Genomic DNA, 47,774 nt, shown 5'->3' on the forward strand with positions numbered 1-47,774 from the left:
GACGTTACTAAAGATCTTGTTTACGGGATGGAACAGACTTTTGACAATAAAAAAGAATATCAGCATGCGGAAGGAAATTCGGACTCGCATATGAAATCATCACTTGTCGGCGCGAGTGAAACTCTGATTGTTGACGGCGGTGAGATCATTTACGGTACATGGCAAAGCCTGTATTTTGCGGAGTTTGACGGGCCGAGGGTAAGAAAAGTTTATTTCAAAGTGATTGAAGGGTGATAGACATAAAAAAGGCCTGCACTCTCTTAGGAGGAAAGTGCAGGTAGATATATTAGGAAATATCTATGTAACTATTTACATTTTATCTCTGATTCGAACAATTGTCTACAACTTTTTTACTTTATCTTTACAAAATTAATATTTATATAGGAGGCATTTAACTATGTGGGACTTTATTAAAGGATTGATTGGACTCGTGTTCAAATTATTCATCATCGGACTGGCGATTTTAGCAGTCGGAATCGCAATCATCGTATTCCTTCTGAAAAAAGATGTGGATGAAATCAAAGAGTTCACAGAACAGCTGAAAAGAGAAGGGCTTAAATTCAATCAATAAAAAGAAAACCGTGCGCCGGAGTGAGAGGACATCACTTCAGTGTACGGTTTTCTTTATTAATCGTTCAGAGCTTTATCAAGCACAGAAATATTTTCTCGCATGATGGACTGATAAGTGGCATCCTCATCGTCTTCATCCGTCAGCACTGCAAGGTTATGGAATTCAAGCGGTTCTGTCTGCGTTGAGTTCTGGATGGTGTCTGTGATGCTTGATGTGACGTTTTGTTCATGGAGTATATATTTGATATTCTGCTCTTCGATGCTGTCGACGATTTTGGTCAAATCCTGTTGGCTCGGCTCATCATTGTTCAGCCCGTTGATTGCGACCTGTTCGAAATGGTATCTGTCAGAGAGATAGCCGATGGATTCATGGGAAATGTACACGCTGTCACGGACGGTGTCTTCTGTCACCTGCGTGAATTCTTCATCGAGCGCGCCGAGGTCGGCGGCAAGCGTTTCGTAGTTTTCTTCATAAGTTGACGCTTCGTCCGGGTCCAGTTCGATGAGCTTGTCTTTAATCTGTTCAGCCATGGACTGTGCGAGAACCGGGTCCAGCCAGACGTGGGGGTCTGTGGAACCGTGGTCGTGGCCTTCGTGTTCTTGCTCCTCGTGTTCTTCGTGTTCATCTTCCGCGTGTGCATCATGTTCATGGTCGTGTGCCATCAGATTATCTTCTTCAATGTTATTTGCGGCCGGCAGAAAGTCGCTGTGTTCGCCCACTGCATTTTTGATGCTGCCGGCAACCGGGTCGAATTCATCCGATGTATATATGAAGAGATCGCCTTCGGCAAAATCGATCATATCTTTCTGGGTCGGCTCATAAGTATGGACATCGACACCTTTCGGATAGATGGTGTAGGCGTCGACAGTGTCACCGCCAATCTGTTCTGCAAAACTTTTCAATGGAAAAACGGTCGTGTAAATTTCAATATTATCATTGGTCTCCTGGTTGCCGCCGTCTTCATTACTGCATGCGGCAAGGAATATTAATAGTACAATTGGTGTCAGCACTTTTAAAAAGTTGTTCACTATGTAGGGCTCCTTTAAATGAGAATCATTACGTTTTAAAATTATATCGTAACAGTTACGATTAATCAATCTTTATTTATAAAATATTAATATTATCAGTTGAAAATTTATTGTAAAGAATGTAGAATAGATTGGTGACTAAAATGAGGGTCTTAAAAACATACCAATCATCTAGTGATTTAGATGATCAACTGGCCAGTTGATTAGGAGACAGACCTCACGTTAAATAACTATATAGGAGGGAATATTGATGAGAGTAAATGTTACTTTAGCATGTACAGAATGTGGTGACCGCAACTACATTTCAACTAAAAACAAAAGAAACAATCCTGAGCGTATTGAAATGAACAAATATTGCCCAAGATCAAACAAATACACGTTACACCGTGAAACAAAGTAATCACTTTGGAAGGTACAAAGTCTAAATATTTAGATTTTGTATCTTTTTTTATGAATAAAATCCGACTGAGCCGAAAGTTGTCCCGGCTGCATGGTTTTTGATATGAATGTTGTATATATATGATACAATTGACTTAAAATAACGATTGAAAAAAGGAGTACTAAAAATGACTACAATACTGGATGGTAAGAAGGTAGCCGCTCATTTATCAGAAGAGATCAGAGAGGTTGTCGAGAAATCCCACACACTCGGCATTACGCCTAAAGTCGCTTTTGTCAGAGTGGGGGACCTTTCCGACTCGATTTCTTATGAAAATGCGGCAGTGAAACGATTTGAAAAACTGGGTATCGAGACAGAGCGTTTCTCTTTCCCGAACGATGTTTCGGCAAGAGCTTTCCTGAGCCGTTTCAGAGAAATCAATGAAGACTATGATATTAACGGTATTCTGCTGCTTCAGCCGATACCGGAACACATTGATATGAAGCGTGTAGTTGAAATCATGAATCCGGTCAAAGATATCGACGGTATGACGCCGGATAACCTGGGCAAACTCATCGCGAAAGAAGACAACCGTCTTGAGCCGTGTACACCGGCTGCAGTGATGGAAATGCTGAAGTTTTATGATATCGACTTAAAAGGTAAAAATGTAACTGTTGTCGGTGCAAGTGCGGTTGTCGGCAAGCCACTCTCCATCCTGATGATGAACCAGGAAGCGACAGTAACGACATGTAACCTGTACACGGATGATCTGAAAGCGAAATGTGAAAATGCGGATATCATCGTCAGTGCCGCAGGTGCTGTAAACCTGATTGATGAGGCGCACGTAAAAGAGGGTGCAATCGTTGTCGATGTGGGTATCAACTTCAATGATGAAGGCAAGCTTGTCGGAGACGTAAACTACGATGCAGTGAAAGATAAAACATCATATATCACGCCGGTTCCGGGCGGTATTGGTGCAATCACAACGACTGTTCTTGCATATCACCTGATGCTTGCGACTGATTATCAAAAAGAGCCGGTGCTGTTCCTGGATAAGCAGTTGTCATAGCATAATAATATTTAAAACATCCATGAAAGAGATGAAAACCATCTCTTCGTCATCATTTTTCTGACCGACGACAATCATACTCCATATGTCGACGGAGATGACTTTCAGACGCACAGAAAAACGGTGGCCGTCATAATAATATTCAATCCGCACTTGTCTTTTTAAGGCAAGTGCTTTTTTTAATGTACGGTCAATTTCGTCGAGACGATCATCGGACAGTTCGTGACGTTCGATTTTTACCTGATCCTCCTGCAGCTTCCGGACATTTTCAAATTGTTCCGGCATCGTGGCGAACGGGGCCCATTTGATCATGCCACGGCCCTGTGGAATATTTGAATTCAGCGATTCTCTCGGTATATCACGATAATCCATCACAATTCCCTCTCTCTCATATTTCCCAAGTAACCACATTATACGAACATATGTTCTATTAATCAAGAGGCGGGTTTTATTTACCTATAGAAAATTCATGTTAAAATATATGTAGCAATCAGAAAAAGGTGACGGTATGAAGAAGTTAATCGCATTAATCATTTTATTGGCCGCTGTGGTTTTAATACTCGTTTTACCACTCGCACCCGAAACAGGCGACACAGAAAGAGTCATCGTCGATCACACTTTGCAGGTCACTGTCCATCCGGCGTGTTTTGAAGAGGCGGGACTGACGAATTACATAGATGAAGTATCTTTCAGCAACGCCATGGAAAACTATGAATATGAGATTTCAGGAGAGTGTTCCGAAGAAAAACTGGGGGCTGGAAGAACCAGTATTTTAACCAGGATTATAGAATAATAAAAACTTTTCAAAATAGATTGTTTTTTTCTGACAATTGATGTTATATTATTGACATACCATTTTTTCATTCTTTCAACTATTATTTGGAAATAGCCTTCCAATGTAAAAAAGAAGCCGAGCATCGGCTTCTTTTTTGTCGTTTCAGTAGAGGTTTATGCAGGGCGGGGAACAAGACCGACGCCATTTCCCTCCGAATGCCCATAAAAAACGGACAGAACGTGGCAATCGCCAATTCTGCCCGGTCTTCAAACCTTAAATGATTTCTTATCCAAGCGCCTTCGTAATGTTCGGCACGACTTGTTTTTTACGGGAAACGACACCTTCTAATAATGCTGTATCCTCATCGAGTGATACGTCGAATGCTTTTTCAACGACATTGGCATCTGATCCGAGTGCGATGACTGTTGAATCGGATTCCAAAATGTTTGTGATGACGAGGACGAACAGGTCATATCCTTCAGCTTCGATTTCTTTTTCCACTGCGTCAGTCAATTCAGATTTACGCGCCAAAACTTCTTCCACATCCACAACGTTGATCTGTGCAATGCGGGTCGTTTTAGGACCCATTTCAAATGATTTCGCATCATCTGTAATGAGTGCTTCAGCAGATTTTTCTTTAGTTGAAGCGCCTGCTTTCAGCATTTCAATACCGTACTCTTCAGCATTCACTTCAGCGATTTTCTGCAGTGCTTCACCTGCTGCGATATCTTCATCGGTCGTCGTCGGTGATTTATAGAGCAGCGTATCGGAAATGATGGCGGATAACATGAGTCCGGCCATTTCGCGGCTGATTTCAAGGTCATTTTCCTTATACATTTTGTGGAGGATTGTCGCTGTACAGCCTACAGGCTCCGCTCTGTAGTAGAGTGGTGATTCTGTCTGGAAATTTGCAATACGGTGGTGGTCCACAACTTTTAAAATATTTGCCTGTCCGATGTCTTTGGCGGACTGCTGGAATTCATTATGATCGACCAGGATGACGTCATCGCCTTCGCGGACACTTTCAATCAGCTCAGGGGCGCCGACTTTGAAGTGGTCCAGTGCATATTGTGTTTCTGCGTTGACTTCGCCAAGACGCGTCGCAACCACTTCGTTGCCCAATTTAGTTTCAATATCTGCAAGTACGATTGCAGAGGTGATTGTATCCGTATCCGGGTTTTGGTGTCCAAAAATTTTAACTGCCATTATGAAACTCCTTTTCAATGTATGATAATTTTATTTTAACATTAGAAACATGGACTTGCTATGGTTCAACTGTTGCACCTAAAGTATTTTTAAAGTGCGCGAGGCTCACTTTATGGCCGTCGGGGTTGAACGATGCGACACATGATTCAGGGACGATGATGTTATAACCCAGGTTGTAGGCGTCGACCGCGGTGTGCATGATGCAGATATCCGTCACGACACCGGTGAGCACAACCGTATCGATGCCGCGTTCCTTGAGGAGGTGATGGAGCGGCGTGCCGCTGAACGCGCTGTAGCGTGTCTTATCCAGGAAAAATACATTATCCTGTCCTTCGATGTCTTTATATATGTCCAAAACCTTGCCGTACAGCTCACGGCCCGGCGTCCCTTTAATATTGTGCGGCGGAAACAGCTTGTGTTCCGGGTGATGCGTGTCATTCTCGTAATGCAGATCCATCATGAAAAATATTTCTTCGCCATTTTTATTTGCCGCATCCATTCTGTCGGCAATACTATCTTCAAGTGCGATTGCAGGTTCCCCCGCAGTCAGTTTTCCGTCTAGTGCCACAAAGTCGTAAGAGTAGTCGATGACTAAAAGTGCTTTCTTCATAAAATCATTCCTTTACATAGTTTCTTTTTGAAATTACAAAAATTACATTTAAAATAAAGACCGCCAAAATCGCTATGACGAAGAAGAAAAAGTACATGCCGCCGTCTGTTCCGGTAATGACAGCACCGCCGATGACGGGACCGAGTATGCTGCCAATACTGAAAAACATGCCGGCAATCAGATTGCCCGCCGGAAGGTTATAGTCCGGAGTCATATCCGCCATATAACTGATGCCGAGCGAATACATCGAACCGACAAAAATACCCGCCAGTACAAATAAAACCATCAGCATGATGAATGAGCCGCTGAAGATTTCCATCAACAGAAATGTGCCGAGTCCAAGCAGGAGCAGTACACTGATGAGCCTGCTCCGGCCGACTTTGTCGCCGAAGCTGCCGATCGGCACCTGGAGGAGTATTGCGCCGAAAGAAAACATCGGCAGTATCCATGTCACTTCGGATACTTCAAAATCATTTCTGAGCGCATAGACCGGGAAGTTCGTGTTCAGGGAACCTTCGAAAATACCGAACAGCATCGGCATGAGAAAACATGCCCAGCTTGTAATGATGACGGCCTTGAAGTTTTTCAAAGTGTTGAAGAAATTGCTCGGCACACCGGCATCGACCGGTTTCTCTTCCCGGGCACCCGGCAGAAGGAAAATCAGCGGCCAGGCAATCATGGTCAGAGCCGCAGAGACGATGAACGGCAGTGATTCATTGAAGACGACCAGTTCACTGACTTTTGGACCGATCATGAAACCGAAGGAGAAGAACAGACCGTAAAATGCAATGATCTTGCCCATCTGTTTCGGCGGTGTCGACTGGATCAGCCACGTCTGTGTACTGAAATGCAGAACGTTGTCAGCAACACCGATCACAAGACGGAGGACAAACCAGAACCATATATTTTCAAAGAACGGGAATAAAAACAGCGACACGCCGACCGTTGCGCCGCCGATGACGATCATCGGCAGGTAGCCGTATTTTCTGAGCGGTGCTTCGATGAACAGCGCGGATACAAACACACCGATGTACAGGCCGGAAGCATGCAGACCGCTTAATGTCGGTGATATGCCGCGATCTTCAAATATGAATGAAATCAAAGGCAGAAGCAGCCCTTGGGAAAAACCGGAAATACATACTATAATGGATAGGATAATGAATTTTCTTTTGAAACCGTTTGTATCCATGCAAACCTCCGATGTTAGAATGTTCTAATCTTATTATCCTGTGGTAAAATAATTATGATTGAATTATAACTGATATACGTAAGAAATAGAAAGGGTGGACCCAATAATGTACCAATATGAGGACGACAGTTTTATGCTTCATACAGATTTATACCAGATTAATATGGCAGAAGTCTATTACAATCAGAACATCCATAACCGCACGGCTATATTCGATCTTTATTTCAGAAGGATGCCTTTTGAAAACGGATACGCCGTTTTTGCAGGTCTGGAAAGAATCATCGATTATCTTTCAAACTTGCGATTTACGGATTCGGATATAGAATACCTGAGGTCACAGGAATATAGTGAGGACTTCTTAGGTTATCTGAAAGGTTTGAAGTTCACAGGAAATCTGCGCGCAGTTGAAGAGGGACAGGTCGTTTTCAATAATATGCCGCTTGTGCAGGTGGAAGCGCCGCTCGCAGAAGCACAGCTCATTGAAACGGCACTCCTGAACATCGTCAACTATCAGACGCTGATTGCGACGAAGGCGAGCCGTATCCGTCAGATTACGCCGAATGAACAGCTGATGGAATTCGGCTCGAGACGCGCACATGAATTCGATGCAGCCATCTGGGGTGCAAGGGCGGCCATTATCGGCGGCTTCGACGGCACGAGTAACGTCAGAGCCGCCAAGCTGTTCGACCTGCCGCCGAGCGGCACGCACGCGCATTCGATGATCCAGGCTTACGGCGATGATTATGAAGCATTCAAAGCCTACGCGACGACTCACGAAGACTGTGTTTTCTTAGTGGATACATTTGATACATTGAAATCCGGTGTGCCGAACGCCATCAGAGTGGCGCGCGAGATGGGGGACGAAATTAACTTTATCGGTATCCGGCTCGACTCCGGTGATATCGCATACCTGTCCAAAAAAGCACGTGAAATGCTGGATGAGGCCGGCTTCCCGGAAGCGAAAATCATCGTATCGAACGACCTCGATGAAGTGACGATCCTGTCGCTTCAGACCCAGGGTGCGAAAGTGGACAGCTGGGGTATCGGGACGAAATTGATTACGGCGTACGACCAGCCGGCGCTCGGTGCGGTATACAAACTGGTTGCGGTTGAAAATAAAGACGGCGAATTTGAAGACCGTATAAAAATTTCCGGCAACGTCGAGAAAATGACGACACCGGCGAAGAAAAATGTTTATCGTATCATCAACAGACAGACCGGCATGAGCGAAGGCGAGTATATTACGGAGTACAGCGAAGAGCTGAATACCGATGAACCGCTGCTCATGTTCCACCCTGTGCATACGATCAAGCGCAAGCTGATCTACTCATTCGACAAAGTGGAATTGCTGAAAGATATCTTTACAGAGGGTAAATTAGTTTATAAATCCAATACAGTGGAAGAGATAAAGGAACGCCTCGACAACAACCTCGCCATTTTATGGGAGGAATATAAGCGTTTCTTGAATCCGGAGGAGTATCCTGTCGACCTGTCGAGAAAATTGTGGCAGATTAAACAGGATCTGATCGAGGACGCAAGCAATAAAAAAATGGAGTGATAGTAATATGAGACCACGTCAGCAGGAGATTATAAATGCACTGCATGCCAAAAGCGAGATTTCCCCTGAAGAAGAAGCGAGGGAAATCATTGATTTCATCAAAGACTATATGAAGGGCCACCTTTTCCTGAAATCCATGGTGCTCGGCATATCGGGCGGGCAGGACTCGACTCTGCTCGGGAAAATGGCCCAGCTGGCAGTCGATGAACTGAACGAGGAACAAAGTGAGGAAAAGTATTCGTTCCACGCACTGAACCTGCCGTACGGCGAACAGGCGGACAAACAGGACGCGATTGATGCGGTCCGATTCATCCGCCCGACATCCGTCGAAAAAATAAACATCAAAGCATCGGTGGATGCAAGTGTCGATGGATTGAAGGCAGCGGGCTATGAACTGTCCGATTTCATCAAAGGCAATGAAAAGGCGCGTGAAAGAATGAAAGCACAGTATGCCGTGGCAGCTGCGACAGAGGGCATCGTGCTCGGGGCCGACCATGCAGCCGAAGCATTGACCGGTTTTTATACAAAACACGGTGACGGCGCATGTGATATCGCACCACTCTTCGGCCTGAACAAGCGTCAGGGCCAGGCAATATTAAAACATCTGGGTGCGCCTGAACATCTGTATAAGAAAGTGCCGACGGCGGACCTTGAGAGCGACCGTCCGATGCTGAGCGACGAAGAGGCGCTCGGTGTCGAGTATGATGCGATTGATGACTTCCTGGAAGGTAAAGACATCAATGATAAAGATTATGAAACGATCATCAACTGGTATGATAAAACCGAGCACAAGCGTGTGCTTCCATACAACCGGTATCATTCATATAAAAATTAAATTATAACCGGAAGGAAAATGAAAGATGTTCGAAATGATTTCACAAAGTGTCATATTGATGGTCATTGTCATATTTGTCATCAATATATTTTACGTCAGCTTCATGACTTTACGCACCGTCGCCCTGACGAAAGGCTACAGATATATGGCAGCCTCCGTCAGTATTTTGGAAACACTGGTTTATATCATCGGGCTCGGACTGGTGCTCGATAACCTGGATCAGCCGGTGAATATCATTGCATATGCACTCGGCTTTGGTGCCGGCATTCTGATGGGCCTGAAAATTGAAGAGAAGCTTGCGCTCGGTTATATGGTTGTCAATGTGACGACGGCAGAACGCGACCGGGACCTTCCGGACCAGCTGAGAGTTTTGGGGTACGGTGTGACGCACGGCACTGCGTACGGCCGTGACGGCGAGCGGACGACGATGCAGATCTTAACGCCGAGGCGGTATCAGAATAAACTGATTGAGACAGTCAGAGAACTGGATGAGAAGGCATTTATCGTCGCCTACGAGACAAAAACAATCAGCGGCGGTTTCTGGACGAAAGGTGTCAGCAGTCGAAAAGTTGCGAATTATGAACCGGAAAATGTCGAAGAAGTTTTAGAAGAAATATATGAAGAGGAAATGGCTGAAGCAAATGGCGAATCCAAAAAAGAAGAAAAAATTTAAAGTTGAAGAAAATGAATCGATCAGCGACTGCCTGGCGAGAATGAAAGCTGAAGGCTATACGCCGGTCAGACGTTCTGAAGTGCCCGTTTTCAAAGAAGAGAACGGTACACGCGCCGTCAGCCATCAGCAGATAGAGTTTGAGGGCAGACGTATCGAAGATTAGAAGCCGGGAATGATTTCCGGCTTTTTTTATGTTGTTTTACAGAAATGATTGAACGGACGGGAAGAAGCACTTTATTTTCTGTTATAATAAAAGGGCATAAAAATTTAAGGAGCGAGCGTTTATGATTTCACGTTATACGAGAGATGAAATGGCAGCAATCTGGACAGATGAAAATAAATATAAAGCCTGGCTGGAAGTTGAGATTCTGGCGGCGGAAGCATGGGCGGCACTCGGCATCATCCCTAAAGATGAAGTGAAAAACATCCGGCCGAATGCGAAGATCGATGTGGACCGCATACTTGAAATAGAAGCGGAGACGCGTCATGATGTCGTCGCATTTACAAGACAGGTGTCGGAGACACTCGGCGAAGAGAAAAAATGGGTGCACTACGGACTGACTTCGACGGATGTCGTGGATACGGCGCAGAACTACATAATCAAACAGGCGAATGAAGTGATTGAAAAAGATATTGAACGTTTCATCGAAGTGCTCGGCGAGCGTGCAAAAGAACATAAGACGACATTGATGATGGGACGTACGCACGGCGTGCATGCGGAGCCGACGACGTTCGGGGTCAAACTCGCTTTATGGTATATGGAAATGAAACGCAACCTGAAGCGTTTCAAAGCGGTAAGGGAAGAAATCGAAGTGGGCAAAATGAGCGGCGCTGTCGGTACATTCGCAAACATCCCGCCTGAAGTGGAAGAGTATGTATGTGAGCATCTCGGCCTCGATTTTGCAGAAGTGTCCACGCAGACGCTGCAGCGTGACCGTCATGCCCATTACATCAGCGTGCTTGCACTGATCGCGACGTCAATCGAAAAATTTGCAGTGGAAATCAGAGGCCTCCAGAAGACGGAAACACGTGAAGTGGAAGAGTCGTTCGGCAAAGGCCAGAAAGGTTCCAGCGCAATGCCGCATAAACGGAATCCGATCGGCAGTGAGAACGTAACCGGTCTTGCACGCGTCATCCGCGGCTACATTTCAACAGCGTATGAAAATGTGCCGCTCTGGCATGAAAGGGATATTTCCCATTCATCGGCGGAGCGTATCATGCTGCCGGACGTGACAATTGCTCTGAACTATATGTTGAACAGATTTACAAACCTCGTTAAAAACCTGACGGTGTTTGAAGACAATATGAAAAACAATATTGATAAGACGTTCGGCCTCGTCTACTCACAACGCGTCATGCTGACGATGATCGATAAAGGACTTGCGAGAGAAGAGGCGTACGACCTCGTCCAACCGAAGGCGATGGAATCATGGGAGACAAAAGTGCCGTTCAAGGAACTGATTTCAGCAGATGAACGGATCACTGAAGTGCTGGCCCAGGAAGAGATAGACGGTCTGTTCGATGAAAACCATCACCTGCAGCGTGTTGACGTCATCTTCAGACGTGCAGGCCTCGAGTAAAATAAAAAGAGGTGTGAATGTGAATTTTACAACTCGTGTACTTTTAATCGTGACAATGCTCCTGGTGGTTGCAGGCTGCGGGAACGGAGAAGCGGAGCCGTCCGATGCGCCGTTCGACGCTTTCAGCAAGACCATCGAAGCATACGATGTCAGTGAGCTTGCCGTACCGACATGGAGAGATGTGGACGGCGTCACGTATATCAATGATATTTTGATCGTCAATGAAGAATACGGTCTGCCGGCCGACTACAATCCGGGTGTCGAACCGGAAGTCATCGAAGCATATACCGAACTGATCGAGGATGCGGCGGCGGAAGGGTTTGACCTCGTCATCGTCAGCGGGTTCCGTTCGTATCAGGACCAGGTGGAAGTGTATGATCATTTTGTAGAGACACTCGGACAGGAAGCGGCGGATCTCCGTACGCTGCAGGCAGGACATTCCGAGCATCAGTCGGGTCTTGCAGTGGATATCGGTTCGGTGGAAAGCGCCTCGACCGCTGCAATTCCGTTCGGTGAAACGCCTGACTATGAATGGATGAAAGATGTTGCGCATGAGTACGGCTTCATCATCCGTTATCAGGAAGGCAAGGAAGACATTACCGGCCTCGGCTATGAGCCGTGGCATATCAGATATGTCGGCGAAAAAGCGGCAACAGAAATATATGCACAGGAGCTGGTCCTTGAAGAGTATTTGGGGATCGATTGAACCGGCGTCATGATAAGTCATTCTTATCATGACGTTTTTTATATAATTTGACGAATTCACATATAATTAATAAAAAGATGCCCGTGAAAATGATATAATATTTTTATGAAATTTATTGGGAGTTTTTAATATGTTAAAAGATGCAAAGCATATATTCAAATTGGATCCCGCGAAGGAAATAACGGATGAAGACCTGGAAAAGATTGCAGAATCCGACACGAATCTGATTCTGGTCGGCGGTACGGATAACGTGACCGAGGATAATGTTTTGAATGCATTATCCAGAGTCAGGCGGTTTTCAAAATCCGTCGCTCTCGAAGTGACCAACAAGGATGCGGTCATGCCCGGATTCGATCATTACTTTATTCCGAGCGTCTTCAATACTTCAAATATCAGATGGCAGCACGGCCTGATGCTGGAAGCGCTTCGGGAGTACAGCCACCTGATAGACTATGAGGACATTTCAATGCTGCCTTACATCATTATGAATGAAGACTGCAAAGCATTTGAAAAGGCTGAGGCGAAGCCGGTCACAGCAGACGAACTGCCGCACTATATCGACATGATAGATAAGCTGTACAAAGCGGAGTATGTGTATATAGAGTACAGTGGTATGTACGGCGATCCGGAGATGATGGATATCGTGAGTCAGCATACGGATAACACGCATGTCATTTACGGCGGCGGCATCTCATCAAAGGAACAGGCAAAGGAAATGTCACAGTATGCCGATACGATAGTCGTCGGCAACATCATTCATGAAGACGTTAAAAAGGCGCTTCGTACAATCATTAAATAAAATGGAGTTTTTAAAAATGGATTTATCATTGATGAATAAAGAACAAAAAGCAGCAATCCAGCATACGGAAGGGCCGCTCCTGATCATGGCGGGGGCGGGCAGTGGCAAGACACGCGTACTGACACACCGCATCGCATATCTTTTGGCTGAAAAGGGTGTGCCGCCGTACAACGTGCTGGCCATCACTTTTACAAATAAGGCGGCACGGGAAATGAAGGACCGCGTGCATGCACTCATTCCAAACGCGGATGATGCGAACAAAATATGGATTTCAACCTTCCACTCGATGTGTGTCAGAATACTGCGCCGTGATATCAACCATCTCGGATATGAAAACAGTTTTTCAATCCTGGACCCGACAGACCAGAATTCGGTCGTCAAAGGCATTTTGAAAAACAGAAACCTGGATACGAAGCAGCATCACCCGAGAAAGATACTGTCCTACATATCGGATAAGAAAAACCAGCTGATTGATCCGGCGGAAGCCATGTCTGAATCTGTGGGCTTTTCAGACGACCTGTACAGTCAGATATACAAAGATTATCAGGAAATACTTTACCGCAACAGTTCACTCGATTTTGACGACCTCATCATGCTGACGATCGAACTGTTCAAAAAGGAACCGCAGGTGCTCGACTACTACCAGAACCGTTTCCAATACATCCATGTCGACGAGTATCAGGATACGAACGAAGCGCAGTATGAACTGGTGAACCTGCTGTCGCAAAAATTCCGCAACATCTGTGTCGTCGGTGACTCCGACCAGTCGATCTATAAATTCCGCGGTGCAAATATTGAAAACATCCTGAATTTCGAAAACGATTATAAAGATGCGAAAGTGATCTTCCTTGAACAGAACTACCGTTCGACGAAAACGATTCTGGATGCAGCGAACGCTGTCATCGGCAACAACACATCAAGAAAACCGAAGGACCTGCGCACCGTACGCCAGGGCGGTAAGAAAATAAAGACCATCCTGGCTGATTCCGAGCGTGCAGAAGGCCAGGAAATCTTAAGGCACGTCATGGACCTTTCAAGCGAGTATTCATACGGTGACATGGCTGTTCTGTACCGTGCGAACTCACAGTCACGTGCAGTCGAGGATGCATTCGTCAAAGGGAGCGTTCCGTATAAGATGATCGGCGGCATGAAGTTCTACAGCCGTATGGAAATAAAAGATCTGATGAGCTATTTGAAAGTCATTCAGAATCCGCATGACGACATCAGTTTTGAACGCATCATCAATACGCCGAAGCGGGGCATCGGTCAGAAGACGGTCGAAAAACTGCTCAACTACGGCAGCATCAATGGACTGAGCATGTATGACGCCATCAAGGAAGCAGATTTCACCGGCATTCCAAAAGGCGCGATACTGACATTGATGAAGCTTGAAGAGATGATTGAAAATCTGCGGGAAAAATCAAAGTATCTGTCCATTACCGAACTTGTGGATGAAGTGCTTGAAGATACAGGATATATCAGCGTGCTTGAAAAAGAAGATACGCTGGAATCGACGAGCCGTATAGAAAACTTGGAAGAGTTCAAGACGGTTACGAGAGAATTCGACAATGATAACGATGTGTCGGATGAACTTTTGTTCAACTTCTTAAGTGACATGGCGCTCGTATCCGACCAGGACAGCGTAGAAGCGGACTCGGGGGTCACTCTGATGACGATGCACGCCTCAAAAGGTCTGGAATTCAAAGTGATCTTCATCGTCGGGCTTGAAGAAGGAATTTTCCCGTCACAGAGAGTGATGTTCGACGAAGATGAACTGGAAGAGGAACGCCGCCTGATGTATGTTGCACTGACACGTGCCGAAGACCAGCTGTTCCTTTCAAGAGCCGATTCACGCATGATCTACGGTAAAATAGAGAGCAACGTCGAAAGCCGGTTTTTAAAAGAGATTCCGTCTGAACTGATCGACGGTGAAGTGGTGGAAATCGATTCAAGGAAAACTCAAAATCCATTTGCGAAAAAGAGCAGCCGTCCGCATCGCAGAACGCCGACGGTCCTTACGGATAACAGCGGCGTGACTTTCAAAGTCGGTGACAAAGTCGGCCACAAGAAATTCGGAGACGGCATCATTTCGAATATTAAGGGCGAGGGCGATTCCAAAGAACTTGATATCATATTCACCAAAGAAGGGCCGAAGCGTCTGCTTGCCAACTTTGCACCGTTAGAAAAAAAGGAGTAGATGATTCATGGAAGAGAAAATAAAATCATTGCAGGAGCGGCTGAATCGCTATAATTACGAATATCATGTGCTGGATGCGCCGACTGTTCCGGACAGTGAATTTGATAAATTACTCCGTGAATTGATCGAGCTGGAAACAGAATATCCGGAATATAAAACAGAAACTTCGCCGACGGTCAGAGTCGGCGGGGAAATTCTCGACCGCTTTGTAAAAGTGGCCCATGATACGCCGATGCTGAGTCTCGGCAATGCGTTCAACGAAGAGGAACTCCGAGCGTTTGATAAACGGGTCAGAGACAACGTCGGTGAAGTCGAATATGTCTGTGAGCTGAAAATCGACGGTCTCGCGGTCTCCTTGAAATATGTGGACGGCGTATTCGTCCAGGGGGCGACCCGCGGCGACGGTACGGTGGGTGAGAATATCACGACAAACCTCCGGACCATCAGAGCAATACCGCTGACGCTGAAAGAGCCGATGTCTTTCGAAGTGCGCGGTGAAGCATATATGCCGAAACCGTCCTTCCAGCGTCTGAACGATGCCCGCGCAGAAAAGGGCAAGGCCCTGTTCCAAAACCCCCGTAACGCGGCTGCAGGCTCGCTCAGACAGCTGGATTCGAGACTTGCGGCAGAACGCCATCTGTCGATATTCCTGTACAGTGTGAACGACCTGACAGGACTTGACGCAGACACACAGGACGAGGCGCTCCGTGCGCTGGACGATCTCGGTTTCAAGACGAATAAAGAGCGCAGAAAAGTCGGCAGTATCGATGAAGTAATAGAGTATATCGACCACTGGACGACGCACCGTGCAGCACTCGATTATGATATCGACGGCATCGTCATTAAAGTGAACGATCTTGAAACACAGGAACAGCTGGGCTACACGGTACGCTCGCCGAGATGGGCGGTAGCATATAAGTTTCCGGCAGAAGAAGTTGTCACTGAAATTGAAGACATCGAGCTGACCGTCGGCCGGACAGGTGTCATTACACCGACTGCGATGCTGACACCGGTAAAAGTTGACGGTACAACGGTCGCAAGGGCGTCACTTCACAACCATGAAATGATTGAGGAGAAAGATATCCGCATTAACGATAAAGTCATCATCAGGAAAGCGGGTGACATCATCCCGGAAGTCGTCAGCGTAATTATGGATGCGAGGACAGACCAGCAAGTATATAAGGCCCCGACGACATGTCCGAGCTGCGGGCATGAAACGGTCAAGCTGGAAGAAGAAGTCGCCATCCGCTGCATCAACCCGGGTTGTCCGGCGCAGCTTGTTGAAGGCATCATCTATTTTGTATCCCGCGGTGCGATGAACATCGACGGTCTCGGCGAAAAAGTCGTCAAGCAGCTGTATGATGCGGAACTGATTAAAGACATCAGTGATTTATATACATTGAAATACGACGATCTGATTGAACTTGAACGGATGGGTGATAAGAAAGTCACGAATTTATTGAATGCCATCGAAGCATCGAAAGAAAATGACTTGAGCAAAGTGCTGATCGGTCTCGGCATCCGTTTCCTCGGAGCGAAAGCATCAACACTGATTGCAGAAGCGTTCAAAGATATCGATACAATCATTTCAAAAGAAGAAGCGGACTTTATTCAAATACCTGAAATCGGTGAAAAGATAGCGAAATCCATCGTTACCTACACACATAATCCGGACTTCCAGGAACTGATTGCGAAACTGAAAAGATACGGTGTGAACATGACTGAAGAAGTGGTTGTGCCTGAAACGGCCACTTTCGATGGAATGACGTTCGTTCTCACCGGAAAGCTTGAGCAGCTGACACGTAACGAGGCGAAAGCCATGATTGAAAATGCCGGCGGAAAAGTGACGGGCAGTGTATCCAAAAATACAGATGTTGTCGTTGCCGGAGAGGATGCGGGCAGTAAATTGGAAAAGGCGCAATCCTTGGATGTTACAATATGGAATGAGAATGAATTTATTGAAAATATGGAGTAATCATTATGAAATTTAAATCGCTATTGATATTCATGGTTTTTGTGCTCGCCGCCTGTGGATCGGACGTGCAGGAGATCAGTGATGAGACGACAGAGGAAGACGAGAATATTACAAGAGTACCGACTGCCGAACGCGAAGAAACAGTGACAAACAGTAATGATGAACAAGACCATTATCAAACTGTCATACCATATGAGATTTCACCTTCAAGAGGGCTGACGAGCAGCAATATGGTTTCAAGCTATAATATCGAAGCGTTTGAAAAAGGGCTCTTTGATATCAGTAAAAATGTCTTCTCGACAGATGAATATGTATTCCGTGAAGGTCAGATATTCACTGAAGATATGGTCAGAGGTTTTCTCGGCAGGGAGTACACGCGTGAAGAGATCGAAGAAATGTCGGATGATGAACTCAACGACAGCAATGCCTTCAGCAACCTCGGGCTGAACCCTTCAACGGAAGGACTGACAGACCCGGAAAGAATTGCCGAAGAAGCGCCGCTCTACCTTTCACACATTTTGGAACAGAATTATCTGACGCAGGATGAGGAAGGGAATACGACGCTCGACGGCATTACAATCGGGCTCGCGATGAACAGTACACACTATTATCAGCGTGAAGAATACGGGACGACCTATTCGAAAAGTCTCGATGCCGATGAAGTGGAGCGGCAGGGCCAGCTGATGGCCAATGAAATACTCGAGAGACTGAGAGCAAACGAGCAGTACAGCGATCAGACGATTACATTCGGTATATTTGTCCAGTCGACAGATACATCAATCACACCAGGCAATTTCATATCATATGCAGTTGCTGAAGGCGGCGAGGATGAATTATCCTCATTTACGGAAGTGGATGAAGAGTACGTGATGTTCCCGTCGTCAGAAGGCAGGGAAGTCAGTGAACAGGTCAACAGCGATTACCAGCTGTTCAACAGAAACCTGTCCTCATACTTTGATAACTTCACAACATCCGTCGGCTACGGCAGATTTATAGACGGCTCACTGGAATCCCTGACGATTGAAGTGCCCGTGCAGTACACAAGCCAGGGTGAAATCATCGGTCTCACACAATACGTTGAAGGTCTGATGGGCGAACACTTCTCCGGCTCCAGAGTCGAAGTTTCAATCGAGGATAAGAACGAAACTTATGCCCTCATCACAAAAGATGAAAACGACGAAATCAACACCCATATTTACGAATAAACTGCTTACAGGCGCCCGCCGGTCGTACGACCGGCGGGTATTTTCGTGTCTGGATATTGTGGTAGGACGCGCGACCCGTGCCTTCGCGGGAAAACGACGGCACGAGAAGGGGATTGCCGTGCCTTCGCTGGGAAACGACGGCACGAGAAAAGGATTGCCGTGCCTTCGCGGGAAAACGACGGCACGAGAAGGGGATTGCCGTGCCTTCGCGGGAAAACGACGGCACGAGAAGGGGATTACCGTGCCTTCGCGGGAAAACGACGGCACGGGAAAAGGTATCCCCGACATGGAGCAAAAACGATGCCGGGAGCCAAGACAAAACAGATCCGCCAGTCCGAAAACAGAGAGACAAAAAAAGAACCCGCTCAACCGAGCGGGTCCGATCACAAAATCCTTAAGATTTTATTTTGTTTTAAGAATGCGTTCTGTTTCTTCGAATTCAACATCCATTGCTTTTTGTACTTCTGGTGTAGGAGAAGTAACTTTACTCACTACGATACCAGCGATAGTTGAAAGGATGACACCAGGAATCATTTCATATAATCCTGTACCGAATGTACCAGCTGCAATCCAGATGATGACTGTTGCAGCACCAGTAACGATTGCTGCGACTGCACCATTTCTGTTCATGCCTTTCCAGTGCAATGCAAGGACCATAACCGGTCCGAATGCAGCACCGAAGCCTGCCCATGCGTTTGCAACGATGTTCAGGATCACTGATTCGTCGTCCCATGCAATGATGATTGCAACGATTGAAACGAGAATAACTGAAATACGGCTTGCCAGAACGTACATTTTATCCAGTTCTTCCTTGGACTTCGTTTCTTTAGGAATCATTTTCTTTCTTACAAGCTTATAGAAGTCCTGTACCAGTGAGCTTGAAGTTACAAGCAGCTGGGAAGAAATTGTACTCATGATAGCAGAAAGAATTGCTGCTAGGAAGAAACCACCGATGATCGGGTGGAAGAGTACCTGACTCATTAAGATCAAGATTGTCTCAGGGTCTTCAATAGAATGCTGTGTCTGTTCGATGAATGCGATACCGAGTAAACCGGTTAATGATACACCGATCAGACCAAGTAACATCCAAGAGATGCCGATACGGCGTGCTTTTGGAAGTAGTGTATGACTTCTGATCGACATGAAACGAACAATGATATGCGGCTGACCGAAGTAACCGAAGAACCATGCCAGGTTACTGATGATGGTGACGAATCCGACACCGCTGATCAGTGATAAATACTCCACATCATTTAATGCCCCGAGTTCCGATATTTGAACAAACGGCTCAACATCGTTTCCTGTTAAATAAAACCATGTAACGATTGGAATCAGCACAATTGCGATGATCATGATCGTACCCTGGAAGAGGTCAGTCAGACTCACTGCCAGATAACCGCCGACGAAAGTATAGAAGATAACGATCGCGGCCGTAATGATCAGACCCCAGTGATAAGGCATGTTAAATGCGTTTTCTGCCAGTTTACCACCGGAAACCATACCACTTGCTGTATAAACAGCGAAGAAAATAACGATGACAATACCGGCAACAATTTTTAAAATGTGATTGTTATCTTTAAATCGGTTTTCCAAAAAGTCCGGAATCGTAATTGAGTTTTCCGAGACTTCAGAGTATACGCGTAGTCTTGGTGCAAGTATTATGTAGTTAACGTAAGCACCCAATGTTAAACCAATACCAATCCAGGCACTTGATAAACCAACACTATACATATCTCCGGGCAGCCCCATTAGCATCCAACCGGACATGTCTGATGCACCGGCAGATAATGCAGTGACCCATGGACCGATGTCTCTGCCTCCAAGAGTATATTCATCCAAACTGGATGTAGATTTTTTATAGGCATAAACACCTATCCCAATCAATAATGCAAAATAGAGAAGAACCATTAAGATTTCTACCCATCCTGCGGTAAAACTAAAACCATTCATTGAATTTAGAATCATTTCCTCGCCTCCTGTTAAGTACAATACATAAACGAAATAGGTAATGCAACAAACGATTTTACTATACACATAAATCAAATTGTGCTAACCCTTGATAAGATAGGGGTTTAGGCGCGTGTAAAGATACACAAATAAGTTTACAATATTTGGCTATAATATACAAGTCATTTTTCGGAATTTAAAGAATAATAAAAATATTTGATTTTAATACGGATTATATTGAGATAGATTAGATTTTTACTATGATATTTGATAAAATTTAAATGTTGTTATAAAAACTGGAGGGTTAATATGTCTGAAATTACTACAGATGTCGTAAAACACGTTGCAAACCTTGCAAGAATTGATATCCAGAGTGAAGAAAAAGCTGAAGAATTCACTAAAGAACTGGATGCAATCGTTGATTATGCAAAACAGCTTGACGAATTACAATTATCTGAAACTGAACCGATGTTCCACGCGCTGGATCTTACGAACGTTATGCGTGAGGACGAAGCAAGTGAGCCCCTTTCTCAGGATGAGGCTTTAAGCAATTCAAAATCCACAGAAGACGGACAGTTTAAAGTCCCTAAAATGCTGTAAGGAGGCAGACCGTGAATATTTATGAACTGACAGTAGAAGAACTATATGAAAAAATTGCACAAAAGGAACTGAAGCCTTCAGAGGTGGTCGGCGCTTTATTTGAAGACATTGAAAAGATCGACGACACTTTAGGGTCTTTCCTATTTGTAAATAAAGAGAATGCACTGAAGCAGGCGGAGAAGCTTGATGAACTTCAGGCACAGGATAAAATGGATGGTGAATTATTCGGCGTGCCGATGGGCATCAAGGATAATATCATCACTAAAGATGTACTCACAACATGTGCGAGCCGCATGCTTGAAGATTTCCATCCGATATACGATGCGACCGTAATGGATAAATTGAACGGCGAGTCATCAGTGCTGATGGGTAAAAACAACATGGATGAGTTTGCCATGGGCGGTTCGAACGAGACATCATACTTCAAGAATGTTCGCAATCCATGGGATACAGACGCCGTACCGGGCGGTTCATCAGGTGGTTCGGCTGCGGCGGTTGCTGCAGGTCTTGTGCCGTATTCCCTCGGTTCAGACACAGGCGGATCGGTCAGACAGCCGTCATCATTCTGCGGTGTGGTCGGCATGAAGCCGACATACGGCCGTGTATCACGTTACGGTCTTGTCGCATTCGCATCCAGCCTGGATCAGATTGGACCGATCACGAGAAATGTCCGTGACAACGCGAAGATTTTAAATTTAATTTCAGGTACCCACAATAAGGATGCAACGAGCATGCCAAACGTGGACCAGGACTTCTTAGAAGGCATCGATGCGGACCTCGCAGGCAAGAAGATCGCCGTACCGGAGGAATTCCTCGGCGACGGCATCGATCACGAAGTGACCGATGCCGTTGAAAAGGCAATTAAAACTTTTGAGGATATGGGTGCGACTGTCGACCGGGTTTCATTCCCTCATATTAAATATGTCGTTTCTGCATACTACCTTATCGCCTCAAGTGAAGCGAGCTCAAACCTGGCACGCTTTGACGGTATCCGTTACGGCTACAGGGCGGAAGGTACGGAAACATTGGAAGAGCTTTACAGAAAAACACGCGCTGAAGGATTCGGCGAAGAAGTCAAACGCCGTATCCTGCTCGGAACTTTTGTACTCAGTGCCGGTCACTATGACCAGTACTACATCCGCGCACAGAAACTGCGCAGCAAGCTTGAAGCGGATATGCTGAAGACGTTCGAGGACTATGATCTGGTCATCGGACCGACAACGACAAGTGCTGCATATGATATCGGTGAAAAAATCGATGATAAGCTGAGAATGTACAAAGATGATATTTTAACGATTCCGGCAAACCTGACGGGTATGCCTTCAATTTCAATCCCTTGCGGACTGAGCGAAAAGAAGAGACCAATCGGTTTACAGATTATCGGCAACCACTTCGAGGAATCAAAAGTCTACAATGCAGCATATAAATTCGAAGAAAAATATAACCTTCATGAAGAATTAAAAGAAGTGCAAAAGGAGCTGAGATAAATGCATTTTGAAACGGTTATCGGACTTGAAGTCCACGTTGAATTGAAGACGGCAAGCAAAATGTTTTCAGATGCACCGGCTCATTACGGCCAGGAACCCAATTCAAGTCTGAGTGTCGTAGATTTAGGGTACCCTGGAACATTACCTGTACCGAACAAAGAAGCGATCAATTATGCAATGAAAGCCGCGATGGCGCTGAACATGGACATCGCAGATGTGACCAACTTCGACCGTAAAAACTATTTCTACCCGGATAACCCGACAGCATACCAGATTTCACAGATGGATGATCCGATCGGGCAGAACGGCCATATCGATATCGAGGTGGACGGTGAAACGAGAAGGATCGGCATTACAAGACTCCACCTGGAGGAAGATGCCGGTAAATCGACACATAAGGACGATTATTCTCTGGTGGACTTGAACAGACAGGGCACACCGCTCGTCGAAATCGTATCAGAACCGGATATCCGTACGCCTGAAGAGGCATATAAATATCTGGAAAAACTGAAGGCGATCATCCAGTATACGGGTGTATCCGATGTGAAGATGGAAGAAGGTTCACTCAGATGTGATGCCAACATTTCACTCCGTCCTTACGGCCAGGAAGAGTTTGGTACTAAGGCAGAGCTTAAAAACTTAAACTCATTCAACTTCGTAAGACGCGGCCTTGAGCACGAACAGATCCGTCAGGAGAAAATTCTTCTTAAAGGCGGAGAAATCGAACAGGAAACACGCCGTTACGATGAAAAGACAGGCGAAACGATTTTGATGCGTGTCAAAGAAGGTTCGGATGACTACCGTTATTTCCCGGAACCGGATCTTGTCGACATTCATATCGATGATGAGTGGAAAGAACGTATCAGAAAGACGATTCCTTTATTGCCGGATGCACTGAAAAAGAAGTATATCGAAGATTATAAACTGCCTGAATACGATGCAGAAATCTTAACTTTACGAAAAGAAACTTCAGACTTCTTTAATGAAATGGTTGAAAGCCACGGTGCGGATGCGAAGCTTGCATCGAACTGGGTGATGGGCAACGTCAATGAGTATTTGAATAAAAACCAGGTTGAACTTGCAGATGTCGCACTGACGCCGAAAAACCTGACAGACATGATTGCTCTGATCGAGGATGGCACCATCTCAAGCAAGCAGGCGAAAAAAGTATTCACTGTATTGATTGAAAAAGGCGGAGAAGCCAAGTCTGTCGTGAAAGAACTCGGTATGGAACAGATTTCCGACCCTGCAGTTCTGACTGAAATGGTGACGGAAGTGCTGGACGATAACCCGCAGTCAATCGATGACTATAAAAATGGTAAAGACCGTGCCATCGGATTTTTAGTGGGACAGATCATGAAGAAATCCAAAGGGCAGGCGAACCCTAAAATGGTCAACAAAATTCTAATCGAAGAAATCGGTAAGAGATAATATGTATAGAGGCAGACTCAACAATTGAGTCTGCCTTTTCTATATGAAATATATTTTTAGGAGGTGTTGATATTGAGAACAAAAGACCATATTAAAAAGTTCGATAAGCAGGTGGGGGTATATGTGCGCATGCGGGATAACGATAAATTTTCAAAATACCGCAGAAAGCTGTTCGATAAGGCGGCAGGGGATGTGCTGGAAGTCGGCGTGGGGACAGGTTTGAATTTTCCTTATTATGACGAAGTGGAAAAATTGACTGCAGTGGATTTCAGTGAACCGATGATTGCTGAAGCAGAGAAAGAAGCGGCGAAATATCCATTTCCTGTCGACTTCATCCGCAGTGATGCGGAGGCTTTGGAATTTGAAGAAAACTCATTTGATACAATCGTTTCCTCTTTAAGTTTCTGTTCATACAACAATCCTGTGGAATTGTTAAACAAATTCAATGTGTGGTGCAAAGAAGGCGGTCAAATATTATTGCTTGAACACGGACTGGTCACATTCAAACCCCTGCAGTTACTCCAAAAATCAATAGATCCTTTGACGATGCGTATAATCGGCTGTCATCAAAACAGGGATATAGAGAAAATCGCAGCTCGTTCCAACCTTGAAATTACGGGTGTTGAAAGACGCGTGCTCGGCGCTCTTTATTTAATTCAGGCAAAACCAGGAAATTGAAAAGTCATAAGTTGACAGAAAATTTAGATTCATTTAGAATATATTTGACGTGTAATGTAAGCGCATACAACGACATTTAGAATAATACTCATACGCCAAAAACGAACAATGAACCATTTAGGAGGTTTAACATGGCTGGAAACCGTGGAGTTGTTTATCAAGGTAATGGCATTGTAGAAGTAAAGGACATAGACTATCCGGATTTAGTGTTGCGCGAAGGGCCTGGTGTTCCGAAATCGAACGTCGGACGTAAATGTGAACACGGAGTAGTATTAAAAGTCGTTACAACGAATATTTGCGGCAGTGACCAGCACATGGTCCGGGGCAGAACGACAGCGCCTGAAGGACTTGTGCTGGGGCATGAAATTACAGGAGAAGTTGTTGAAGTGGGCAGAGACGTTGAGTTCGTCAAAAAGGGCGATATCGCTTCTGTTCCGTTCAACATCGCATGCGGACGCTGTGTCATGTGCCGTGAACAAAAGACGCACATCTGTCTGAATGTTAACCCTGAAAGACCGGGCGGCGCATACGGCTACGTAGACATGGGCGGCTGGGTAGGCGGCCAATCTGAATATGTCATGGTGCCTTATGCAGATTTCCAACTGCTTGTATTCCCGGACCGCGATCAGGCAATGGAGAAAATTTTAGATTTGACGATGTTATCGGATATTTTCCCGACTGGCTATCACGGGGCAGTATCCGCAGGTGTTAAAACCGGTTCAACCGTTTATGTTGCAGGGGCAGGACCTGTCGGGCTCGCAGCAGCGCACTCGGCACAGTTGCTTGGTGCATCTGTCGTCATTGTCGGGGATATGCAGGAAGAGCGTCTGAAGCAGGCGGAAAGCTTCGGCTGTGAAACGGTCAACCTTGCAAAACATGACAATCTCGGCGAACAGATTGAACAGATTTTAGGCGAACCGATCGTCGACTGTTCCATCGATGCGGTCGGCTTTGAAGCATCCGGACACGGCGAGAATGCTGAAGAACAGCCTGCAGTCGTGCTGAATACGATCATGGATGTTACAAAGGCAGGCGGAAGTCTCGGTATTCCGGGCTTGTACGTTACAGAAGACCCGGGTGCGGCTGATGAAGATGCCAAGACCGGATCGCTTAAAGTGAGATTCGGCCAGGGCTGGGCCAAAGCCCATACATTCGTCACCGGCCAGACGCCGGCGATGCAGTATAACCGTGATCTTATGAAAGCCATATTATCAGGCAGAGCCAACATCGCCAAAGCGGTGAACGCGACAGTCATCGGGCTGGACGACGCACCAAAAGGCTACAGCGACTTTGACAAAGGCGCTTCCAAAAAGTTTGTCATCGATCCGCACGGCTCATTAAAATAAAAACCGGTAGATGATTGATAGAAACCCGGCATCTTGTTGATGTCGGGGCTTTTTGCGTGGTTTTTGGGGTGATGTGCGTGGCTTCCGACATCGTTTTTACGCCATGTCGGGCCCCTCGTGCCATGGCAAGAAAACGACGGCACGAGCTCACACCTCCCGTGCCATGGCAAGAAAACGACGGCACGCGCTCACGCCTCCCGTGCCATGGCAAGAAAACGAAGGCACGCGCTCACGCCTCCCGTGTCATGGCAAGAGAACGACGGCACGCGCTCACGCTTCCCGTGCCATGGCGAGCAAACGAAGGCATGCGCTCACGCTCCCCGTGCCATGGCGAGAAAACGACGGCACGAGCCACCTAATCCGGCTCAACCCGGGCCCCACCTGCATCACTTCCAAAAACAAAGACTGCCGGGCAGGCCGCCCGGCAGTCTCAAAATATTATTCACTTATTAGAAAGCTGTGGATGTTGCCGATGACTTCGGTTTCAACCTCACCTTTCATCAGGTCGTTGTCGTAATCGTAATATTCATCTTCGACGCTGACTTCCTGGTTGTCGATGTAGTAATAATCGTTTTCCGTGAGGTAGGTTGCATCTTCATCCAAAACATTCGCCAGATTTTCGTGTTCATGAACGTTTGCGTTGCCTAACAGTATAACAACTTTGTCGCTGTTATACAGGTTCATGTAGGCGGTTGTCAGTGCGTCCACGTCACGTTCCGGCAGTACTTCGTCGTTGTAGTCCATGATCTGCAATGCATCTACGATGACGGCATCGCTGTTGTCATTGACACTTAATTCATTTAGAGTGGTGGTGTTACTGGATATGTCGAGTCTGTTGAATTGAATTGTATCCGTGTCGAATTGGGCTTCTAAATTTGTCATGAAATCTTCTGTGTAATACCCCGGCAGTAAAACATCAATAATTAATGTTTCATTGTTTTCGACGGCTTGGTTGTACAATTCATCCAGACTTTCCTGGTTAAATGAAATCTGACTGTCTTCTTCTGATGGTTCACTGCTTTCTTCATCAGCATCGGATGTTTCAGTTTCATCATTTGCGCTTTCATCGGATCCTTCATTTCCTTCATCTGCTGCATCGCTTGTGGCGTCTGTGTCTTCGTTGTCTGCTGTCTCATCTGAAGTGTCTGTTTCGTTCGTCAGAGACGCTTGTTCTGTGGATGGGTTCATTGCAAAGTTGACATATAACCCACCTGCAAATAAGATTAAAGCTACAATTAATAATACCTTTTTCATAGAGGCCTCCAAAAAATCATGTATATTATTCATAACATTCTATGTTATAATATGACAAATATAGAAGATATCATTCTATATTATACACTAAATTTTTGGTTTGATAATATATAGGAATGATTAATTATGAATGAATATTATAAAATAGCGAAATCGCACTACATGGAAGCTTCCATGCAGATGCTTGAGCATTTTAAAAAGAGTGTCATAGAGCTTCATCATATAGGGTCCACGAGCATAAAAAAGCTTAACAGTTCCAATGGTATCGATGTCCTTGTTATACTTAAGACGGTAACTGAAGTTTCCGAACTGGAGGATATTCTGATTGCGGAAGGTTATGAAGTGGTATCCGAGTACAACAGCTTCTTTAAAGAGGAGTCTGTTTTTTATGGTCGATTTGGAGAATGTGATGTGAATTTCATCTTCATGTCCGACCGGGATAAAAAATCCGAGATTCTGCTCTTAAAAGAACTGCTTCTGGAAAATGATGAATATCTGCAGGATTTTCAGGAATTAAAACAATTACATAATGAATCAATTATCGACAACGATGAATACCAACATAAAAAAACAAAATTCTTCTCAACATTATTAAAAGAAGCCAAGGACTTGAACATTGTTTAAATTCCTGGCCGCAATCAATCTGATACTGATATTTACAATGCTGTTCCTGTCGACAACGGAATATATATCGCTCATGAAAGGGGTACAGCTTGTTGTTTTCATATTAAGTGTCTATTTATTATTTACTTATTCTAAAAAGAGCAGGAGAAAGAAATGAAGACTGCGAGAATTATATACAACCCCACCTCGGGACGTGAAACGTTTAAAAATGGACTGGCGGATGTTTTGATCCAACTGGAGAAAAACGGATATATAGCAAGTGCACATGCGACAACCAGAGCAGGTGACGCATCAGAAGCGGCACAGAGAGCGTGTGAGATCGGTTTTGATCTTATCATTGCTGTCGGCGGTGACGGCACGGTCAATGAAGTGCTGAATGGCATGGCTGATTTTGAAGAGCGTCCTGATTTAGGTATCATACCGATGGGCACCGTCAATGATTTTGCGTCGGCGCTCTATATCGACAATGACATTGAATCGGCAGTGGACACGATTGTCAACGGACAGACGATGTTTATTGACATCGGTCAGATGAACAGCAAGTATTTCATGAATATTGCCGGCGGCGGGAAGATCACTGCCGTGTCGTATGAAGCGCCGAGTAAGCTGAAGGCGGTTATCGGTACGCTCGCGTACTACGTGAAAGGCATCGAACTGCTGCCGCAGATTACGAGCACAAACATCAGAATCGAGTATGATGAGAATGTATTCGAAGGCGAAGTCATGCTGTTTTTAATTGGTCTGACGAACTCTATCGGCGGCTTTGACAAGCTTGTACCGGACGCAAAATTCAATGATGGAGAGTTCTCCTTACTTTTCGTTGAAAAAATGAGCATACTTGAACTTGGCCGCGTTATGACGATGGCTTCAAGGGGCGAGCACCTGAATCATGAGAAGGTGCACTATGCAAAAGCGAGTGATATCAGAGTGTCATCGTATGATGATGTGCAGCTTAACCTGGACGGTGAGTTCGGCGGTGTACTGCCTGCGCGCTTTGTCAACCACCAGCAGCACATTGCTTTTCGTGTGCCTGATAAATTTTATGAAGAACAAATGTATAATTGATGATAAGGACAACACAGTGATTTTTCACTGTGTTGTTTAGTATTTAATCTACAGGAGGTTAATATGAAGCTCACTATTTTCGCAACGACAGATGTTCACGGCGCAATTTATCCATATAACTATTTCGATCAGAAACCCGTCAATCACGGCCTGATCAATTTAAAATACTATATTGATCAGTATAAAAAAGACCATCCTGACGAGATTGTGATGACAGTGGATAATGGTGATCTGCTCCAGGGGGATGTTTGGAGCGACTATGACGTGGAGCACAGAGACGCACCGCTGATTGCCGGACTTCTGAACGACATGTATGATGTAGTCGGCCTCGGCAACCATGAATTTAATTTTGGGCTGGATTATTTAAATGATATTTTTAATAAAGTAAATATACCAATTATCAATTCGAATATAGATTTTTTGGACAATCCTTTAAAAGATAAAGTGGACAGGCATGTCCTGATGCCGTGTGATACGACGGACGGCAGGCTGAACATCGGATTTGTCAGTGCCGTGCCGACACAGATTATGAAGTGGGACAAATATAACCTGGAAGGCAATGTGGAAGTATCTTCGATGAAAGAGTCCATTGATGCGGAAGTACAGGTGCTGAAAGACCGTGGTGCAGATCTCGTCATTCTTCTGTCCCATTCCGGAATGAGCCGGGCGAAGGAAGATATGGAACGATTCGGTGAGAATCAGACGTTTCTGATGACCTTCCTGAAAGACATCGACGGCATCGTCTTCGGCCATACACACGAACTGTTTCCACATGATGGTTACGAAATCGATGTGAGCACGCTCGATATCGTCAAAGGGACGGTGAACGGCGTGCCGATGGTGCAACCGGGCGTGCAGGCGAGTCATCTCGGCAAGCTGACTTTTGAAATCGACATGACAGACGGCGTGCAGATTACAGATTCCAAAGCCCAGCTGATCAATGCGGAATCGATTGAACTGACACCGGAATACTTATCACGTTATGAAACCCGTCATGATGAAGTGCTCAAATTTCTGAGCACTGAATTCGGAGAAATAAAGACCCCGTGGCACTCGTATTTTTCAAGGGTGGCGCCGTCCTACTCAGTACAGGCAGTGGCCGAAGCGGTTAAGGATTATACTTTTAAAATCAGAGATGACATTGAACTTCCGGATCTTCCGGTACTGGCGTTTTCTTCGGCAGTGAAATCCGGACGCGACGGTGCGACTGACTTTACGGTCATAGATGCGGGAACATTCACTTTGAGCGATGCAATCGATATTTACAAGCATGCGAACAGCTTCAAGATCATCAAAGTGACCGGTGATATACTGAAGGAATGGCTCGAATGGAGCGCCTCCCAGTTTACATCGGATAAAGATGAGAACATCCTGTCCCCGAACCGCTCGCGTGCAGGGTTTCCCGGATACAATTTTGATGTGTTCATCGATCTCGAATATACGATTGATATTTCACAGCCGCCGAGATACTCGAGTTCCGCGAAAAAGATCAGCGATTCACAACGAATCGTCTCGGTTTCATATAGAGGCAGGGAAATCAGACCGGACGATGCGTTCCTCATCCCGGCACACAACTACCGGGTTGCGTATACACCGTTTTTAAGAGACCAGGAAGTGCTGTATGAATCGGATAAATCGATACGTGACATCGTCATCGATTACATGAAAACTGAACCCGAATTTGAACTGAAACATCCAATAACGGTGGTACCTTCCGGCAAATATTACTTTATTTCTGCGACAAAAGCACGGGATTACATCAAAGATGAACCGATCAGGCATATCAGAACAATTGATGATGGTTTCAGCTGGTACGAAATTGAAATGTAAGAGGGATATAAATGACACAACCCGTTAAGAATGAATATTATACAAGTACAGTTTTGGACTATACACACCAGGGACTCGGTGTAGTGAAAATCGACAACTATCCGATCTTCGTCCAGGACGTGCTGAAAGATGAAGAAATAGAATTCAAAGTGATCAAGGCGAATAAAAAGTTCGGCTACGGCAAGATGACAAAAGTGATTGAGCCGGCGCGTGAACGGATTGTACCGCCGTGTGAATATTATTATCAGTGCGGCGGCTGTCAGATTCAGCCGCTCAGTTACAATGAACAGCAGACGTTCAAAAAGGGTACTGTTGAAGCGAACATCAACCGCCAGGCGAAGCTCGGTGTGGATGTGCATGAGACGATCGGCATGGATGCGCCGAGTTATTATCGCAACAAGTCACAGATTCCCGTGCAGAAAGTGAACGGTGAGCTGAAGCTTGGACTGTACAGACCGCGGAGCCATGACATCATTGATATCAAGCACTGCATGATTCAAAAGAACATTCATAACGATATTATGAATGAAGTCCGTGAGCTGCTTAAAACGTTCAATATATCCATTTATGACGAGCATAAGCATAAAGGGCTGCTGCGTCATCTGATCATCCGCTCGAACCATGATGATTCTGAAGTCCAGGTGGGCTTTATTACAAATGGCCATAAAAATCCATTCGGCGATATCATAAAGATACTGGTTGAAAAATTTCCGACGATTACGAGCATCGTTCAGAATATCAACATGGATAAGACAAATGTAATTTACGGTTCCGAGACGAAAGTGCTGTATGGCGCTGAATACATTACCGACCAACTACTCGGCAAAAAATTCAATATCCGTGCGCGTTCGTTTTACCAAGTGAACCATGAACAGACGGAAAAACTGTACAACGAAGCGCTGAAAATTGCTGACTTGAAAGGTGACGAGACAATCATCGATACGTACTGCGGTATCGGGACCATCGGTCAGGTCGCAGCAGATCACGTGAAGAAGATCATCGGAATCGAAGTCGTGGACTCCGCCGTTGAAGATGCCCGAGAGAACGCGAAACTTAACGGCATCGATAATGCAGAGTATTATTTGGGCAAATCCGAAGTCGTTATGAAGCAGCTTGTGGCGGATGGTATCAAGCCGGATCTCGTATTCGTCGACCCGCCGAGAAAAGGCTGTCATGAAGACTTTTTGAACAGTCTGGTTGAAGTGGCACCGGAAAAGATCGTTTATATTTCATGTAACCCGAGCACGCTGCAGCGGGACTTGAAAATATTGAGCGAGCAAGGCGGTTATTCAGTCAACCCGGTCACGCCGGTGGATCTCTTCCCACAGACAAACCATGTGGAAGCAGTGACGATGCTGACGAAACAGTGATGGGGAGATTATGGACTACTTACGACGGTAAAGGTGAGCAATATAAAATGACCAACCGCGATAAGAAATAGAACTTTCCTTGAAGTATTTGAACAACTCAGATATATTTGAAGCATAAACCAAATACGTTCCAACTGGGGGCAGTCTGAAAGGCTTGAGAAGTACCCTTTGAACCTGAACTGGTTAATACCAGCGGAGGGAAGTGGATAAATTTATTATTGAATAAAAATCAAATCAATATATAAACATCAATCCTTTCCTCCTTCAGTCGGAACGACTCACAGGAGGAATTTTTTTATGCGTTTTTCAGAAGAGTTGAGAGAAAGAACGAAAGACAGCTGGGACAAAAGTGTGAATCACCCGTTTGTAAAGGACATCGCCAAAGGCGATCTGCCGCTTGAAACATTCAAGAATTATATTATGCAGGATATTTATTATTTGAAGCATTACGGGAAAGTCCATGCATTCGCAGCGGCTCATGCGGATGACTTCAGTGTGTCTGCGAGCCTGGCTGAAAAAGCGAAGACTACTGCTGAAGCGGAACTGACGGTCCATAAGGAACATGCTGAAATTTTGAACATCACAGATGAGGATATCAAAAACTTCAAACCGGCACCGACAGCCTATGCCTATACGTCACATTTGTACAGGGCATCATTATCAGGCAGCCTCGCTCAGATCATCGCGGCAATACTGCCGTGCTACTGGCTGTATGCGGATATCGGGATGAAATATAAAGACGAGAATCCGGATGAGGAAATCTACCGCAACTGGATTCAGATGTACGCCAGCGACTGGTTCCAGGAATCGACGCAGGAAATGATTGATCTCATGGATGAACTGGCAGACAAAGCCGGCGAGGATGAAAGGAAAAAAATCATCGAACAGTTTGTCATCGCAAAAAACTATGAACTGGCATTCTGGGAGATGTCATATACTTTTGAGAAGTGGCTGTCGGAAGCGTAATGTATGTTTTATTCGTCTGTATCAAGGGAAGATGGAGAGAAAGCGTATACAATGAAGCATCTTTTCATTAGAACACATAAACGCAACTTTAAGAGGGGGCAGAATTTTATGTCTGTAAGAAAAGATATTAGCCGTATTAACGAAAAAGAGGATGCAATAGGGGTACTGACGTTATATTTGAACACGGATGCAAGTAACCCGGATTTGAATAACGGTGAGTGGAAAATCCACTTGAAAAACGAGATTAAGGAAATGAAGAATTATGCTGATAATACAGCACAGGAACCTGAGAAGAAAGTATTGAAGAAACTGCTTAAAAAGGTTGAGGGCCGCGTAGGAGAGTTGCAGATGGAACTGCAGAAAGGTCTGATGATTACAGCTTCGGCCGACGAGGAGCTGTGGGAAGAAAAGATTCTGCAGGTACCTGTCACAACCACACTGCATTGGGAGAAGATACCTGCCATGCAGCAGCTTCAGGCGATGGTCCAGAAGTATCCGAAATCAGCAATCATCGTACTGCAACAGATGGATGCGCGTTTTATTGAAACAGAGCTCGGCTCCATCATCGATGAGCTCACTTTCAGCTGGGATTTGAACCGTGAAGACTGGCTCGACTACAGCAGCGGTGTATCAGTCGGCTCAAGGGGTTCCAACCAGGACCATTTTGAACGCCGTTTCGATGAAAATAAAAACCGTTGGTATAAAAATCTCGCACCAAGGCTCGGTAAAGAGATCAAAGACCGCGGACTGGAAGGTGCCTACCTCGTCGGAAGCAACGAATTGGTTCCGGATCTCGAGGAGCATATGCATGAAGGACACCTGCTTGGTGTGCTGACCAAAAACATCGGCATGAAACCGAACCATGAAATCGTAAGCGAAATATATCAGGACTTAATTTAACATTCAAAAGCACTTGAGTCTTAACCTCGAGTGCTTTTTTAAATCCATAAATATATGAGCAGGCCGACGGATACGCCAAAAATCGCATGGCTCACGGTCCAGTTCACCCATGCAGCAACGTCTTTATGGCTCGGCGGTGTCGGTGTCAGCATACTCAGGAAAAATAAAACCCCGCCGCCGGCAGAATAGACGAGCACATACGGCCAGATGGCCTTTTCAAAGCCAAGTGGCACAAGCAGATAAAACAGCACAACCGCACTGACGATGCACGTCATATAATGAAATATAAGACCGGTAATGTTTTTATCCGCCCAGCGCTTAAGTATCGGAATGTAATCCATGTTATAAAGCAGAATCTCACCTTCATTCCCTGTCACCATACGTACAATCTTCATCACGAGTCCTAAAATAAACCCTGATATCGCACCGATGATCACAAGCATCAAAAACGTAGCCATCACATCACTCCCAGATCAGTATTGTCACTTTTAATTCTCTACCCTCCATAAACACGGTAAAAACGCATGATGATGCCATATATGTATTTCATCATACGATATGGTCAATCTTTATCACCTTCGATGATTAGAAATACATACAAACTGGGTATATAACACTAATCATGAATGGAGGATGATGACCATGGCTAAAAAAGAGAAGCAGTTATTGAAAAAAGCTTGGCAGGAAACGAAGTCTCTTAATGACGGTGAAGTATTTTTAGTGAAAGACTTATTTAAAGGCTATAAATGGAACAGACTGCCGACAGAGGAAAGAACGGCGCTTGGCAGATTGTTCCTGGAAAAAGCAAACAGCAAGAAGTCTGTCGAAGTCATCGATAAATCGTCATCAAATCAGCAACAATATAAGAAAATAGGTTAGAATGTATAAAGGGGTGGCGACACTCCTTTTTTACTTGCAGGAAAGTTGGGATGGAATGAAATTCATCGGTATCGATCTCGCATGGACTTATAAAAATGAAACGGGTCTCTGTGTACTGGATGCATCCGGCCGGGTGGAATACCTGGATTCAAAAGTCTATTCGAATAAAGAGATAATGGACGTTATAAAACAGCATCACACCGAAAATATGGCCATCGCCATTGATGCACCGCTCATCGTGCCGAATGAAGGCGGTTCGCGCGGGGCAGAAGGTGAAATGATGCGTGCGGTAATCAACGGCCACCGTCTGAGAGCCTTCAACTCAAACCGGAATTACTTCACAAAAGTATTCGGTGAAATACGCGGGGAAACATTGAGGCAGACGATTCAGAGTGAAATCCCCAATATACAGATCGGATTCGATAGAGTAGAATCGAGCATTATAGAAACATTTCCGACTGGCATCGTCAGCGGGCTGTTTTCTGATATTGCCCCGATTAAATATAAAATAAAACCAAAAACTAAATTTGATGAAACAAAATCAGAGATGGAGCGCCTTATCAACAGATTTGATAAACTTGAAAATGAAGATAAGTGCATCTCCGGACTGATATCGAAAATCAATGATGAAGTGGAGACGAAAAAAGCACATAAACATCTGGAAGATAAGGTTGACGCGTTTCTGTGTGCATTCGGAGTGTATTCAATCTATGAAGGACTCGCTTCAGAAACGATGTTCGGCACGATCGATAAGGGCTTTATTGTCATACCGGTCTTTCAGAACGGGTAGATTTGCACAGAGAATTGTATAGATTCCGAATAGTCATGAGTTTGTCATGTATGTGAAAAAAGAAACATGTTAAACTGGAAATATAAATTGATAAAATATTAAAAATAAACATTGGAAGTTTTCATGAAATGGAGGTTTTTCTTATGGAGGAACAGCAAACGGGCCGTAAAGGGAATCTGATCATTCTCGGTATCGTTCTATCCATCATCACTTATTGGCTTTTCGCCCAGGCATTTTTAAATATCGGGCCGCATGTACAAGAAACATACGCGGGGGCGAGTGCCGGAATCATTAACTTATCGATCAGTCTGACGTCACTGATTACCGGAATTTTCATGGTGGCAGCGGGTAATTTCTCCGACAAGCTGGGGAAAGTTAAAATCACGTATGCCGGTATCATTTTAAGTATTATTGGTTCATTAATGATTATCATTACCGCAAATCCGGCGATTCTGATCATTGGTCGTATTGTGCAGGGTTTCTCAGCGGCGATGCTGATGCCTGCGACCATTTCAATCATCAACACTTTATTTACAGGTGACAAGAGAAGAAGTGCACTCAGCTACTGGTCAATCGGTGCGTTCGGGGGTACAGGTTTTGCCTCGTTATTTGCCGGAACAGTCGCAACATTTATAAACTGGCAGTGGATATTCATCATTTCCATCGCACTTTCTGTGCTTGCACTGTTTTTACTTAAAGACTTGAAAGAAATCCGTTCGGAAAAAGTGATAGACAGTGGCCGTTTCGACTATGTCGGACTGCTCATCTTCATCGTTGTCATGAGCGGACTCAGCATTTATATTACTCAGGGTGAAGCACTCGGATGGTTCAGTCCGGTATCAATTGCAATCATTGTCATTACAATCGTTTCGGGTGTCGCATTCTATATTGTTGAAAACCGTATGAAACAACCGTTCATCGACTTTTCCATATTTTCCAATAAGGCTTATATCGGAACGGTCATCGCGAACTTCCTGATGAATACGACAGTCGGTTCCATTGCCCTGTTCAATATCTATACACAGTCAGAGCTTGCTCTGACACCGTTTGAAGCAGGTCTTATCACATTGCCGTATGTCGTGCTGATTCTGTTTACAATACGGGTCGGTGAGAAAAGTATTAAAAAGTACGGCACCAAAATGGCAATTGTCGTTTCACCGATCATACTTGCAGTGGGGGTTGTCCTATTGTCACTGACATTCCTCGGCGACACAGCATATATCATCAGCTGTCTGATCGGATTCTCACTATTCGGTATCGGTATCGGTTTATTCGCAACACCGGCGCTCGATACTGCAGTATCGACAACACCGCCTGAAAAAGTCGGCGTGGCATCTGCGATATTCAAGATGGCATCGACACTCGGTGCGGCATTCGGTCTTGCGATCATCATTTCGCTGTACACAGCACTGGATGGCCCGATGTCAATCGGCGGGTCGGCAATGGTTGCGTTCGGCCTGAACGTCATCGCCATCATCGTTGCATTTCTGTGTGCGAAGTTCGTCATACCGGACCGTGCGATGGAGTAAAATCTTATATTCAAATCCTTCCTTTACGGGAAGGATTTTTTATTGTGAAGCTAAAGCCCCCATGCTATACTACCTATCGGTAGGTAGCTGAATAGAAAGAGGAAAAATTTATGACACAGGAAATATCCATATTTCAAAATAAAACATTCATGATGCTGCTCATGGCCGGCATCTTTGCGGTGACAGGCTTCAGCATGTTCCTAACGACGACGTCATGGTATATCATCCGCACACTCAACATGCCGGATATGCTCGGGCTCGTGCTGATCGTCATCACTGTGCCGAGGCTCATAATGATGATATACGGCGGGGTGCTCGCAGATAATTATAAAAAGTCGACCATCATGTTCGGCACGAACATTGCCCAGGCGCTGCTGCTAGGACTCATTACGATATTCATCTTCACAGATATTATGACACTCGGCTGGTTCATGTTATTCGGCGGTCTGTTCGGCATGCTGGATGCATTTTTCGGACCGGCGAGTACATCGATGATTCCGAAAGTTGTGGAGCGTGCGCAGCTGCAGAAAGCGAACTCATATTTCCAAGGTGTGGACCAGATTTCATTCCTTGTCGGCCCGGTGCTTGCCGGGATCATCATGGAATTCGGGTCAGTGTCGATGAGCTTTTTTGTCGGATTCATGCTGGTCATCTTATCGGCGATATTCGTATTCCCGCCGCTGATCAAAGAAGGACCGGTTGAAAATACCGTTAAACAGACACCGCTGCAAAACTTCAGCGAAGGTTTCAATTACGTCAGGAAATCCAACTTCCTGATCATCGGCATCATCGTGCTGGTAACATTGAACTTCTTCGTATTCGGCACGCTGCATATTGCGGTACCGTTCTTAACAGACTTATACGGCGGCACACCGATCAACTTGAGTATTATGGAAATGAGTCTGAGCCTCGGCATGCTGATCGGGACGGTCGTCCTCGGCAGCTATTACATCAGGCGGAAAGGCCGGACGGCACTTTACGGCCTGATCATCACACTCGTCATCTACATCGTGTTCAGTTTTGTAGAAAGCCTGACGCTGCTGCCGGTACTGTTATTTTTAATCGGTCTTGCGATGGCATTCGTCTTCATCCCGTTCTTCACCGCTACACAGGAAATAACAGAAAACAGGATGATGGGCCGGGTCATGAGCCTGATTTTCCTTGCGATGAACGGCTTCGATCCGATTGCCTATGCGATTGTCGGCAGCATGACCTCAGCCGGCATTTCAATCCAGCTCATCCTGCTCGGTTTTGGAACGATCGGAATGATCATTGCACTGGTTGTTTTATTTAAAGCAAAAGGATTCCAGAGACTTGAAACATAAGGAGGGAATAGATTGAGTACTAAAGATAAAATTTTAAGCGTCAGCAAAGCGCATTTCGCATCCAAAGGCTATGAAGGCACGTCGATGTCAATAATCGCGGAGGGCGTCGGTATCAGAAAACCCTCGCTATACTCCCACTACAGCAGTAAGGCGGATATATTCAAAGATGTCCTGACACTCGACTTCGAAACGCATCTTTTATTTGTCAAAGAGATTTTAAGCAATAAAAACCGGTCTGCCGTTGAAAATTTATATACACTGTTCATGGAACATCTGCCGGGTGATGAAAAGATGGTGATGGACAATGAATTTTATTACCGGTTCTTCAAATATCCGCCGGTGGATATAGAAGAGTATACAATCGGCCGTTACAGGGAAGCAGATCAGAAAATATTTGAAATGTTTGATGCCGTGGTTAAAGAAGGTAAGGAACAGGGGGACATTGATTCAACGCTGTCCAGCCGTCAGATTTACGAATTGTACTTTATGATGGTAGACGGAATTGATACGATGAGTATGCTGTACAATTTTGAAGCGGCCAAAAAAAGCAGTGAAAATGTGTGGCAGGTTTTTTATCGAGGAATAAAAGCCTGAATCAGTTATAATGGAATCAACACGGCATTAGGGAGGAACAAGATGAATTCGATTACGTTAATGGATGCATATGCGATAGAGAATTTGAGGAGTTACGGCTACAGTAACAATCAGATTCTGTCGAAAGTGCAGGAGAAAGATATTGAAGAATTTAAGAAAGTGAAAGAAAACCTGGACTTTAGTCTCCTGATTGATATGGATGAGTCCATCGGTCTTGAGACGTTGCTTGAAGACGGCTACAAGGTCAAATTCCTGACGTTCAACGGACTGAAGAACCTGATTAAATTGAAATTCGGCAAGATTGCCGATGAAGATTATCAGGTGGATGAATTTAAATTGTCCGGTCTGAAGCTTGATGAAAGTCAGGCACTGGATCTCGGCAATGCATTATCATCGAACTGGCAGATGATTGAAGAACAAGGCGGTTATAAAGTACAGCCGGTAAAATAATTCATTTCAAGGAGGATTTATTTCATGAAAGCAGTATATCATCAAGGTGAACAGAGTTTAAAAGGCGTGAAATATGGCGAGGTTGAAATTGACGAATTAAAAGATACGGATGTAAAAGTGAAATTGAAGACGGCAGGTCTGAATCACAGGGATTTATTCATACCGGCACGTCACGATGAAAATGATCCGGCACTTGTGCTCGGTTCAGACGCTGCAGGTATTGTCGAAGAAGTCGGCAGCGGTGTCAGCAATGTCAAAGTCGGCGACGAAGTGATCATCAACCCTTCACTCGGATGGAAGGAAAATGATGTGGCACCGCCGGAAGGTTTTGAGATTGTCGGATTCCCGTTCAACGGCACTTTTTCAGAGTATATCGTACTGCCTGGAGAAAACGTGCTGCCGAAACCGGGACACCTGAACTGGGAAGAAGCAGGTGTTCTCGCATTGTCCGCAATGACAGCGTACAGGGCTTTATTTACAAGAGCGAAAGTTGAAAAGGGCATGTCCGTACTGATTCCGGGTGCAACCGGCGGCGCCGGCACATTCCTGCTGCAGTTCGCAAAAGCTGCAGGCGCAGAAGTTATTGTGACTTCACGTTCTGAAGAAAAACGCCAGGCGGCCCTGGACCTCGGCGCGGATATAGCAATCGACAGCGAAACGGACTGGAACGAAGCACTGGACGGCAAGAAAGTTGACGTTGTGATCGAGAGTGTCGGTGCGGTGACGTTCAACAAGTCCGTCGATCAGCTGAAGCGCGGCGGAACACTCGTTGCATTCGGTGCTTCTGCCGGTGACACGGTGGACTTCAACCTCCGTAAATTCTTCTACGGCCAGTACAATCTTTTGGGATCGACGATGGCGAGCACAGAAGAACTGGAAGAAATGCTCGCATTCATCGAGAAGCATGATATCAAGCCGGTCATGGATCAGAGCTATCCGCTGGACGAGTTCGAAGCAGCATTCGAAAGACTCGACAAAGCGGGCATGATGGGTAAAATCGTCTTTACGATATAGACTTGATTTGGAACAGGAGTCGGCGTCCCTTAGAGGGGGATGAGGACTCCTGTTTTTTTGTGTGTTGGGCTGATTAGTTAGAGTAAAAAACAGGTGCATCTAAACGTTTCCAATCACTTTCCGTTTAGTTAGCATGAAAAATCATCCGATCTAAACGGCAGCCTGCTCACCTGAGACAAAAAATTATCCCGAGTGAGCAGATCTCAATAAAAACTGCTCACTCAGCCTGAAAATCGAAGCCAAATGAGCAGCGTTATATCATTTCTCACGGATTTCCATTGAATATTTCAAGTGAGAGATAATCAGAATGACCGCAATCAGAATGATCGAGAATATTTGTGATTCTCCGGTAATGATGGAGTAGAAAATCAAAATCACAATCCCGAGAAATAATCCGGTCTGAAGGAAATTATACGTTTTATACAACCCGTTCAACATAATGTGGCGCTCACCTTCGTCACTTGCTGCCATCAGTTTTTCAGCATACTTTTTATCGCCGGGCTTGGGCAGATCTCTGTCTGGATATAAACTGCTGACCATACCTGTCTGAACGACTGTCAGATAGAGAACGACAAGATATGTGACAGCCGAGATCAGTATCCATGCAAAATGAAATTCGATAATCATAAATATTGAAAGAGCAATGATAGACAGCATCGTTGCCATCGTATTGACGACCTGCAGATCATTGTACTTGTTGTAACGGTAAATATCATAGGCATCCATGTCCATATATTTCGTATAGTCACTTGCGACCGTTTTGAGCTGTCTGTAAAGATATACGCTGACAATTGCCAGGATGATTGAAGCGGCGAGCGTTACGAGCCCGATCCAGTAGTAGATACCATCCATGTTCATATCACTGGTGCTTGTCGCGATAATACTGAGCACGAGCCACGCAATTGCCCCGAGAAATAAATACATCAGTGTTCTTAATGTACGTTTCATCCTATAATTCCTCCTCTTCGAAAATAAAAATCTCCTCTATCGGTTCATCGAAAATTTTCGCCAGACGTTTTGCAATCAGCAGTGAAGGGATATAATCCTCACGCTCGATCAGGCTGATCGTCTGTCTGGAAACTTTCGCAAGTTTGGCAAGTTCCGTCTGATTGAGCCGGTCTCTTGCGCGGAGTTCACGTAATCTAGTTCTCATAATAATCATCCTCTTCAGGTTCGATTTTCTTCATTCCAAGAATGACAGCCACTATGGCGCCGACCCAGAGCATCGGTGCATCTGAAAAAAAGGGATAAGGAGCATCGCAGCAGCCATAATCAAAAATGTATAATCTATATGATAATTACCGAATTTCATTTTCAATCCCTCCGATTGATTAAAGTGTAACAGAAAGTTTACTTAATGACAAATTTAATTGTCAAAATGACAAATATAATATAAGGATGTATGTATTTAATTGACAGCTCTATATTGACGGAACTATCAGAAAATGGTTTAATTATCTTGAAATCGCTTTCTTGAAGACACGGAAAAGTTGCTGTAAATGGGGTGCGTTAAGAAGGTTTATATTACTTTCCAAAGAGAGGTGTACTATGACAAAAAAGAAAGGTTTTGTTGCAAAGGCTCTCGATATCATAGAACGTGTCGGTAATAAACTGCCGGACCCATTCGTTCTATTCGTCTTACTCGCGATTTTTATGATTATACTGTCATACATATTCAGTGTGGCAGGGGCATCTGTCATCCATCCTGGTACAGGTGAGGAGCTTCCAATTCAAAATCTGTTGTCCGGAGCCGGATTGCAGTTTATTCTCACTTCCATGCTGGATAACTTTACAGGGTTTGCACCGCTTGGATTAGTTCTTGCGATGATGCTCGGTATCGGGCTTGCAGAGAAAGTCGGTTTACTGGATTATGCCATCCGTAAAACGATACTGAAATCACCGCCGGCACTGCTGACATATACATTGGTATTTGTCGGTATCATGGGTAACGTTGCTTCCGACGCAGCGATGGTCATCATCCCGCCGCTTGGAGCTTTAGTATTCTATAAAGTTGGAAGGCATCCGCTTGCGGGTCTTGCAGCGGGTTATGCCGGTGCCGGCGCAGGCTTCACAGCGAACCTGTTCGTCGCAGGTACTGACGCACTTTTATCAGGTATATCTACAGAAGCGGCTGCGATTGTTGATGAAGCCATGGTCGTGACACCGGTGGATAACTGGTACTTTAATATTGTGTCCGTATTCGTGCTGACAATTGTCGGCGGAATGCTAACCTCAAAACTTGTTGAACCGAGACTTGGTAAATATAAAGGGGACGAAGTCGAGGAAGAAAGTACGGAAGAACTGCCGAACGCGAAGAAAGCATTCTTTGCTGCAGCTGGTGCCGGTCTCCTTTACTGGATTATTATAATTGGTGTTATCATCATGCCTGACAGCCCGTTGAGGGGTGAGGGCGGCACTATTGTGCCATCACCGTTCCTTGACGGTATTGTCCCACTGATACTATTCTTCTTTATCATCATCGGTGTGACATTCGGTATTGTTACCGGCAAGATAAAGTCAGGTAAAGATGTTACGGATTACATGACAGACTCCATCAAAGACATGGCGGGATATATTGTTCTGGTATTTGCGATTGCCCAGTTTATCGCTTACTTTACATGGTCCAATCTGGGCACATGGATTGCTGTAAATGGGGCGGAGTTCCTTCAGGATATAAACTTTACGGGGTTTGGCCTGGTCGTCGGTTACGTACTGCTGACATCACTGCTGAACTTCCTGATCACCTCAGGTTCTGCCAAATGGGCGATTGAGGCACCGATATTTGTGCCGATGTTCATGCAGCTGGGATATCATCCGGGATTCACACAAGTCGCCTACCGTATCGGGGACTCGTCAGTAAATATCATCACACCGCTTTTCCCGTACATGGTCATCGTTCTCGCATTCATGAGACGTTATGATAAAAATGCCAGCATCGGTACGTATATTTCATTGATGCTGCCATATTCCATCGCATTTCTAATTACATGGATCATCCTGCTTGCGATATTCTACTTCACAGGACTGCCTTACGGTCCGGGTGTCGGAACTTATCTTGAAAGCGGACAGTAATTTATATACTTAAAAGCTGGGAATAATTCTCCCGGCTTTTATTTTAGTGAATCAATGTAACTGTAAAATTAAACTGGACACATGAAAGGAGATGCAGCATGTTCACACATAAAGTGATTCAAACAGACAGAGGGCAATTTGAAATATTCATCCGCGGTAAAGGGGAGCCGTTGGCTTATACTCATCTGTACAGTGAGTTCAATGAAAATGGAGATATCATGTCTCAAAACCTGAGCGAGCATTATAAGGTTATTATCATTAATTTGAGAGGTGCAGGTAAAACGGATGATCAGATTGACGAGTACTCCTACAGCATGGACGACGCCATCCATGACCTGGAAGCGGTGCGGGATGCATTGAATATTGATAAGTGGGGTTTTTCCGGACATTCTACCGGTGGGTTTCTGGCACTGAAATATTCCGTGATGTTTCCGGAAAGGCTGACGAAAATTATTGCAGGCGGGCTTTGTGCATCAGGAGATTATATGTATCATCCGGACAGCATTTATTGTACAAATAATCCGAACAATAAAAGGATGATGGAAATATTTGAAGAGATGAGACAGCCGGGTACAACGCGTGAACAAAGGATAGAGCTCTCAAAAGAATGGTTAATGATGTCGCTTTACAGAGAAGAGGCGTATTATGAAATGCTTAACCGGAAGATGAGCGGACGCACACTGGTACATAAGATAGATTATTTTACAGCAGAATTGCGAGATTATGATGTCAGGGAACAATTGAAAACGTCGTCTGTCAGAGCGTTTATTTACTGTGGCCGCCATGATGCACAGTGTCCCCACCTTTTCAGCGAAGAAGCGGCTGAATTAATGCCGAATGGTACTTTAGAAACTTTTGAATACAGCAACCATAGTCCGGATATTGAAGAAGAAGAAAAGTTTAAGGGATTTATTGCAGGAACAGTTTAAAAAGAAAGAATGATTACGAAAGAGGGAAGGATGATTATGAAAGCATTGCTGGTGATCGATGTACAGAACGGGTTTTTAGAGAGTAATAATAAGCTGGTGGATAATATAAGTAAGCTTGCTGAACACTTCAGATGCAATAACGATAAAGTGATCACACTAAAACATATTGATGAGGCCGCAGGGAGTCCGGTAGAAAACGGGACGCCGGGTGCGGAAATACCCGATAAGATTCTGGAGCATACAGATGAGCTTCTGGAAAAACGTTATCCGATTTCATTCAAAAATACTGACCTGGACAAAATTTTGAAAGCGTCAGGAATCGATGAAGTCTATATTACCGGCTTCAACATGGAGTTCTGCATTTTATTCACATCGATTGCTGCAGCAGACAGGGGGTATAAAGTCACAGTCATTGAAGATTTGTGCAGTACAGTTAACACCGGAGACACTTATGAAATGACTAGGCTGGATATCGTGGATTTTGTGGGAACGGTCATCGACTGGTCCGGAGTCGTAGAAAATAAGTATTTGGAAGAAACAGAGTTCAAAATATAACTTGTTTAAAATTTTTATGGACATAACGAAACCGGAAAACCCTTATCGGGATTTTCCGGTTTTCATTTTGTTGTTATAATTTTTTTACTGCTTCATCGATGTCATCGTCTCCGCCAGTGGCGTCGAATGATTTACCGATTGTATTGTCGTGGTCCAGGGAGGCGACGATGATATTCGCAACATCTTCGCGCGGGATTTCAAGTTTCTTCCCATCTTGTTCCACATTTTTGGCGATTTCAGCTTTTCCTGTGCCTGCTTCATTTAAGAGCAATGTCGGACGGATGACTGTATAATCGAGTCCTGAATTTTGAAGCCACACATCTGCATAGTGTTTTGCTGCGAAGTAATAGCCGCCAATGGAGATTTCCTCATTATTGTACGACCAGTATTCACGCTTGTCTGCATTGACTGCGCTGACAATGACGTAACGTTTGATGCCTGCTTTTTTGGCCGCTTCAATGGATTTCACCGCGCCGTCAAAATCAATCATCATCGTTTTATCCGCACCGGTCTCACCGCCGGAGCCAGCTGAGAATACGACAGCTTCAACGTTTTCCATCGCTTTCTCCATGTCTTCGATAGATCCTTCCAAGTCGATGAAAGTGGAGTTGATCCCTTTATTTTCAAAAGCCTGTTTCTGTTCTTCTTTACGGACGCCTGCAACAACTTCATGCGCGTCGTGATTCTGTAGTTTGTCGACGACAATCTGACCAATCTGTCCGTTTGCGCCAATGACTAGAACATTCATCATACCGCTCCTTATCGTGTTTTTTTATCATTCACATAGTATGTTAAAGACATGAAACCGTAACTTCAACTTATTAGCATAATGCGTGAAATATATGGGAAATGAGTTTAATTCATCAGGGCAAAGGGTATTTATTATAAATGTAAGGTCATTTAAACATTAAAATTACCGAATAATATAAATCAGGAGATGAATATAAATGGGTAACTCAAACTTGAACAATCCACGCGAGATGTATCATACGGGTAAATTCCCGGATCAGGCGCAGGATACACCGGCGCTTCAGAGCAAGATGGATCCGGTGCCGGATTGTGGAGAAGAATCCTATAAAGGTCATAACCGTCTGGAAGGGCGTAATGCCTTAATCACTGGCGGCGATTCAGGTATCGGCCGTGCGGCGGCAATCGCCTATGCACGTGAAGGTGCGAATGTGGCCGTTCATTTCCTTCCAGGCGAAGAGGAAGACGCCAATGAAGTAAAAGAACTGATTGAAAAAGAAGGCAGAAAAGCATTGCTGCTGCCATATGACTTACGTGAAGATAAAGCAGCGAGTGAGATTGTAGATAAAACGGTCGAAGAATTCGGTGCACTCGATATTCTTGTGCTGAATGCGGCACAGCAGATTGCGCAGACCGAACTTAAAGATATCTCTATAAAGCAAGTGGAGGATACGTTTAAAGTGAACATCATCAGCATGTTCGAAACGGTCAAAGCTGCAGAGAAACATCTGGACCCGGGCAGTGCGATTGTGATGACATCATCAGTCAACAACTTCGATCCGAGTCCGGCGATGATGGACTATGCGGCGACAAATGGCGCTGTCGGTAACCTGACAGTATCACTGTCCAAATACTTTTCCGAAAAAGGCGTCCGTGTAAACGGCGTGGCACCGGGACCAATTTGGACGCCGCTTCAGATGGATAACGGGCAGCCGGAAGGTAAAATTCCTGAATTCGGCCAGGCAACGCCGCTCGGACGCGCAGGTCAGCCTGCGGAACTCGCGCCGACGTACGTGTTGCTTGCTTCAGACGAAGGCAGCTATATTACCGGACAAATATTCGGAATTACAGGCGGTATGCCGACAGATCTATAAAAGTAATGAAAAAGCACCTCAATATTGAGGTGCTTTTTTCGTACATATAGAGTTAACGGATGTTCGTTTTGTGATCGAAGCTCCGTTGGAGCGCTATCGGCGCTTCGAAATGAAATCGAAGCTCTGTTGGAGCGCTATCGGATGTTCGTTTTGTGATCGAAGCTCTGTTGGAGAGTTATCGGCGCTTCGAAATGTGATCGAAGCTCTGTTGGAGCGCTATCGGATGTTCGTTTGATTGTGCCCATATAATTGTGTAATAAAGAAAAAATGAGTCAAATCATCCTCTGTAGTACAATGTTAGTTACCACACCACACATTGATAGGAGAGATATGAAATGACTCAATTAAATTTTAACTTAGATATGGACCAATTAACAGAAGAGATTCTTGGCAGTGATTTAAATTCAGTGACCAAAGGCTTGGCCGTCGCGGTATTTAATGCGTATATGGAAGCCGAGCGGGATGAATTTGTACAGGCCAAGAATCGTGAACGCAGTGAAGATCGTCAGGATATGCGCAATGGTTATTATCAAAGAGACTATAAGCTGCCGGTCGGCCGAATCACTTTGAAAGTGCCGCGCACGCGTTCCGGCGAGTTTTCGACGGAACTGTTTGAACGCTATCAACGCATGGACCAGTCATTGGTCCTGACTTTGATGGAGTCTGTCATCAGCGGTGTTTCGACCCGTAAAGTGACGAAAATCGTGGAAACTTTATGTGGGGAATCAGTGTCCAAATCATTTGTTTCCAGCGTGATGGACCGACTGGATCCGGAAATCGAGGCATTTCAGAATCGTGCCTTACACGCGCAGGATTACGAGTTTCTGTACGTCGATGCCATGTACATCAAAGTCCGTGAAAACCATCGTATCGTGTCAAAGGCGGTGTATATTGCCCAGGCTGTGACCACTGAACATTATCGTGAAATCGTCGGCTTCATGAT

Annotated in this window: 49 protein-coding genes and 1 riboswitch (1 of these 50 only partly in view); of the genes, 38 read left to right on the forward strand and 11 right to left on the reverse strand. The window is 45.0% G+C overall.

Annotation, left to right across the window (positions count from 1 at the left end):
- Together BO48_RS10575 and BO48_RS10580 are read left to right on the forward strand one after the other, a co-directional pair.
- Nucleotides 1-234, forward strand: the 3' portion of a protein-coding gene (locus BO48_RS10575) for a secondary thiamine-phosphate synthase enzyme YjbQ (protein WP_496367436.1). Its footprint begins 165 nt before the window's first position; only the last 234 of its 399 coding nucleotides appear in the window; its start codon lies off the left edge, out of view; its stop codon occupies nt 232-234.
- 163 nt (nt 235-397) lie between these two features.
- Entirely contained in the window at nt 398-571 is a 174-nt protein-coding gene (locus BO48_RS10580; protein ID WP_496367437.1) for a hypothetical protein, read from the forward strand.
- Nucleotides 572-627: 56 nt separating this feature from the next.
- On the opposite strand, the gene BO48_RS10585 is transcribed toward BO48_RS10580, so the two are convergent.
- Nucleotides 628-1,599 carry a metal ABC transporter solute-binding protein, Zn/Mn family gene (locus tag BO48_RS10585; protein WP_496367438.1) on the reverse strand — a complete coding sequence of 324 codons (972 nt, stop codon included), beginning with the start codon at nt 1,597-1,599 and terminating at the stop codon, nt 628-630.
- Between the two features lie 250 nt (nt 1,600-1,849).
- Between BO48_RS10585 and rpmG the strand changes: the two genes are divergently transcribed.
- Together rpmG and BO48_RS10595 are read left to right on the forward strand one after the other, a co-directional pair.
- Nucleotides 1,850-1,999: a 50S ribosomal protein L33 gene (gene rpmG / locus BO48_RS10590; protein ID WP_082238318.1), complete on the forward strand. Its 150-nt coding sequence runs from the start codon at nt 1,850-1,852 to the stop codon at nt 1,997-1,999.
- A gap of 166 nt (nt 2,000-2,165) precedes the next feature.
- Nucleotides 2,166-3,047, forward strand: a complete 882-nt coding sequence (locus BO48_RS10595) for a bifunctional 5,10-methylenetetrahydrofolate dehydrogenase/5,10-methenyltetrahydrofolate cyclohydrolase (RefSeq protein WP_496367439.1) — start codon at nt 2,166-2,168, stop codon at nt 3,045-3,047.
- On the opposite strand, the gene BO48_RS10600 is transcribed toward BO48_RS10595, so the two are convergent.
- Nucleotides 3,042-3,419 (reverse strand): YolD-like family protein, encoded by a 378-nt coding sequence (locus tag BO48_RS10600; protein ID WP_496367440.1) that lies wholly within the window; start codon nt 3,417-3,419, stop codon nt 3,042-3,044. The genes BO48_RS10595 and BO48_RS10600 overlap by 6 nt on opposite strands.
- 136 nt (nt 3,420-3,555) lie before the next feature.
- Between BO48_RS10600 and BO48_RS10605 the strand changes: the two genes are divergently transcribed.
- Nucleotides 3,556-3,840, forward strand: coding sequence for an alpha-amylase (locus BO48_RS10605; RefSeq protein WP_496367441.1), 285 nt, complete (start codon nt 3,556-3,558; stop codon nt 3,838-3,840).
- A 267-nt stretch (nt 3,841-4,107) separates the two neighbouring features.
- Here BO48_RS10605 and BO48_RS10610 read toward each other — a convergent pair whose 3' ends face one another.
- From BO48_RS10610 to BO48_RS10620, 3 genes are read right to left on the reverse strand one after another with little or no spacing between them, the layout of a single operon-like run.
- Entirely contained in the window at nt 4,108-5,031 is a 924-nt protein-coding gene (locus BO48_RS10610; protein ID WP_496367481.1) for a manganese-dependent inorganic pyrophosphatase, read from the reverse strand.
- A gap of 55 nt (nt 5,032-5,086) precedes the next feature.
- The gene (locus tag BO48_RS10615) at nt 5,087-5,638 is read right to left on the reverse strand and encodes a cysteine hydrolase family protein (protein ID WP_496367442.1); all 552 of its coding nucleotides are present in this window, start codon (nt 5,636-5,638) and stop codon (nt 5,087-5,089) included.
- Between the two features lie 4 nt (nt 5,639-5,642).
- Nucleotides 5,643-6,827, reverse strand: a complete 1,185-nt coding sequence (locus BO48_RS10620) for an MFS transporter (protein WP_496367443.1) — start codon at nt 6,825-6,827, stop codon at nt 5,643-5,645.
- 106 nt (nt 6,828-6,933) lie between these two features.
- Between BO48_RS10620 and BO48_RS10625 the strand changes: the two genes are divergently transcribed.
- The 10 genes from BO48_RS10625 (at nt 6,934) to BO48_RS10670 (ending at nt 18,355) form a co-directional block, all read left to right on the forward strand.
- Nucleotides 6,934-8,385: a nicotinate phosphoribosyltransferase gene (locus BO48_RS10625; protein ID WP_496367444.1), complete on the forward strand. Its 1,452-nt coding sequence runs from the start codon at nt 6,934-6,936 to the stop codon at nt 8,383-8,385.
- Nucleotides 8,386-8,392: 7 nt separating this feature from the next.
- On the forward strand, nt 8,393-9,220 hold the full coding sequence (gene nadE / locus BO48_RS10630; protein WP_496367445.1) for an NAD(+) synthase: 828 nt from the start codon (nt 8,393-8,395) through the stop codon (nt 9,218-9,220).
- Nucleotides 9,221-9,254: 34 nt separating this feature from the next.
- Nucleotides 9,255-9,893, forward strand: coding sequence for a DUF2179 domain-containing protein (locus BO48_RS10635; protein WP_496367482.1), 639 nt, complete (start codon nt 9,255-9,257; stop codon nt 9,891-9,893).
- Entirely contained in the window at nt 9,862-10,056 is a 195-nt protein-coding gene (locus BO48_RS10640; protein ID WP_496367446.1) for an NETI motif-containing protein, read from the forward strand. The genes BO48_RS10635 and BO48_RS10640 overlap by 32 nt, the downstream gene beginning before the upstream one ends.
- Nucleotides 10,057-10,177: 121 nt before the next feature.
- A complete protein-coding gene (gene purB, locus BO48_RS10645; protein WP_496367447.1) occupies nt 10,178-11,473 on the forward strand; it encodes an adenylosuccinate lyase in 1,296 nt (431 codons plus the stop codon).
- A gap of 19 nt (nt 11,474-11,492) precedes the next feature.
- On the forward strand, nt 11,493-12,179 hold the full coding sequence (locus tag BO48_RS10650) for a M15 family metallopeptidase (protein ID WP_496367448.1): 687 nt from the start codon (nt 11,493-11,495) through the stop codon (nt 12,177-12,179).
- Between the two features lie 130 nt (nt 12,180-12,309).
- Complete coding sequence (gene pcrB, locus BO48_RS10655) at nt 12,310-12,978, forward strand: heptaprenylglyceryl phosphate synthase (protein WP_496367449.1); 669 nt, start codon at nt 12,310-12,312, stop codon at nt 12,976-12,978.
- Between the two features lies 1 nt (nt 12,979).
- Complete coding sequence (pcrA, locus tag BO48_RS10660) at nt 12,980-15,175, forward strand: DNA helicase PcrA (protein ID WP_496367483.1); 2,196 nt, start codon at nt 12,980-12,982, stop codon at nt 15,173-15,175.
- Nucleotides 15,176-15,182: 7 nt separating this feature from the next.
- Nucleotides 15,183-17,150, forward strand: coding sequence for an NAD-dependent DNA ligase LigA (gene ligA, locus BO48_RS10665; RefSeq protein ID WP_496367450.1), 1,968 nt, complete (start codon nt 15,183-15,185; stop codon nt 17,148-17,150).
- Nucleotides 17,151-17,155: 5 nt separating this feature from the next.
- Nucleotides 17,156-18,355, forward strand: coding sequence for a CamS family sex pheromone protein (locus tag BO48_RS10670; RefSeq protein WP_496367451.1), 1,200 nt, complete (start codon nt 17,156-17,158; stop codon nt 18,353-18,355).
- Nucleotides 18,356-18,757: 402 nt separating this feature from the next.
- Here BO48_RS10670 and putP read toward each other — a convergent pair whose 3' ends face one another.
- Complete coding sequence (gene putP, locus BO48_RS10675) at nt 18,758-20,320, reverse strand: sodium/proline symporter PutP (protein ID WP_496367452.1); 1,563 nt, start codon at nt 20,318-20,320, stop codon at nt 18,758-18,760.
- Nucleotides 20,321-20,611: 291 nt separating this feature from the next.
- Between putP and gatC the strand changes: the two genes are divergently transcribed.
- The 5 genes from gatC (at nt 20,612) to fdhA (ending at nt 25,844) form a co-directional block, all read left to right on the forward strand.
- Nucleotides 20,612-20,902 (forward strand): Asp-tRNA(Asn)/Glu-tRNA(Gln) amidotransferase subunit GatC, encoded by a 291-nt coding sequence (gatC, locus tag BO48_RS10680; RefSeq protein ID WP_496367453.1) that lies wholly within the window; start codon nt 20,612-20,614, stop codon nt 20,900-20,902.
- An 11-nt stretch (nt 20,903-20,913) separates the two neighbouring features.
- On the forward strand, nt 20,914-22,389 hold the full coding sequence (gatA, locus tag BO48_RS10685; RefSeq protein WP_496367454.1) for an Asp-tRNA(Asn)/Glu-tRNA(Gln) amidotransferase subunit GatA: 1,476 nt from the start codon (nt 20,914-20,916) through the stop codon (nt 22,387-22,389).
- Nucleotides 22,390-23,820 carry an Asp-tRNA(Asn)/Glu-tRNA(Gln) amidotransferase subunit GatB gene (gatB, locus tag BO48_RS10690; protein WP_496367455.1) on the forward strand — a complete coding sequence of 477 codons (1,431 nt, stop codon included), beginning with the start codon at nt 22,390-22,392 and terminating at the stop codon, nt 23,818-23,820. It abuts the gene before it with no gap.
- Nucleotides 23,821-23,892: 72 nt separating this feature from the next.
- The gene (locus tag BO48_RS10695) at nt 23,893-24,498 is read left to right on the forward strand and encodes a class I SAM-dependent methyltransferase (protein ID WP_496367456.1); all 606 of its coding nucleotides are present in this window, start codon (nt 23,893-23,895) and stop codon (nt 24,496-24,498) included.
- 131 nt (nt 24,499-24,629) lie between these two features.
- Nucleotides 24,630-25,844 (forward strand): formaldehyde dehydrogenase, glutathione-independent, encoded by a 1,215-nt coding sequence (fdhA, locus tag BO48_RS10700; RefSeq protein WP_496367457.1) that lies wholly within the window; start codon nt 24,630-24,632, stop codon nt 25,842-25,844.
- Between the two features lie 438 nt (nt 25,845-26,282).
- Here fdhA and BO48_RS10705 read toward each other — a convergent pair whose 3' ends face one another.
- Complete coding sequence (locus tag BO48_RS10705; RefSeq protein ID WP_496367458.1) at nt 26,283-27,098, reverse strand: hypothetical protein; 816 nt, start codon at nt 27,096-27,098, stop codon at nt 26,283-26,285.
- 126 nt (nt 27,099-27,224) lie between these two features.
- Between BO48_RS10705 and BO48_RS10710 the strand changes: the two genes are divergently transcribed.
- From BO48_RS10710 to BO48_RS10735, 6 genes are all read left to right on the forward strand, one after another.
- Nucleotides 27,225-27,722, forward strand: coding sequence for a GrpB family protein (locus BO48_RS10710; protein ID WP_496367459.1), 498 nt, complete (start codon nt 27,225-27,227; stop codon nt 27,720-27,722).
- A 153-nt stretch (nt 27,723-27,875) separates the two neighbouring features.
- On the forward strand, nt 27,876-28,787 hold the full coding sequence (locus BO48_RS10715; protein WP_496367460.1) for a diacylglycerol kinase: 912 nt from the start codon (nt 27,876-27,878) through the stop codon (nt 28,785-28,787).
- Between the two features lie 63 nt (nt 28,788-28,850).
- Nucleotides 28,851-30,617, forward strand: coding sequence for a 5'-nucleotidase C-terminal domain-containing protein (locus tag BO48_RS10720; protein WP_496367461.1), 1,767 nt, complete (start codon nt 28,851-28,853; stop codon nt 30,615-30,617).
- An 11-nt stretch (nt 30,618-30,628) separates the two neighbouring features.
- On the forward strand, nt 30,629-31,987 hold the full coding sequence (rlmD, locus tag BO48_RS10725) for a 23S rRNA (uracil(1939)-C(5))-methyltransferase RlmD (RefSeq protein WP_496367462.1): 1,359 nt from the start codon (nt 30,629-30,631) through the stop codon (nt 31,985-31,987).
- Nucleotides 31,988-32,113: 126 nt separating this feature from the next.
- A riboswitch (TPP riboswitch) is annotated at nt 32,114-32,205 on the forward strand.
- Between the two features lie 79 nt (nt 32,206-32,284).
- A complete protein-coding gene (tenA, locus tag BO48_RS10730; protein ID WP_496367463.1) occupies nt 32,285-32,953 on the forward strand; it encodes a thiaminase II in 669 nt (222 codons plus the stop codon).
- A 108-nt stretch (nt 32,954-33,061) separates the two neighbouring features.
- Nucleotides 33,062-33,853, forward strand: a complete 792-nt coding sequence (locus BO48_RS10735; protein ID WP_496367464.1) for a VLRF1 family aeRF1-type release factor — start codon at nt 33,062-33,064, stop codon at nt 33,851-33,853.
- A gap of 38 nt (nt 33,854-33,891) precedes the next feature.
- Here BO48_RS10735 and BO48_RS10740 read toward each other — a convergent pair whose 3' ends face one another.
- Complete coding sequence (locus BO48_RS10740) at nt 33,892-34,311, reverse strand: hypothetical protein (RefSeq protein ID WP_496367465.1); 420 nt, start codon at nt 34,309-34,311, stop codon at nt 33,892-33,894.
- 184 nt (nt 34,312-34,495) lie between these two features.
- Here BO48_RS10740 and BO48_RS10745 point away from each other — a divergent pair, with 184 nt between their 5' ends.
- From BO48_RS10745 to BO48_RS10775, 7 genes are all read left to right on the forward strand, one after another.
- Entirely contained in the window at nt 34,496-34,732 is a 237-nt protein-coding gene (locus BO48_RS10745; protein WP_496367466.1) for a single-stranded DNA-binding protein, read from the forward strand.
- A gap of 55 nt (nt 34,733-34,787) precedes the next feature.
- Complete coding sequence (locus BO48_RS10750) at nt 34,788-35,522, forward strand: DUF429 domain-containing protein (RefSeq protein ID WP_496367467.1); 735 nt, start codon at nt 34,788-34,790, stop codon at nt 35,520-35,522.
- Between the two features lie 143 nt (nt 35,523-35,665).
- Entirely contained in the window at nt 35,666-37,051 is a 1,386-nt protein-coding gene (locus BO48_RS10755; protein WP_496367468.1) for an MFS transporter, read from the forward strand.
- A 110-nt stretch (nt 37,052-37,161) separates the two neighbouring features.
- The gene (locus tag BO48_RS10760; protein ID WP_496367469.1) at nt 37,162-38,376 is read left to right on the forward strand and encodes an MFS transporter; all 1,215 of its coding nucleotides are present in this window, start codon (nt 37,162-37,164) and stop codon (nt 38,374-38,376) included.
- 12 nt (nt 38,377-38,388) lie between these two features.
- Entirely contained in the window at nt 38,389-38,970 is a 582-nt protein-coding gene (locus tag BO48_RS10765) for a TetR/AcrR family transcriptional regulator (RefSeq protein ID WP_496367470.1), read from the forward strand.
- A gap of 42 nt (nt 38,971-39,012) precedes the next feature.
- On the forward strand, nt 39,013-39,420 hold the full coding sequence (locus BO48_RS10770) for a hypothetical protein (RefSeq protein WP_496367471.1): 408 nt from the start codon (nt 39,013-39,015) through the stop codon (nt 39,418-39,420).
- A 24-nt stretch (nt 39,421-39,444) separates the two neighbouring features.
- On the forward strand, nt 39,445-40,434 hold the full coding sequence (locus BO48_RS10775) for a zinc-binding dehydrogenase (protein WP_496367472.1): 990 nt from the start codon (nt 39,445-39,447) through the stop codon (nt 40,432-40,434).
- Nucleotides 40,435-40,692: 258 nt separating this feature from the next.
- Here BO48_RS10775 and BO48_RS10780 read toward each other — a convergent pair whose 3' ends face one another.
- Both BO48_RS10780 and BO48_RS10785 read right to left on the reverse strand, forming a co-directional pair.
- Nucleotides 40,693-41,382, reverse strand: coding sequence for a DUF3169 family protein (locus BO48_RS10780; RefSeq protein ID WP_496367473.1), 690 nt, complete (start codon nt 41,380-41,382; stop codon nt 40,693-40,695).
- A 1-nt stretch (nt 41,383) separates the two neighbouring features.
- Nucleotides 41,384-41,587, reverse strand: a complete 204-nt coding sequence (locus BO48_RS10785) for a helix-turn-helix transcriptional regulator (RefSeq protein WP_496367474.1) — start codon at nt 41,585-41,587, stop codon at nt 41,384-41,386.
- 395 nt (nt 41,588-41,982) lie between these two features.
- Between BO48_RS10785 and BO48_RS10790 the strand changes: the two genes are divergently transcribed.
- The 3 genes from BO48_RS10790 (at nt 41,983) to BO48_RS10800 (ending at nt 44,990) form a co-directional block, all read left to right on the forward strand.
- A complete protein-coding gene (locus BO48_RS10790; RefSeq protein WP_496367475.1) occupies nt 41,983-43,506 on the forward strand; it encodes an AbgT family transporter in 1,524 nt (507 codons plus the stop codon).
- Nucleotides 43,507-43,604: 98 nt separating this feature from the next.
- Nucleotides 43,605-44,435 carry an alpha/beta fold hydrolase gene (locus BO48_RS10795; RefSeq protein ID WP_496367476.1) on the forward strand — a complete coding sequence of 277 codons (831 nt, stop codon included), beginning with the start codon at nt 43,605-43,607 and terminating at the stop codon, nt 44,433-44,435.
- A gap of 36 nt (nt 44,436-44,471) precedes the next feature.
- Nucleotides 44,472-44,990 (forward strand): isochorismatase family protein, encoded by a 519-nt coding sequence (locus tag BO48_RS10800; RefSeq protein ID WP_496367477.1) that lies wholly within the window; start codon nt 44,472-44,474, stop codon nt 44,988-44,990.
- 73 nt (nt 44,991-45,063) lie between these two features.
- On the opposite strand, the gene BO48_RS10805 is transcribed toward BO48_RS10800, so the two are convergent.
- Nucleotides 45,064-45,738, reverse strand: coding sequence for an SDR family oxidoreductase (locus BO48_RS10805; protein WP_496367478.1), 675 nt, complete (start codon nt 45,736-45,738; stop codon nt 45,064-45,066).
- A gap of 199 nt (nt 45,739-45,937) precedes the next feature.
- On the opposite strand from BO48_RS10805, the gene BO48_RS10810 reads away from it, so the two are divergent.
- Both BO48_RS10810 and BO48_RS10815 read left to right on the forward strand, forming a co-directional pair.
- Nucleotides 45,938-46,831, forward strand: a complete 894-nt coding sequence (locus tag BO48_RS10810) for an SDR family oxidoreductase (protein ID WP_496367479.1) — start codon at nt 45,938-45,940, stop codon at nt 46,829-46,831.
- 335 nt (nt 46,832-47,166) lie between these two features.
- The coding region (locus tag BO48_RS10815) for an IS256 family transposase (protein WP_496367480.1) at nt 47,167-47,774 on the forward strand (608 nt) is incomplete at its 3' end.

This window comes from Lacicoccus kunmingensis DSM 17847 (genome assembly GCF_059568765.1).

Bases quoted from the DNA above. Each gene is read 5' to 3' on its own strand.
- BO48_RS10580 (WP_496367437.1), top strand. From the start codon at position 398: ATGTGGGACTTTATTAAAGGATTGATTGGACTCGTGTTCAAATTATTC.
- rpmG (WP_082238318.1), top strand. From the start codon at position 1,850: ATGAGAGTAAATGTTACTTTAGCATGTACAGAATGTGGTGACCGCAAC.
- BO48_RS10595 (WP_496367439.1), top strand. From the start codon at position 2,166: ATGACTACAATACTGGATGGTAAGAAGGTAGCCGCTCATTTATCAGAA.
- BO48_RS10600 (WP_496367440.1), bottom strand. From the start codon at position 3,419: ATGGATTATCGTGATATACCGAGAGAATCGCTGAATTCAAATATTCCA.
- BO48_RS10605 (WP_496367441.1), top strand. From the start codon at position 3,556: ATGAAGAAGTTAATCGCATTAATCATTTTATTGGCCGCTGTGGTTTTA.
- BO48_RS10615 (WP_496367442.1), bottom strand. From the start codon at position 5,638: ATGAAGAAAGCACTTTTAGTCATCGACTACTCTTACGACTTTGTGGCA.
- BO48_RS10620 (WP_496367443.1), bottom strand. From the start codon at position 6,827: ATGGATACAAACGGTTTCAAAAGAAAATTCATTATCCTATCCATTATA.
- BO48_RS10625 (WP_496367444.1), top strand. From the start codon at position 6,934: ATGTACCAATATGAGGACGACAGTTTTATGCTTCATACAGATTTATAC.
- nadE (WP_496367445.1), top strand. From the start codon at position 8,393: ATGAGACCACGTCAGCAGGAGATTATAAATGCACTGCATGCCAAAAGC.
- BO48_RS10635 (WP_496367482.1), top strand. From the start codon at position 9,255: ATGATTTCACAAAGTGTCATATTGATGGTCATTGTCATATTTGTCATC.
- BO48_RS10640 (WP_496367446.1), top strand. From the start codon at position 9,862: ATGGCGAATCCAAAAAAGAAGAAAAAATTTAAAGTTGAAGAAAATGAA.
- purB (WP_496367447.1), top strand. From the start codon at position 10,178: ATGATTTCACGTTATACGAGAGATGAAATGGCAGCAATCTGGACAGAT.
- pcrB (WP_496367449.1), top strand. From the start codon at position 12,310: ATGTTAAAAGATGCAAAGCATATATTCAAATTGGATCCCGCGAAGGAA.
- pcrA (WP_496367483.1), top strand. From the start codon at position 12,980: ATGGAGTTTTTAAAAATGGATTTATCATTGATGAATAAAGAACAAAAA.
- ligA (WP_496367450.1), top strand. From the start codon at position 15,183: ATGGAAGAGAAAATAAAATCATTGCAGGAGCGGCTGAATCGCTATAAT.
- BO48_RS10670 (WP_496367451.1), top strand. From the start codon at position 17,156: ATGAAATTTAAATCGCTATTGATATTCATGGTTTTTGTGCTCGCCGCC.
- putP (WP_496367452.1), bottom strand. From the start codon at position 20,320: ATGATTCTAAATTCAATGAATGGTTTTAGTTTTACCGCAGGATGGGTA.
- gatC (WP_496367453.1), top strand. From the start codon at position 20,612: ATGTCTGAAATTACTACAGATGTCGTAAAACACGTTGCAAACCTTGCA.
- gatB (WP_496367455.1), top strand. From the start codon at position 22,390: ATGCATTTTGAAACGGTTATCGGACTTGAAGTCCACGTTGAATTGAAG.
- fdhA (WP_496367457.1), top strand. From the start codon at position 24,630: ATGGCTGGAAACCGTGGAGTTGTTTATCAAGGTAATGGCATTGTAGAA.
- BO48_RS10705 (WP_496367458.1), bottom strand. From the start codon at position 27,098: ATGAAAAAGGTATTATTAATTGTAGCTTTAATCTTATTTGCAGGTGGG.
- BO48_RS10710 (WP_496367459.1), top strand. From the start codon at position 27,225: ATGAATGAATATTATAAAATAGCGAAATCGCACTACATGGAAGCTTCC.
- BO48_RS10715 (WP_496367460.1), top strand. From the start codon at position 27,876: ATGAAGACTGCGAGAATTATATACAACCCCACCTCGGGACGTGAAACG.
- BO48_RS10720 (WP_496367461.1), top strand. From the start codon at position 28,851: ATGAAGCTCACTATTTTCGCAACGACAGATGTTCACGGCGCAATTTAT.
- rlmD (WP_496367462.1), top strand. From the start codon at position 30,629: ATGACACAACCCGTTAAGAATGAATATTATACAAGTACAGTTTTGGAC.
- tenA (WP_496367463.1), top strand. From the start codon at position 32,285: ATGCGTTTTTCAGAAGAGTTGAGAGAAAGAACGAAAGACAGCTGGGAC.
- BO48_RS10735 (WP_496367464.1), top strand. From the start codon at position 33,062: ATGTCTGTAAGAAAAGATATTAGCCGTATTAACGAAAAAGAGGATGCA.
- BO48_RS10740 (WP_496367465.1), bottom strand. From the start codon at position 34,311: ATGGCTACGTTTTTGATGCTTGTGATCATCGGTGCGATATCAGGGTTT.
- BO48_RS10745 (WP_496367466.1), top strand. From the start codon at position 34,496: ATGGCTAAAAAAGAGAAGCAGTTATTGAAAAAAGCTTGGCAGGAAACG.
- BO48_RS10750 (WP_496367467.1), top strand. From the start codon at position 34,788: ATGAAATTCATCGGTATCGATCTCGCATGGACTTATAAAAATGAAACG.
- BO48_RS10755 (WP_496367468.1), top strand. From the start codon at position 35,666: ATGGAGGAACAGCAAACGGGCCGTAAAGGGAATCTGATCATTCTCGGT.
- BO48_RS10760 (WP_496367469.1), top strand. From the start codon at position 37,162: ATGACACAGGAAATATCCATATTTCAAAATAAAACATTCATGATGCTG.
- BO48_RS10770 (WP_496367471.1), top strand. From the start codon at position 39,013: ATGAATTCGATTACGTTAATGGATGCATATGCGATAGAGAATTTGAGG.
- BO48_RS10775 (WP_496367472.1), top strand. From the start codon at position 39,445: ATGAAAGCAGTATATCATCAAGGTGAACAGAGTTTAAAAGGCGTGAAA.
- BO48_RS10780 (WP_496367473.1), bottom strand. From the start codon at position 41,382: ATGAAACGTACATTAAGAACACTGATGTATTTATTTCTCGGGGCAATT.
- BO48_RS10785 (WP_496367474.1), bottom strand. From the start codon at position 41,587: ATGAGAACTAGATTACGTGAACTCCGCGCAAGAGACCGGCTCAATCAG.
- BO48_RS10790 (WP_496367475.1), top strand. From the start codon at position 41,983: ATGACAAAAAAGAAAGGTTTTGTTGCAAAGGCTCTCGATATCATAGAA.
- BO48_RS10795 (WP_496367476.1), top strand. From the start codon at position 43,605: ATGTTCACACATAAAGTGATTCAAACAGACAGAGGGCAATTTGAAATA.
- BO48_RS10800 (WP_496367477.1), top strand. From the start codon at position 44,472: ATGAAAGCATTGCTGGTGATCGATGTACAGAACGGGTTTTTAGAGAGT.
- BO48_RS10805 (WP_496367478.1), bottom strand. From the start codon at position 45,738: ATGAATGTTCTAGTCATTGGCGCAAACGGACAGATTGGTCAGATTGTC.
- BO48_RS10810 (WP_496367479.1), top strand. From the start codon at position 45,938: ATGGGTAACTCAAACTTGAACAATCCACGCGAGATGTATCATACGGGT.